Consider the following 57,290-nt stretch of genomic DNA (forward strand, 5'->3'; position numbering starts at 1 on the left):
ATGCCGATATAGACCGCCGTGTTGGTGTTCAGGATGGTCAGCGGGGTCGAAATGATCCCGGTCCACAGCAGAAACTGGTTCAGATAGCCTTCGTTGCTCAGGATGCCCATCCAGGCGTAGACCCGGATCAAGAACGAGGTCCAGAACGGCAGGATCACCAGCATCATCAGCGTCGGGCGCCATTCCTCGGGCGCGCGGGCCATGCCGTAGGCAATGGGGTAGCCCACGATCAGCGTCAGAATGGTCGAGATCAGGGCGATTTTGACGCTGGACAGGTAAGCCTTCCAGTAAAGGTCATCCTCGGTCAGCCAGACGAAATTCTCCAGATCCAGTTCACTGAAGAAGGCCTTGATGCCGGCCCACCCTTCGGACAGGTCCAGCGTCGGCGTATAGGGCGGGATGGCAAGGGCCGTGTCCGACAGCGAAATCTTCAGGACAATGAAGAATGGCACCATGAACAGCGCCAGCAGCCAGACATAGGGAAGTGCGATCAGCAGGGCCCGGCGCATCAGCGATCCAGCAGAACCGCGGCGGTCGCTGTCCAGGACAGCCAGACCGGGTCTTCCCATGTGAAGGATCGGCGCGAGATGCGGCGCGTATTGGCCGTTTGCGCCTTGATGATCGTGCCGTTCGGCAGTTCCACGTGATAGGTGGACAGATTGCCCAGATAGGCAATGTCATGCACCTTGCCCTGCACCGCGTTGATCGCGTCGGCGGGGCGTTCGGCCGAAATTGTCACTTTTTCGGGGCGGATCGCCAGATGACAAGTCTGACCATTTGAAAATCCGCTTCTTGACTGTGCCGTCAGCGGTGCTTGCCCTTCGGCCCAGTCGATCTTGTACGTCTCTTCGCCATTCGCGGTCGCCCGGCCCTCGATGATGTTCACATCCCCGATGAAGTCCGCCACGTAGACCGAGTTTGGCGTCTCGTATATCCGGTCTGGGGTGGCCACCTGCTTGAGCTGCCCCTGATCCATGACGGCGACGCGGCTGGCGACGGTCATCGCTTCTTCCTGGTCGTGTGTCACGATTACGAAAGTGGTGCCCGTCTTTTCCTGAATATCCATCAGTTCGAACTGCGTGTCCTGCCGCAGTTTCTTGTCCAGCGCGCCCAGCGGCTCGTCCAGCAGCAACAGTTTGGGCGCTTTTGCCAGCGAGCGTGCAAGCGCGACCCGCTGTCGCTGACCACCCGAGATCTGATGCGGCTTGCGGCGGGCAAACTGCTCCAGCCGGGTCAGACGCAACATTTCTTCGACCCGGTCTTCTAGATCACGCATGGGCATATTGTCCCGACGCAGGCCAAAGGCGATGTTGTCCCAGATGCTCAGGTGAGGAAACAGGGCATAGGACTGGAACATCATGTTCACCGCCCTTTTGTTGGGCGGGATCGGATCGATGTCCTGACCGCCAAGCATGATGTGCCCTTCGGTCGGGGTTTCGAACCCCGCCAGCATCCGCATCATGGTGGTCTTGCCACATCCGGACGGCCCGAGCAGAGCAAAGAACTCCTTCTCGAAGATATCCAGAGACAGATTGTCGATGGCGGTAAAGGCCCCAAAACGTTTGGTTACGTTCTGAAACTGGATCAGCGGTTTCGCCTGTGGGTCATCCCATGGCGCAAAGACGTCAGAAGTCACTGTGGCCCCCGTGTTGCCGGACTGGAAACAGGCGCAGGGCAGCCAAGGCCGCCCTGCGCCGATAAATCGGTCAGGTGCCCGATTTGATCTTGGTCCAAAGACGGGTCACAACCCGCTGGGTCTTCGACGGATAGGGTGTCGTGATGTACAGGTTCTGCATGGTCGCCTCATCCGGATAGATCGCCGGATCACCGATCACGTCTTCCTCGAGGAACTCCTGCGACGCCTTGTTGCCGTTGGCGTAGTAGACATAGTTCGAGGCGGCGGCCATGTTGTTGGCATCCAGAATGAAGTTCAGGAACTTGTGCGCGCCTTCCGGGTTCGGAGCATCCGCAGGAACCGCCATCTGGTCGAACCACATCAGCGAACCTTCGGCAAACGGGTGGTATTCGATTTCCACACCGTTTTCGGCCTCGGCCGCGCGATCCCGCGCCTGCAGGATGTCGCCGGACCATCCAACGGCCACACAGATGTCACCGTTTGCCAGCGCGTTGATGTACTCAGAGCTGTGGAATTTCTGAATATACGGACGTACACCCATCAGAACTTCCTCGGTCTTGCCGATTACATCCTTGTCGTGGCTGTCCGGGTCCTCACCGATATACTGCAGCGCCATCGGGATGATTTCGGCAGGTGCATCCAGGAAGTGCACACCGCATGAGGCCAGCTTCTCCATGTTCTCCGGCTTGAGAACCAGATCCATACTGTTCAGGGCAACATCCTCGCCCAGCACTTCTTTGACCTTGCCGACATTCACGCCGATACCTGTGGTGCCCCACATATAGTTGATCGAATAGGCATTGTCCGGGTCATACCCTGCGGTACGGTTCTGAATGACATCCCAAAGGTTGTCCGCGTTGGACAGCTTTGAAGTATCCAGCTTCTGGAACGCACCGGCCTGGATCTGACGCTGAAGGAATGTGCCGGATGGCACCACCACGTCATAGCCCGAGCCGCCCGCCAGCATTTTGGTTTCCAGAACCTCGTTGCTGTCGAAGACGTCGTAGATCAGGGTCAGGCCCGTTTCTTCCTCGAACTTATTCAGCAGTTCTTCGTCGATATAGTCTGACCAGTTGTAGACACGCACCTCTTCGGCAAATGCTGCCGAAGTCCCCAGTGCGACCACCGCTGTCAGTGTCAGCGTTTTGATGTTCATTTTCTTCTCCCTGCTTATTCACGCGTATTTTCACTTTTTTTGAGATTTGATCAAGTTTTGTATTTTCTTGCAAGACAGACTAAGGTTCACCCCGAACCAAAAGCTGCTGGTTCAGGTCCAGACAAACAGGGTGAAGCAATTGGATTTGATCAAAAATAAACCATCTGGAACTTCGGCGGACAATGAAAAAAGCCCGGCACATGCGCAGGTCTATCACAGGCTGAAGTCGCAGATCCTGTTCGGTGAGCTGGTCCCCGGTCAACCCGTGACGATCCAGGGTCTGACCGAATCTCTCGGTGTCGGCATGACCCCGGTGCGCGAGGCAATCCGCCGGCTGATCTCAGACGGCGCGCTGGTGTTTCAGGGCAACCGCCGTGTCAGTGTGCCTCTCTTGTCGAACGAGGATGTCGAGCAGGTGATATTTGCCAGAATATCAATAGAATCAGAGCTTTCCCGCCGTGCTGCCGCGCGTATAGAACCTGTGGAGATTGATCGACTGGAGGAGATCGACCAGCGACTGGACCGCACCATCGCGGATGGTGACGTAAGTGGTTACCTGCGTCTGAACCATGAATTTCACGAGACGCTTTATTCCCATGCAGACGCCCCGATTCTCAGCGATCTGGCCGAGCGTCTGTGGTTGCGATTCGGTCCGTCCCTGCGGGTTGTCTGCGGTCGGTTCGGCACACAGAGCCTGCCCGACCGGCACAAAGACATTATTGGCGCGCTTCGCCGTGGGGATGCGGAAAGTGCCGGAAAGGCGGCCGCGCAGGACATCGAGCAAGGCATGGCACTGATGGCTGACACGCTGACTGACGCATAATGTGAAGTGATTCGATTGACAGCGTAGAATTTGATCATATTGTGTGAAGCAACCATCGTTGCAGGGGATTCTCGGATGTCCATCATAACCAATCACATGCCCACCGCCGAACTTCAGGCCCTGGATGCGGCCCATCACATACACCCGTTTTCCGCAAACGGCTCACTCGGAAAGGAAGGGGCCCGCGTCATCACCCGCGCCAGCGGCGTTTACCTGACCGACAGCGAAGGCGAAGAAATTCTGGACGCCATGGCCGGACTGTGGTGCGTCAATATCGGCTATGGCCGTGATGAACTGGCCGACGTGGCCGCGCGTCAGATGCGTGAACTGCCTTATTACAACACCTTCTTCAAAACGACCCACGTGCCCGCCATTGCACTGGCCGCCAAGATCGCCGAACTGGCCCCGGGCGACCTGAACCACGTCTTCTTCGCCGCCGGCGGGTCCGAGGCCAACGACACCAATATCCGCCTCGTGCGGACCTATTGGGCCGAAAAAGGCCAGCCCGACAAGAACATCATCATCAGCCGCCATAACGCCTATCACGGCTCGTCCGTGGGTTCGGCTTCGCTGGGCGGTATGGCAGGCATGCATGCGCAGGGCGGCATCCCGATCCCGAACATCCACCACATCAACCAGCCCAACTGGTGGGCCGAAGGCGGCGACATGTCGCCGGAGGAGTTCGGCCTGGCCCGTGCGCGCGAGCTGGAAGAAGCCATTCAGGAACTGGGCGAAGACCGGGTCGCGGCATTTATTGCCGAACCGGTTCAGGGTGCAGGCGGCGTTATCGTCGCGCCCGACACATACTGGCCCGAGATCCAGAGGATCTGCGACAAATACGATATCCTGCTCATCGCCGATGAGGTGATCTGTGGTTTTGGCAGAACCGGAAACTGGTTCGGATCGCAAACCGTTGGCATCAAACCGCATATCATGACCATCGCAAAGGGCCTCAGCTCGGGTTATGCGCCCATCGGCGGCTCGATTGTGAACGATGAGATTGCCGAAGTTATTGGCGGCACCGAATTCAACCACGGCTACACCTATTCTGGTCATCCGGTCGCCGCGGCCGTGGCGCTGGAAAACCTGCGTATTCTCGAAGAGGAAAAGATCGTTGAGCATGTCCGCGATGTGGCCGCGCCTTATCTGAAAGAGAAGTGGGAGGCTCTGGCCGATCACCCATTGGTGGGTGAGGCGAAGATCGTCGGCATGATGGCATCAATCGCGCTGACCCCGGACAAGGCCAGCCGTGCCAAGTTCGCGTCCGAACCCGGCACGATCGGCTATATCTGCCGCGACCGCTGCTTTGCCAACAATTTGATAATGCGCCACGTGGGTGACCGCATGATCATTTCGCCGCCGCTGATCCTGACCCCGGCGGACATCGATGAGATGTTCGTGCGCATCTACAAGTCACTGGATGAGGCGCAGGCCGAGATCATCAAGCAGGGGCTGATGAAGGCGGCATCCTGACGCGATTGCGCCGCGCCGCGTGATTGGGCCCCGAAATCCTGACAGGATTTCGGGGTCGTTTTCTTTCAGGAAAGCTGAGAATTTCGGGCAAGCGTGAAACCAGAGCGGCCGGTCACGGCTATTTCAAAATTAACACGCGCCGCATATTGCCACGTCTCACCCGGACCGGCACTGTCATCGGGATGACCCGCGATGAATTCAACACCTTCTGCGCCTCGCTCGCAGCCACCAGCCATGTAGTGCAGTGGGGCAATGCGGATGTGTGGAAAGTGGGCGGCAAGGTGTTCGCGCTCTGCGGCTGGAACGAAGGGCGCGATGCGTTCACCTTCAAGGCTACCGATCTGGCTTTCGAGGTGCTGGGCGACGAACCCGGCATCCGCCCCGCGCCCTATCTGGCGTCGCGCGGGATGAAATGGCTGCAGGTCTATGAGCCGCGCGGTATGAGCGATGCGACCCTGCGCGAGCATATCATCACCTCTTACGAAATGGTCGTGGCCAAGCTGACCAAGAAGGTAAGGGCGGAGTTGGGGCTGTAGGGGCGGCGATGACTCATCCCGCCCGCCGACCGATCAGGACAGCTGGGCCCCAGCGCAGTCTCGAAAGATACGAACTTGCGGTGCCGCGCCGTCCAATGGAAACTCGGTCAGCTTGTCCTGCGTAAAGGCATAGGCGGTCTGATTGTATTCCAACCCATCCAGAACATTGCCAAACCCGGTATCCGTGACGGTCAGAGATTCGGCGTTTTCGGACAGTACATGGCGCGACGTCGCGATTTCGATCGGGTTCGGGCCGTCAAAGCGCATGGCGAACCACGGCGCCTGCGTCCAACCCTCGGTCTTGCGGGTGATGGTCAGCGTATAAAGCGGTTGCGCCGGGTCATAGGTCAGAAAGATTTCGGCCGTGCTCGTGTCATGCGACAAGGTGCAAATCGACCCGACCGTGGCCTCCCATGCGGAGGCTGGCGTGGCCAGGATAAGAGGTAAAATAACTAAGCGCATCCTTTGGTAACTAGCCGTTGACGGCGTTGAGGCAAGTGCGGCTATCCCTTCATCGCGTTCAGCAGGTCCAGCAACCGTTTCCGATCATCGTCATCCGCGTAGTCGCCGGTGGCCAGGCGTTCCGCGATGCTCAGGCGCAAACGTTCCCGCTGGGTGCGTACCTCTTCGCCAGCGGTTTCGGCCAGCGTCTTCATGATCACCGCCACTGCCTGTTGCCGCTTGGTGGTAGGGTTGGCGATATAATCGACTAGGCTCTGCTGCCCGGAATCGAGGATGTTTTCGGCAAGAGCCCTCAACTGATCGCCATTCGGCAGCAGCGGGGCGGGGGTGCCCTCGGGCGGCAGGATTTCCGGCACGCTGCGCGGGGTCTCGGCCAGAGCATTTGCGCCGTCGACAAAAGCCTCAGTAATCATCCGGGTGATCCTGATCGCGCGTGGGTCCTTGAACAGGGCCGAGGCGATGGCCACGCCGTAATCGGTATAGACCCACGGATTGACCCGCCGCCCGCCGCGGCCCACTGGTTTTGAGATCACATTCTGTGATTGCAAATCGGCGACCTCGGCATAGGTCAGTTGAAAGCGGTAGCCTTCGAACAGATCCTTGTTGCGCGACACGGCCTGATTGAAGGCGCTGACGGATTTTCCGTAGAACTGCGCCAGATCCTCGGCCAGCACCACACGGGCACCGCGTACCCGATGAATGGCGCTTTGGACTTCATGCGTTGAGGGCAGAGTGTTTGGGCTCGTCATGGCAACCGTTTGGAATCACAATTAGTGATTTCAAACGTGAAGCAGTGGGCGCTGGGCTGCAACCTTGAAGTGTCAGCTGCCCGGATACGGTCAGGCGTATAGTTGAAAACGCCCACAAATCCCTCGTATCAATGCGAGATTTCGCGCTGTCGTGCTAGGGTGCGCCCGGCGAGGCCGCTCCGGCGCCGCCACATGGCAATTTCGCCAGACGAGGGAGGAAAGTGATGTTTGCGCGAATTACTCAATACAAAATGAAGCCCGGCACGCGGGAGGCGGCGACGGCGAAGATGAACGCATTGAAGTCCGAGATTATGGGTATGCCCGGCATACACAGCTTTACCAACGTGATGAACGAGGACGGTTCGGGCTATGTGATCTCGGTCGTCGAGAGCGAGGCGACCTCGAACGCAAACGCGCCCAAAGTGGCCGAACTGTGGGGCCATTTCGCCGAATTCATGGAAGGCCCGCCCTCACCGGTGGGATACGATGTGATTGCGCATTGGGACAAGGGGTAAAGGTTTGGGCGGGGTTACCCGCCCTTCTATTTTGTCGGAGAGAACGGCGCTTTGGACCTCATGCGTGCCGGGCAGGGTGTTGGAGTTCGTCACGGCAGCCGTTTGGACTCACAATTTGTGATTTCAAACGTGGAGGAGGGAGCGCTGGGCTGCAAGTTTGCAGTGTGGGGTGATGCGAAAGAGATGAGCTAGAACAGCCATTCCACGATCACTCTGAAATAGTAGTCTGGACAAATTCTGACAAAGAATACAGAGCCTCCACCAACTCTAGCTGAAAATTATCTTTTTCGTCTTCTTTGATTAGGGCTGCGCATTTGTGATGCTTCCCGTGAGCTATTAGCCCTCTCAACTCCCAACATTTCTTAATCGTGTAGTGCGTTTTGGGATCGCTAACTAAGAGAGACTTGCCGGTGATATCCTTGAGGACTTCGCTGAAATACCTATGAATTTTCTTGGTGTCATTGCTTGCGGATTTTTGATCCTTTGCTTGGCAGCGATGAGCAGCGTAAAGGGTGTCCCAGAGGTGATACTTTAAGACTTCGACCGCGATGGCCGCTCTCAAAACAAAATCACTAAAGTCACCCATGTACATGGTAAAATGAGCATCTTGAACAAAGTCAAAAGGTACAGGCGCAGACGAGGCTTCGGCATTTTTCCAAGCATCCTCCCATTGCCCAAAACTTGCACGGTATATCCCACTGAAACCGAATTTTACCTCGATACTTCTAACCGGTGACTCAGCGTTTCTTTCGACATCAAGTCCAAAGCGGACCGTGTCTGGTAACTCCAAAACGTTCCCGATGCGGTTTAACCAAACCTGGCGAGTTGCGCGCCGAAAATTGCGCACGAAACCAGCAATTACGTTGCTCTCATCTGTTTGTGACCGAGTTTCAAAAACTACCGTGTTGGCTGGGAATATACTCGCAGTTCCGTCAAAGATTTCCGTTCCATAAAATGTAGCTGTTGGCTGTTCACCTTCCGCGTCCAAATTTGGAAGCAATCTTAGCCCACTAAGGTCTGTCGAGTTCCCCTTGGAGTTGCTGATACTGAAAATTTTTAGCAGATCGATTGTAGGGTTTGTGGACCTATTTACCGGGCCGCTGATTATTGGTTGAAAAACTCGAACTAACTGTTTTCCATTAATTTCTAGTGTGGGCCAGTTCGCCGCATCCGCTTCTAGAATAATCGGTGTCGTTAAGTTCTTTATTGTGACGTGAGAGTGGTGGTTCATGAACGTATTCTCAAAACAAAATGCCGATGTGTGCTAGCGTTTCCGCCGCTTCACATTTCCGCCCCGCTGCCCCGGCCTGCCAGCCGTTGACCGTCCGCGTGATTTCACCGCGTCTTCCGAGGCTTTCTCGACCGCCCATTGGCGGGCCATGGGGTCGTCGGCGATGGCCAGATCGACCGCTTCCAGACGTTTGATCTCATCGCGGATATTGGCGGCCTCTTCGAATTCCAGATTCTCAGCGGCTTTGCGCATCTGGTCACGCAGACCGTCCAGATGGGCCTCGAGGTTCGCGCCGTGCATCGGTTTGTCGATGGTGGCGGTGACGCGGTTCATGTCGACGTCGCCTTCGTAGAGACCGGCCAGAACGTCCTCGACATTCTTTTTCACCGTCTCGGGGGTGATGCCGTGTTCCTGATTATAGGCAAGCTGCTTGGCACGGCGGCGGTTGGTCTCGCCCAGCGCGCGTTCCATTGAACCAGTGATCTTGTCGGCATACATGATCACGCGGCCATCGGCGTTCCGCGCGGCGCGGCCGATGGTCTGGATCAGCGAGGTTTCCGAGCGCAGGAACCCCTCTTTGTCTGCATCCAGAATGGCGACCAGCCCGCATTCGGGGATGTCGAGCCCTTCGCGCAGCAGGTTGATGCCGACCAGTACGTCAAACGCCCCCAGCCGCAGGTCGCGAAGGATTTCGATGCGTTCCAGCGTGTCGATGTCCGAGTGCATGTAGCGGACCTTGATGCCCTGTTCGTGCAGGTATTCGGTCAGGTCCTCGGCCATGCGCTTGGTCAGCGTGGTGACCAGCGTGCGGTAGCCATTGGCGGCGACCTTGCGTACCTCGTCCAGTAGATCGTCTACCTGCATCGAGACGGGGCGGATTTCGACCTCCGGGTCCAAGAGGCCCGTGGGGCGGATCACTTGTTCGGTGAAGACGCCGCCGGTCTGTTCTATCTCCCATTTCGCCGGAGTGGCCGAGACGAAGACGGACTGCGGGCGCATGGCGTCCCATTCCTCAAACTTGAGGGGGCGGTTGTCCATGCACGACGGCAGGCGGAAGCCGTGCTCGGCCAGCGTGAATTTGCGCCGATAGTCGCCCCGGTACATGCCGCCGATCTGCGGCACGCTGACGTGGCTTTCATCGGCGAAGACGATGGCATTGTCAGGGATGAATTCGAACAGGGTCGGGGGAGGCTCGCCCGGTGCGCGACCCGTCAAGTAACGTGAGTAGTTCTCGATCCCGTTGCAGACGCCCGTGGCCTCGAGCATCTCAAGGTCAAAGTTGGTGCGCTGTTCCAGACGTTGGGCTTCCAGCAGTTTGCCTTCGCCGACCAGTTGGTCCAGCCGGATGCGGAGTTCTTTCTTAATCCCAACAATCGCCTGCTGCATCGTCGGTTTCGGCGTCACGTAGTGAGAGTTCGCATAGACGCGCACCTGTTCCATCGTCGCGGCGCGCTCGCCGGTCAAAGGATCGAATTCGGTGATCTGTTCCAGTTCCTCACCGAAGAACGAGAGCTTCCACGCGCGATCCTCAAGGTGGGCAGGCCAGATTTCCAGACTGTCACCGCGCACCCGGAACGACCCGCGCTGAAACGCCTGATCGTTGCGCCGGTATTGCTGGGCCACCAGATCGGCCATTACCTGCCGTTGGTCGTATTCGTTGCCGACCTTCAGGTCCTGCGTCATCGCCCCGTATGTCTCAACGGACCCGATACCGTAGATGCAGGAGACCGAGGCTACAATGATCACGTCATCGCGCTCCAACAGCGCCCGCGTGGCCGAGTGGCGCATCCGGTCGATCTGTTCGTTGATCTGCGATTCTTTTTCAATGTACGTGTCCGACCGCGGCACATAGGCCTCGGGCTGGTAATAGTCGTAGTAGGACACGAAATACTCGACCGAGTTTTCGGGAAAGAACCCTTTGAACTCTCCATAAAGCTGCGCCGCCAGCGTCTTGTTCGGCGCAAGAATGATGGCAGGTCGCTGGGTTTCCTCGATGACCTTGGCCATGGTGAAGGTCTTGCCCGTCCCGGTCGCGCCCAACAACACCTGATCGCGTTCGCCGTCCAGAACACCCCCGGCCAGTTCCTTGATGGCCGTGGGTTGGTCACCCGCCGGCGCAAATTCGGTGTGCATGACAAACTGCTTGCCGCCCTCGAGTTTCAGGCGCGCGCGCACGTCCTCTGCGGTCAGTTGGGTCTTGTCGGAATGGGCATAGGGCATAGGCAGGCTCCGGGTCAGACCCCTACATTTGTTCTTATTTTGTCCAACTGCAAGGGCTGATCCGGATTGGAATGCGCAGTTCTAATAATAGGCAAACTGCAGGTAAGGAATGTGGTCCGACTGCACTTTCTCAGCGAGCGCTTTCAGGTTGCGGTCCAAAACCCGCCCGATCATCGGCTTCAGTAGCATCTGCCCCAACAGCCAACCCAGAGGCCCATATTTCATTTGAAAATCCATGCTCCAGACCACCCTTGAGCGGTTGTTCGCAAGTGGTTCGACAGCAATCGCTGCGTGCGCTTCGGTCAAAGGCATGGCAGACATGTCCGACAGTTGAACACGATAGCCCCGGTTGATTTGCCAGTCCGTGACTTCTTCTACCAATGAGGTGCCGTTTTCAAAGTGGCAGCGCCGTTTTGATCCCACGCCATTCTGGCCTCGTGTCAAGGCATCCACGGATTTTACCTGAGGAGCGAATTCGTCGATATTCGTGAACCGGCTCAGTACAGACCAGATGGCCTCGGGCCGGGCATCGATTTCCAGGGTTCTTTCGTGATGGATCATCTGTCTATCCTCGTCATGGGGTTCAACAATATTTAGATGACCATGATGACAGTTTCTGGCATCAGCAGAGCGGTGCGATGCCGAAAGCCTGCGGGCGCGCCGCGACAATTGCGGACTTGTCCCCGTACGCGCTCTGACGCATAACATCCAAAGCCAAATGAGTACGGAGAGGCGACATGCGCGCACGGATTTACCAGCCTGCAAGGAATGCAATGACCTCGGGGATGGCCAAGACCCGCAAGTGGGTTCTGGAATATGCCCCTGCATCCGCGCGTGAGGTTGATCCGTTGATGGGCTGGACCTCATCCAGTGACACACAGACCCAAGTGCGTCTCAAGTTCGACACCAAGGAAGAAGCGCTGGACTATGCCAAGAGCAATGGGATTGATGCGGTTGTCAGCGAACCGCACAAGCGCAAACCGAACCTGCGCGCCCGTGGCTATGGCGAGAATTTCGCCACCGACCGGCGCGGTCCCTGGACTCATTGAATGATCGAAATCCGCGAGGCCGACCCAACCTCGGACGCATTGCGCCCGGTGGTCGAGGCGCATTTTGCCCATAGCGAAACGGCAGGGCCTGCAGAAAGCAACCACACCATGGACGCCGAGTCGCTGGCAGGGCCGGGCATTCGGTTCTGGGCGATGTATGAGGCCGGCAAGCCGGTCGGGTGCGGTGCGCTTAAGACCCTGCCGGACGGCACGGCCGAGGTGAAATCCGTGCATATCATCTCAGAAGTGCGCGGGCGCGGGCTGGCACGCACCATGATGAACCACCTGGCAAATCTGGCGCAGAGCGAAGGGGTTTCCGCCCTGGTTCTGGAAACCGGTGCCGACCACCTGCCCGAATATGACGCGGCCCGTAAGCTGTATGAGGCGCTGGGATATGCCTATTGCGGGCCAATCTACGGTTACGAAGACGACCTCAACAGCGCCTTCATGCGCTTGGCCCTTGAACCCCGCCCGTAAAAACCGCAAGAAGGGCGCAGCGGTCCCTTAGCTCAACTGGATAGAGCAGCTGACTTCTAATCAGCAGGTTGAGGGTTCGAGTCCTTCAGGGATCGCCAATAATTTCAAATGTTTATGCATTAACCTCGTGCGTATCTTGCTTGATAGGTAAGCGTAGGGTAAGCGTAGGTGCCGATTTTTCCCTTTACATTCGCCTGATGGTTGCATGACCCTGCAAGAGAGGGAGGAGCTGATGGGACACATCAGGCTTGGCACGTTGCCTCGGTCCAGGAAGTGGCGCGAGGTCGTTGATCTGATCGCAACCGATGCGTCAGTCGAAGAGATCGCCGAGGTCGCAGCGGATGCATCTGAGAGCGATCTCGCACGGGCGAGTCGTGACCCCAGGTTTCAGTTTGTAAGTGATCTCCTCGTGAGGCTGCCTTTGCTTGCAAGGGCTCCGGGCTTCGAAGACGCTTTGGCTGACTTGGGCATTACGACCTCGGAACTCGGTTCAGTGACCGGCTTGCTGGCCGGTTTGGATCGTGCCGTTGATGGCAGGAGCTTCGATCTCCGAAGTTCCTCAGATGCAGGAGAATTGGCGAAGGCCGCGCTCTTGGAAAGCCTTTCCGTTCAGCTGCACGACCGGTTGCCATCCCTGTTTGAACCGACACCGCAGGAAATTCGCCAAGCACTCGCGAGTTTCGCCTCGGGCGATGCTTTTGCAAGACTCGCGCGGGATTTCTTTGCCCGGCTGACATACCGCTCTCTAGACTACTATCTGAGCCGGGAACTCGCCAATCACACTGGCGAGGATAGACGCTTTTCCACCGATGCACAGCGAGTGGCATTTCAACAAGCCCTCGCCCAGCACACATTTGAAGTGTCTAGAATTGTCGAAGAATATGCGTGCGGCTGGTATGGCAATACCGTCTGGCAGAAGCAGGCGCTTGATCGCGATGCAATAGACAAGTTCACAGCTTACGCGTTCAAAAAGATGCGCTCGGAGTTTGGGCGCCGTCGCGCCGTTGCCTGAAGTTGAAGTCAGATGGTTGCCGCCCCTGACAAAAAGCGGCGGTGATGAAGTCCTGCGTCTCGATATTGCTGGCCGCGAAGTCGCAATGACGCTGCGGATTGGACAATTGAACCGTCAATTGGTCGAGGGCCTGCAGGATCGTGCACTCGATTTGCTGGAGATTGCCGCGCTTGTCTATTGCGCGGACGCGGCAGTCAGCCGTGGTGGCCCGGCGGATCAGAAGATGGGTGAGAAGTGGCACAGACGGTTCGTAGCCACCATGCCGGTACGCGATCTGGATTTCTGGCAACGTGAGAGCGTAATACAGGCTCTGGAAGAAACGTTGATGTTTCTATCCGGCGACCGCTTTGAATTTTCTTTTTCGACCAAAGACGAACCGGATGCAGAGCGATCGCGCTTTTTCAAATTCGGCCGAAATAGTTCATGGACGCCCCACCGCGTCCTGATGTTTTCCGGCGGGCTCGATTCCTTTGCGGGCGCTGTGGAAGAAATCGTAGAACAGAAGCATCGGGTTGCTTTGGTCAGTCATGCCTCGTCCACGAAAATAGCGCCGGTCCAGAAACGGCTGATCTCAGCGTTGAGCAAACGGTACGGACCGGAAACGTGCCGTCACATTCCCATGACCGCCCAGTTGAAGAGCCGATCGACCGCCGAAAGAACGCATCGCACACGCTCATTCTTGTTCGCGGTACTTGGGTCGATCACTGCAACGGCCTTCGGACTGGACCGCGTGTCGTTCCATGAAAACGGGGTCGTGAGCCTCAACCTACCGCCGGTTGGCAACGTCCTTGGAACACGAGCGACGCGAACCACGCATCCAAAGACACTGAAGCTGTTCACCGGTCTTCTGCGGCTTGTTTTCGAGAACGATATGCGGGTCGACAATCCCTACTTCGCGCGCACTAAAGCTGAAGTCGTGGAGCGCATCTCCCAACTTGGGATGGCAGACCAGATCGTTGAGACGCGCAGTTGCGCTGATGTGCATAATCAAACCCATCAATACTTCCATTGTGGGCGCTGTTCGCAGTGTATCGATCGGCGGTTCGCGATGCTTTCAAAGGGGTTGGAGCGATTTGACCCGGAAGATGCCTATCGAGTGGACCTTGTGTCGGACGCTCGACCGAACGGGACCGACCGGGAGATGGCGTTGTCCTACGTACGCAATGCAGTGTTCTTCGGGAACGCCACACCAGATGCGCTGGCCCGGAGTTTCCCGGTTGTTCTGGACGCGGTCAATCATCTCGACAGTCCACCAGACACAGCAATGTCGATGATCGCAGATTTGCTGAACCGCCACGGCAAGGCGGTCACATCTGTCATGCGCAGAACTCTCGAAAGCAAGTCACCCGGCGAGTTCCCAGAACAGAGTTTGCCAAGACTATATGGCGAGATGCAGAGCGCCTTGTCCTTGCCTTTCGTGCCAGCTGCCTCAGTTGATAAAAGCGAGAATGAGAAACCACCGCTGACCATAGAAATCGAAAGAACCTCACGTTTGGTTTTGATCGGCGAACATATTGAGCTTAAGAAAAACGCCACAGCGGATCTGTTGATCGTTTTGGCTGAAGAGTGGCTCCGTGCGGCAGGCAAAGGTCGCGAACCTTTGGAATTTCCCTGCTTGAAGTCTGGCGACCTCGTCGAAAAATTAGGCGTTGAATCCGACGAAGTCGTTAGGCGGAGAATACTGACCGCGCGAAGAACGATTGCAAAGAGATTCGAATCCGCTGGTCTGTCAGTTGATAAGCCCGAAGAGTTGATCGAAAATCTCTCTTGGAACGGATACCGGCTTGCACCCGAACGCGTGGTCGTTCGGGTGCGCCACCGGAGCTGATCATTCATCAATTACCGCGTCCTCGTCTGGCAACGGTCCACGGCGGCGATACCGCCCCATCAGTTCGACCTGATGACCAGGTGAAACGGAACCATAGGAGCTGAACGTCGTCATCACGTCGTTGTGTCCCATGTTCTGCGACCAGGCTTTGTAATCCTCTGGTGTCCTGCAGTGAAGTTTTGCCAGCTCTGCGATCGTATCTCGCACGCGGTGCGGCGAAAACGGTGGCAGCCCGGCGTTGACGAAAGCTTGCTTGAAGATCCTGGCCGCTGACGACGGGCCGGCCCACGGCTCGCGCGCGATACCTAATGCCTCAAAGCGTCTGGACGGGCCAACAGCGACGCGCGTCTTTGGGAACAGAGGATCCGTGTCCGAGAAAAGATGGTCCTGACGAAGCTCTGTGATCCAGTCTCGCAGAATCCTTTCGACATCATCACCGAAGGGAAAGAAACTGGTCATGAAGGACTTTCCAAACTTTGTATCCACGGAACGGCCGTCAAACTGCACGCATTTATTGGCTAGATCGACATGACGCAGTTGCACGGTGATGGCGGCACCTTCACGTGATCCGGTCAAGAAAAGGAAGGCGATCAGGGCGCGGTCACGGCGCTGGACCACTGTTTCTGCAGGCGCGATGGACAAAAGGTGATTTAGTTGTTCATGGGACGGATGCGGCTTCCACAGGGTGCTGCGACGGGCCTGTTCCGATTTGCGATCCGGCGTGAGATAAGCAACGTCTGCGCGCGAGATCCTGGACTTGTACCCCGGTTGGTCCGCCATCCAGTCCAAAAGCTTCAAGACGTCGCGCAACACACCGTTGATCGTAGCTGCTGACAGTGGCGCGCCCGTTCGTTCATTGCGCAGACCTTGCAGATGGCGTTTGAACGCGCGCGCCCTTTCTGAATGGAACGCCCTGTAGTCCTTACCTTTGAGCCATCTGTCATAGATGGCAATCGACGCTGCAGCCTTGTCGATCGAAGATTGCGACAGCCCCTTTGCGTCCTTCAGCCAGACGAGGTGTTTGCGCTTGATGCGCAGGTTATCCGAGGTGTGTTTTGGCATGGGTCTCGGGCTCCTCCTTCAAGGTCACTTTTGAATGGGGTTCGGTACAGGACACTAATCTTGGGGAGGCTTGTTGAAGTGTGACCTCCAGTTTGGCCTGAATGGCTTCCAGATCTGAACGGCGAATGATCTTGTTCATGACCGCACCACACGTCGGACAGAGGGCTGTTAGGCGGCCGCTGGAAGCTGTTTCCTGAGCATAGTCCGCGATCTTGCCGTCGGGTTCGCGCGGACCTCTGCAGCTGAGGCAGTAGCAGTGATGCAATGCCAACTTGCACCGCGCCTTGCGTTGTCTTTGTCCGAGGAAGTCCTTGAGCACATGTCCTTCGATCAACCAGGGCTTGCTGCTGGTATCAGCCGAAAGTCCGTTGTTCCCAATCCAGCGAATGACGGTCTGGCGATGACAGCCCAAAACGTCCGCCACCTCCCAGGCCGTGTAGACAAGGTGCGATTTGATTTTATGAGCGGGGAAGGACTTTGCCATTACACACCTTCCCCGGAAACCGGTCCGCATGTGTTCTGGCAGATCTGGGCCTCTTCATAGGCTTCGATCACGCTTTCATCGTACAAAACGCGCGCGCCGATCTTCAAAAACCTGGGGCCCTTTCCGAGCCAGCGCCACTGCTCCAGCGTCCGCGGCGACATGTGCCAGCGCTCCGCCAGCTGATCTTGCGTCATCTTTGGCATATCAACCTCAATTGCTCACTGCGGCACGAGGAAGTTCGGTCCGCTTCTGTTGAACAAAGTGAGGGTTCGGATCTCTAAAATCTGTGGCCGCCGCCAATAAAGGCGTGACACATGCCAGGGCTAAATCATTGATATTATGAGACTTGAATCAGAAAGGTGTGACCCATCCGCAAAATGCGTGACCTTGCCATCCAAATCGCAGGGAGTCAGCGGCTGCAAATGACCCGAAAGCTGACGTTAATCAAAAATGCTTGTAAGACGGCTTGGAGCCCAAAGTAGTCGTTTATTCTTTCGGAAATTCGCTGGTACTTGCCGCTGCAACTGCCGCAAATTGCTCAGCGCTCGGTCGATCGCCAGTTCCTTCAACTTCTGGCATCGCGACCCGCACCTCTTTACGGGCAAAATTTATACCTGCATCGTCGAAAGCAGCCTTTACACGGGCCTGCAGTTCCGCGCGGATAGTAAATTGTTCACCAGGCTTAGTCATGAACTTGCCTCTGACAACCATACCGACATCGTCGAAATCAAAAACTCCCTGGCTCTTAAAGGGTTCGATAAAACTACCCGCGAAAGCCGGGTCGTTCACCATATCTTCGCCGATCTCCTTAAACTTCCGTTTAATGACTTTCGGATCAGTGTCATAGGGTACCGTGAAGCTGAGTTTTACAATGACCCAATCGCGACTGAAATTTGTAAGTTGAGCAATCTGCCCGTACGGGATTGTATGAATGGCGCCGAGATGGTGGCGAAGTTGCATTGACCGGATTGAGATCTTTTCGACGTTCCCCATAGCGTCACCCACCTGCACGTATTCTCCTTTGCGAAAGGCATCGTCCATCAGGAAAAATACGCCGGACAAGATATCCCGAACCAATGCTTGTGCGCCAAGTCCGATAGCAATACCGCCGACGCCGAGACCAGTTACTACTGAATAAGCCGGGAAACCGAACCTTTGTGCGGCCGCGACTATGAGCGCAAAAAGAAAGAGCCCTACAACGATCCAACTCGCAACAGTTAACAAAAGTACCCCTGCCGAGTTTGGCTCCAAACCTCGCGCCCAACTGACAACATCCACAAAGACATTTCCGGCAACAACGATAATCCAACCCAATAGAACAAACCGCAGGACGGCCAGAACATAGGCAACGGTGATCTGAGTATCGCCCGTGAGATTGACGATTTCATCCACAAACCATGCTGCTGCTATCGTGAGTGCGAGCGCAGCAAGCAGAGTTACAAACTGGTTTAGCCTTTTCGCGCGCTCCTGCTCCTGCGTTTCCGCGGTGCCTACCGAGCGCGAAGTGCGCAAAATAGGAATAAACTGCACGGTGAGCAGTATTGTAACCCCGGCCAGCGCGATCCATTGCCAATATGTTTGCTCAAAAACGACCAACTTGCTCCAGTCCGGCAAGCCTTCGCTCCACCTGAGCGCGATCCCGGGTCCGGGCGTCGTCAGATAGGCCGTGTACAGGCCCGGTGACGAAGTGTCGATGTAAGGCAGTTCGCGTATCGCATCATAATATTCGCGGATATTCTGAGCGGTGCTGGCGGAAAAAAGGTATTCGCCTGTGCGCGGCCCGCTTTCGACAAGAGCAATTGTTATTGGGGTATTCGGGACGCGCCATTTGTTTGGCGTTTCATCGTCAACGGATGGCGCCTGAGTGATGTCCGGTAGCCCTATACGATCAAAAATTTCATCCAACAGTAAAGCAACTTCAATGGACTGGCTGCGCCGGATTTCAGGCGGAAACAGCGACATGTCAATCGTCGCCGCTGCTCGACGTAGAGGCAGTATTGTATCCGATCCTTTAGCATCAGGCTGCGTTGCGATCTTGTAAACATCGGCCATCGCGGCAACAAAAGCTTGCAAGGTCGCCTGCGGGCTTCCGGTCTTTGGTGGCCGAAGGGGGTGTTCCACAGACTGCGCTAAAGCCACCGAAGAAAGTAGCGTTAGAATGGTGAATGCTACAGCGCAGATGACGCGGTTCGAATGAAGCATTTTTGAACCAACTTTTTTGAATATCAGTTACTTACATAGCTCGTCTGGCGACGACATAAAATTGTCGGCACATCCGAGGATATATCGGGGTCCAAATTGGCAATTTTGCAAATGCGGTGCAGCCAAGTAGCGGACCAAATTATCATCTTCGAATGCCGCTCGTCATCAGTTGGATCCGATAACGATGTGGTCTAAAGTCTCTAAACACGGGTAACCGATCAGGCGCATTCGCTCTACGGGCCTGGCACTGAACGTTGACTGCAAAAGACACTGTGATACTCCAACGGCTATATCATCTCCTAAACGCTCTCTGTTTTCGGTGTCGCGATGGCCATCTCCTGCGTGTACTCGGAAACGATTTCAGACGTTCCTGCAGCAACTGCTGCTTGGTACTTCTCCGGATTGACAATGAAATAGCAAAAGGCTTTTTCAGTTTTGCCCGCTAAATCGACCGCAATTGTTTTGCGAACATAAGTGTTGCCTTCGCGGTTGATGGGGTCGTAACCCTCAAGGTTATCAAGCTCTTTCAATCCCTGCGCCGTCACGCGGTACACCTCGCCGCGGACATGTTTGCCCGAACCTTTCTTATCCACCAACGTCGCCATGCGATGTAGGAAACCACAATTAGGATTGTCGCAGGCCGGTTCTTTCTGCACGATCAACGGCATGGTCTGCGTAGTTGTCGCCGCGCCGACAAAATCGCTCAGCAGCTTTGCGTTTTTCTCATAATTCGGGAATCCGCGCTTCAGCGACCCATACGTAAAGTAGAGGTATGTTGTGTCATTGTCGTCGTCCAGCGCGTCGTCTTCATCTAAATCCTCCTCCTGCGGCAGATCACTACGCACGTTCTCGGCCCACTCGTTGAGCAACTTCCGGGTTTCGTCTGAAAGTTCGACGTCAGGGTCCAACAACATCCGCATGCAACTCAGAACCTTGAAATCGCCAGTGTCGAGGATCAGCCTGATGATATCTTCTGCGCCGTTCTTGATGGCAACGTGCATGGCAGAGTAGCCAGCAATGTTGACGCTGTTCACGTCGATACCGAGTTTCAACAATTCTTCGACAGCGGCGACATGTTCAATGCCGTGGGTGGTTCCTGTGCCCAGTGTCTCGCCGGGGCCACCGCAAGCAAAATGCAGCAATGTGTCTTTTGTTTCGTGATCGAGTACATTCACACCAACCACATCTTCCCGTATCATTCTGAAAATACGATCCCACAGTAGGTGATCGCGCGACATGGACGCTTCTTTCGCCCATTTGATAATGCGGTCCGGTTGATGGTCCAGATCATCAAATGCAATGTTCAGAGCCGTGACGATTTCGCTAGGAGTGGCCATGGCACCGATACCCATTGTGCCATTCGAGAGTTTGGAGCGGCGCGGCCCCGCAAATGTTCCTCCAAGACGTTTTAGGATAGCGACATTGTTCTGCGTCGTGATGTTGTTCCACATATTCGTATTGCAGGCAGGGCAAAATATGACGGGTTTGGTGTGATACTGCCAGGCGACAAAAACCGACGTCAGCAGCGTATCTCCGATCCCATGCGCAATTTTCCCCATAGTGTTACATGTAATTGGTGCCACAACCACGCAATCCGCCCAATCGCACAATGCGAGGTGAGAGGCGCGCACCGCCATATCAAACTGCGTATACCGGAAGTTCCATTCATCGCTGTCGCGGTATACATCTTTGGGGGTGATGTGGTCGTAAATGTCGTATGCCTTTTCGTCTCGTTCTTTCACATCTCTGAAAAAGTGCTCTGCGTGGGGTGAAGGGATCAGTTTCACGTTGTGACCAAGGTCGGTGAGCTTCTGCACAAGTTCCGGCACTTTATCCGCCGCAGAAGAGCCGCAAGCGCAAAGCAACACATTGCGCTTCCCGTCGCGTGGGTCCGTCAAACCGCCCTTGGGATATCCGTAGTCATTGTGCTCCAGGCTCGGTGTCTCGGTTTTTAACAACACGCGCAAGCCGGCCTTCTTGATGTCTTCCTGAAGTCGCCCGGCGATATAGGCATCCATAATGTCTTTTCTTTTGCCGAGGTACTCGCCTTCGAGGAACAAATACGGCACCGTGGGTTTGCTTGTTATTTTTTCAAGCTGCCGCCGCATGCGTGTCGCAAGCGTACTGTCGCCGGACACATCAACCTCAACCAGATCCTCGGCGCCGATGTTGTTCAAGACACTATGCAGCATGTAGGACCACGGATCTTCGTCGTCATAAAAGAGGATCAGTTTATGGTCTTTTAACAGCTGCTGGACATCGCCCGGGTCACGCGGCATTTCTTTTTCTTGAAGTACGACCATCTCGGGATCATTGTTGTCGCGCAGCCCATGAAAGAGAGCTGTGCGGGTTATCTGCCAGACTTGCGAAGTTGCAGGGCTCATATCCACGAGGGTGACGTAATCGGTGTCCTCATTGTATGCGATACAAAGGCACCAGAACTCCTGCAAGAGCGCTGTTTCTGTGAAATCGCTGCTGGGCAGAGCCACGGCATTGTGTCCGAGTACCTTGTTCAGATCGATGTTGATCTGCAAGTGACGCTTTTTCTGGTGCGGTTCGTCTCTATCGGGAGAATCAAAACTCTGGTCCGGCTTATGCGTCTCAGGAGATTTAAGGGTCCGCAACTGCGCCTCGAACCAAGCCTCCGCCGTGTCCGGGCTTTCTTTTGTTCTCGTGTTGAACGAATGAAACTCGGCTTTGACGTGCAGATCTTCCATTTTAGCAAGATACTTCCGAGCAATTTTGCTGAGCTCTGCGGCCGATCTGACCTTGCCGAGCGACTCCGTGTAGGAAAGTTCTGCCACCCGCATCAGCTTGTCTTCGCTGGCACCGTGATCTCCGAAAATCTCGAAGCTTTCCGCAAGAACACTCAAACCGTTCAAGTTGGGTGTGGAGCGCCTGAACATCTCATGCCGTTTGTCATTCGAGATGCTTAGATGAATGGTGCTGTCCACGTAACGGATCTCACGTTTGATCGCTTCGAGTTCGGTTGCGACCGCACCGCGGGCTGAGAACCGCAAGATTCCCCGTGCGCGGTGCGAGCTTCCGTCGCGATCGGACATCGCTTCGTAAAGCCGGCCGACCGTTGTCACCCACAGCTTGCCATACTTTTCCGGGTGAACATCCATCATATGCAGCAAGCCGGTGCTCGGGTTGCATTTGGCGATCACGGCAAAATGCCCCCCGGGCATCGGACGACCGTGTGCAATGCCGACCTGAAAATTGGCAACAATGATATCGTCTTTGCCCGCAACACGCTCGGATTCGAGAATGGCTTCCATCAACGTTTCCGCGCTGGTTGTTTCAGGGTCCATGAAGAAAGGCGTCACTTTGACCCGATCCCGAAGACCAACCGTGTGGATGTAGTTGCAAGCGATATCGAAAAGCTCACCCAGCGCGATACCCGTGTTGACGACATAGGAACTCGGCAAGTTGACCTTCCGGAAGATGTCATTGACCTCGCAAGAGAAGCCAAGTGCGGTCATACTCAACGCCGCAGCAGTAACGCTGCAGCAATTGATGGATTGCTGGAAGTCCTGCATGTAGACATTCACCAGGTCGCCAAAGAGCGTTGAGACAAATACTTCGCGTGTCTCGTTCTTCAGATCGCTCCATTTGTTGCGCGACAAGTAAGCCAGAGTTGTGTTTTGCTCTGCTTGGGCGGTCAGGCCAACCGGCAGTTCCGTATATGCAAGGTGCGCCTCGTAAAAATAATCTCCCGTTTCGGCGCGCGCGAGCTTCTCGTCAGTTTGCAAAAGGGCGATATTGCCCTCGAGCACAACATACATTCCGCTTGGCGGCAGGATATCTCCTTTGGCGACGTTTAAGACATCGAATGATGCTCGCAACTCGAGGGGTTCGCTTAACGTCACCGCATCCGGCAACGCCTCAAGAACGATAGCCCATTGATCGTCGCTTACAACCTGCGTTGTTCCGGTCCCCAAGGATTGTGTCTCGGTCATGGGTTGTATCCTTTCCTGCAGGTGCGATCAGTTTTAGGTCGCCGCCGTTTGATAGGGTTTTTTGCGTATGACGGGCATTGCGTTGAACAGGCTCGCCGCCTCTGCCGTCGTTCGAAGTGATGTCAATGCGTCGTTATCTGGCATCCCGCGCGCTTTGTTTGTCAGCGCTCTGGTCCGTTGAATATGATATTGCGACCATGGTGTCGGTTCGTCCGCGGTGTAGTCTTCGAGGGCTGTCGCCAAACGCTCTGCGTCCTCGAAAGCCTCTGCGTTCAGGCAAGCTTGTATGGCATTTCGGTAAAACCGAAAGTAGTTGTGACCAACACAACCCTTTGCAAGCAATGCTTCTCCTTCCCGCAGAACTTCAATGCGTCGCGCGGCATTTGATGTCGTTAGGGCAACCGTGGACATCACCCAAGGGCCTATAAAAGTATCGAGCGCCATTTCGCGCACTTTCGTTAGCGCGGCCTCGGCAAGCCTCTCTGCTTCAATGTCGTTGCCCTGTTCTAACTCTATGCGTGCAAGTGTCTCTTCCAAAAAGGGAATGAACCGTTTCGCGCCGATGCGTTCGGCTAGTTTGCTGCCCCTGTCGATCTCCGAGCGTGCTTCGGCATACCGCGCCATCGAAGTGAGGATCCAGCCCGCTGTCAGTCGAGACACGATTTCCGGACGATGTGTTCCGAGTTTTTGCGCCAATTCGGCTGACTGCAAGGCGCAGGCCAGCGCCTGCTCGGTCTGGTTCATGTAAATTTTTGTTGTGGCCAACATGAACAGATTAGCACTTTGTACTGCACCCAGACCATGTTGTTCACAAAGCTGCAGGCAGTTTTCTATGACCTCATGAGCGGTAAACATCCTGCCACGCGCATAAGCGGCGTCGCCCAACCCGCTGAGCGCCAGGGCTTGCCTTTCCGGCAAATCGGCTCTCTGCGCATATTCAAGCGATTTGAAATGTTCTTCCTGGCAACCGTCTAGATCACCACGTGGGAAATGCAGGCTCCCACGCAGATAGTGTATATTGCTCAACTCAGACAAAAGCGTGCCGCCTTCGGCAATAGTCTGGGCTTCGTCGAGAACCGCGTACGCTTCATCGATCCGGTCCAGGATACGCATGGCGGCAGCGATGCCGATCAACGAACGGCATTTGTCCAACGCATGCGCTGCGCAGTCTTGTGCCTCGCGGAAGCATGTGATGGATTTCTCACTGTCACCTGACTCCCGCAGAACATCGCCTTTGACCCGCAAAAGTGCACCACGCGTGTCTAGATCGGGATCGCAGTTCAACCCCTTTTGTGCAAAATCCAGAGCATCATCTGATTGGAATGCATCTCTTGCGTCACGCGCCGCCGAGAGAAACGCCTCAGCGGCGCGTGGGTCTTCGGCGAACGAAAGATGTTGCGCATAAAGTACGACGCCGCGCTTCTCAAACCAATTTGCGGCTGCCAAATGCAATGCGCGCAAGTCTTTCCGCAGAATAGTACTGAGAATGGCATCCCGTATCAGAGCATGGGCAAAAAGATATCCGTCGTCGATGGGTTTTATCAGGGCTGCGTCCAGCAATGGGCGCTCGTCGTAAACGTTCACCTCTGCAATTTGCGTCACGGCGCTCATCGTAAAACGCTGCCCCAACACGGCTGCCGCATGCAGTATTTTCTTGTCTTGCGGCGCAAGTCGGTCAAAGCGGGCCTGAATCAAGCTTTGGATCGAACTGGGAACCAGCCCATCTACATCGTTCGCGTGGGCCAACATCTGAACCAGAAAAAGCGGGTTACCCTGCGCCTTCTCGATACAGTCATCGACCATTTGGTTCGTGACGCGAATGGTCATCTGTGCAAGTTCCATCGCATCAGCCGATTTCAGAGCGCCCAGGGTCATTCTTCTTACACGCGCTGAACTTTCGATCGGAGCAATATCCATGTCCATCACGTATCCTTCCATACGTGATGTAAGCAAAAGAAAGACCGGATTGGCCTGACTTTCATCGACCAGAATATTTATCAAGGGCAGCATTTTGGGATCTGCCCAATGGACATCCTCCAAAACAATCAGTTGCGGTGTTTGCGCTGAGAAATGACGCACGACGCGTCTGATGGTTTCATGCAACCCTTCCACCCGAGCGGTGTCACTCATGGCACCAAGCATCACCGACATCTCAAGATCAGGTTTCACGCCCAGAATCTGAACCATGAAAAGTGTGGAAATCTCATTCAGGACGTCTGCCTCGGTCAATCGCTTGATCACGGACATGACCGCTGATTGTTGAGCATGCTCTCCCAGACCACACATACTGCTTATGATTTTGTTCACGGGTGACTCTGCATCTCCCAGACCAAAGTCAAGAAACAGTGCGGAATGCCTGTCAAAACCTTTCGCTTTTGCCTTTAAAAGAGTTTCCTGAACCAGCCTCGTCTTGCCGATACCCGCATCTCCGCGCAGGTATACCGTTTCACCAGTACGCCGCGAGATGGTTCCGTCAAGTGCTCGACCCAGTAGCTCGACTTCTCGATCACGTCCGACAATTTTGTTTTGTGCGACCGCCTTACCGAAGCCGACAAACCGATGCGCCAGCACGGGGCTTTCGTAACCTTTAACCTGTAAAGAGACTGGAGCGTCGCAATGAATGCTTTGACTGAGAGACAGAAATATCTTGTCGTCAATCAGTGTTTCTTTTGGGCCAGCCTGATCAGCAAGGCGGGACGCTAGGTTCACAGTATCTCCAGTCACAGTAAAGTCTTGGTCTTTTCGTTGTCCGTAACCGCGCTTGGAGAAGAGAACGTTGCCAGCTGCAGCACCAATATGAACAGTCAGTTCACGACCAAATCTTCGAGATATCTCTTCCATGGCGCGGTGCATCTCGACGGTTGTCCGCAACGCCCGTTCACTATCGTTGCCAAATGAGACCGGCGCGCCGAAAACCGCCATCACACAATCGCCGATATGACGGTCAACCGTGCCACCCATGCGGATCACAATTTCATTGAAGCGATCATACAAGCAAGACAGCACATCGTGCAGATCTTCCTTGTCCAGTTCGCGCGATAACTGAGTATAGCTGCTGAGGTCGGCAAAAATGGTAGTGACGTCTCGCCGTTCAGCGTCAGAGGAGCTTTCAAGGTTTGTAGATGTGGGTGCAGTGACAGTTGGGTCGTATGTTTCCGCGGCCTTTTTCAGACCCGCCAGGATTTTCTTCCGGTGCCCCAGAGAAACGATGCCGATTTCCTTCAATTCATCGAGGGTCAGATCGCCAATAAGTGACATATCAATGTCGTTTTGAACAAAAGCATCGAGGTATTGAGAAAACCCGATGTTGCTCAGTATTTTTTCAAGTTCATCCACCGAACAGTCCCGCAAGTACCCTTGTCTGATCTACTACTTTCACTTGTACTAAATCAATCGTTAACCATTGAGTCGAATGGATCAAACGAGCTACTTGTTCGTTTTTGATCTGAGCAGGATAAACAAAAGAGTTCTGACGGATCGCAAATTCTGTTTTGGCCGATTGTCATCATATCTCGAATAGAGGCCAGATACGGTTTCGTTCGCAACGCGGACGTTACTACAAATCAAGTACCGCGCCACGCACGGCTGACCGTTTGCGGGAAGCTAGATTTCAGTGCCATTTGGAACGATAATTATCGGCATTGGCAGTTTGTAATAGCTAGACTGTTCAGACGATTGTCGGCTACGTCCGCATAGCGGACATTTGGCGAAGAACGCTCAAGGTCTGCTGTGCGGACAAAACAGACTTAAGCAGTGGTCTACTTTTCCGGTGGGACAGCAGCTACGGCGGTTTGACACACGTCAAGTCTGCGTTCCAAACTCTGTGACAGAATATCGTGATAAAAAAGAAGAATAGTACCTGGAGGGGAGATATGATTTTCGGCAGGCGGGCAAAAACTTTGCTAGCGATCGTTCCGATCCTATTGACTGCGGGATTTGCTTTCCCACCGACTTCCGCAGCGCAGGTGACATCAACTGTTGAAGGAATTGTTGTACCCGCGCGGGCATGGGACGTTTCAGCCGAAGTCAGCAATAAAATCAACCGGTTGCATTTTGTGGAAGGACAAGTCGTTGCGAAGGGTGACTTGTTGGTTGAATTCGATACTGGCTTCAAAGAGTTGGAGCTTGCCTTGGCAGAAGCGCAACTGAATGAAGCATTGGTCGCAGTTGAAAAAGCTCAGGAAGATTTTGCACGGCAGCAAGAACTGAAAGACCGCGAAACTGTTTCAGAGGCTCAATATCAGGAAGCTTTGTTCGCGTTGCGAGCTGCGCAAGCTTCCGCACAGACACTACGCGTGCAGAGTGACATGGCGGCATCTTTGCTAGCTGCGCAAAAGCTTTACGCGCCGTTCAGCGGGCAGATGACATCGCCCAACTACCGTGAAAACGCTAATGTGAATATCAATCGTGGCCGGGAAGTTGCCACACTTGTACAGCTCGATCCGATCCATGTACGCGCACCCGTTCCAATAGATCGCGTTATGGAGCGCGTATTGTCAGGAGAAGATGAAACGGCAATACATGCATCAATTACTGTGCGGCTGGAACTCCCGGATGGGACGGAGTTCCCCCATACCGGACGAATTATCTCGGCGAGCATAGGATTGAACCCCGACACAGATGAAGCGGCGGTCTTGGTGGCCTTCCCAAATCCGGAGCATGTGTTGAGACCGGGAATGGACGTCGTTGTTACGGGCTATGAAAACTAGGGTGTGCACCCTCCCGAAAGCGAATTGTAGAAGAGGAGTGTTTGAGATGTCGAAGTTATTTTGGAGCGCCATGGCCCTGACCGCCAGTTGCATAATTCAAGGTGAAATGACTACGGGGGCTTCGGCTGACACCTATGATCTGGTTATTCTGAACGGCCGTGTCATGGACCCTGAAACAGGCTTTGACCAAATTGCCAATGTCGGGATCAGCGACGGCTGGATTGTCAAAATTACGACCGCTCCAATTGAAGGCGAAGATACCGTGGATGCCACTGCGCATGTAGTGGCGCCGGGTTTTATTGATAGCCACACACACTCCAGTCAGAAGTATGCCATCAACATGAGTATGATGGACGGTGTCACGACAGCCTATGACAGCGAAGTTGGCGCCATCAACATCGCCGACTGGTATTCCCGCGAAGAAGCCACTTGGCCGATGAACTACGGCACCTGCGTGTCGCATGAAATCGCCCGCATGGTCGTCATGGACGAGCTTGAGATTGATGTGCCCGTCGACGCTTCGAACTTGTTCGCATTGCGCGCTTTGTCGAGTTCAGAAGACGGTGTTGCGGATTGGTCTGTTACTCGCGCAAGCGTCGAACAGATGAACCGGATCATGCAAATCGTGGACAAAGGCTTGCAAGAAGGGGGGCTGTGTGCAGGTTCGACGGTTGGGTACGCGGGCGTTGGTATCAGCACTTATGAACAGTTTGAGTTGCAACGCACGGCGGCCCGCTACGGACGGGCCACGGGGGTACACGGCCGGTTTCATACCTCGGCGACGAACCCGGAAGCTCCGCTTGGCTTTGCGGAAGTCTTCACCAACGCTTTCTTACTCGATGCTCCTCTCCTCTACAGCCACAACAACGACTATGGCTGGTGGGAGATAGAAGAGAAACTCCAGATGGCGCGCGCCAAGGGATTAAATATGTGGGCCGAGTACTACCCCTATACAGCCGGCTCCACCTCGATCGCCTCTGATCAGCTAACCCCGGACGCTATCGCTGCCCTTGGGCTCAAATACGAAGACATTATGTACGACCCAAGTCAGGACCAATTCCTGACGATTGAAGAGTACAAACAGGTCGCAGAAGACGATCCGGGTCGCACTGTGATCGTCTTCAATCCCGCGAGGGAGGAGTGGTTGCCGCAATGGCTCCGAGTGCCGAACATGGTCGTGGGCAGCGACAGCATGTGGTACACGGAAGACTTGGGATTGCGTGGCGATCCGCTCTTGTTCGCCGGGCACCCGCGCACCTCGGGTTCACATTCGACCGTTCTCAAGCTCGCGCGTGAGGAAGGCGTGCCGCTCATGTTTACGTTGTCGCAGCTTAGTTATTGGCCCGCCTATCATATGGGGGCTACCGGGGTGGAGTTCCTAAACGTGCGCGGTCGTATGCAAGAGGGTATGGCAGCAGACATCGTCATCTTCGACCCTGAAACTGTCGGTCCTGGATCGGATTATCAGAGCGGCACCCAGGGGCTGCCTCCTCGCGGCATGCCTCATGTGGTCGTCAACGGCGTCTTCGTAAAACGGGACGGTGCGGCGACAGGTGCGTTGCCTGGAAAACCAATGCGCTTTCCACCAGAAAACCAACCACGGCATGAACCGGTCGACACACAAGTCTGGCAGGAAACGTTCACACTTCAGGACGCAGCTTTGGATGGAACCGGGCCGGGTTTCGGCGAAGGCGACTAGCTGCTTATTGTAACGTCTGTGTTGGGCTCGAAGCGGAAGATTAAAGGGAGATTCCGAAAGTCTGCTTGGGAGCGGCGAGCGGACGATCCCGCCCGCCAAAGCATTAAAGATCGATACGTTCGGCAATACTAAGCGCGTCTTCAAGCTCGACGCCAAGGTAACGCACCGTACTGTCCACTTTGCTGTGACCGAGCAGAAGTTGAACGGCACGTAGGTTTCCGGTCTTTCTGTATATCAAAGCCGCTTTGGTACGCCTAAGCGAATGCGTGCCGTAGCTGGACGGATCGAGACCAATCGCTGACACCCATTCCCGGACAAGCCTAGCGTATTGCCGGGTCGAAAGATGCGGCAAAGCATGCATACGACTTGGAAACAGATACCGTTGTCCAAGCATGTATTGAGAAGAGACCCATTGCGACACGACTTCACGTGTATTCTCCGTCACTTCAAATTGCACCGGTTTTGCAGTTTTGCTTTGAACAACGGATACCCGATCGCGAACAGAATCGCCGACGGCGAGATCGTTAACCCTCAAGCGGACGAGATCGCACCCGCGCAACTTGCTATCGATGGCAAGATTGAACAATGCCAGGTCTCTCAGCTTGTTTGCAAGTTCGAGCCGAGCGCGAATGGCCCAGACTTGCTTTGACTGCAATGGCCGCTTCTGTCCGACTAGTCTGCCTTTGTTCCAAGGCGGACGACGCGTTGTGACAACGGGAAGTAGAGATTTGGACATCTTAGATCTCCGTCCATTCCCTTCCGTCCCAAACATCGACACTGTGCCGACAGCTGCAGTCTAATTGCCGCTCGCGTGTCTTCAGCACAGGAAATTCTCAGGTTTCAGGAACTGCCACCGCTGATCTTCTTACCCATCACATCCGCTGCCTGCCGCAACGGGTCATCTGCGAGGTGCGCGTAGCGTTGCGTGGTAGACGGGTTCGTGTGTCCCAAAAGCCTGCCCACTATCAGTAAGCTCAAACCACTAGAAACCAGATGTGAAGCGTGTGTATGCCGGTTATCATGTACCCTGTAGTTTTCGAGACCTGCGGACTTCGTTATTGACCGCCAGAACCCTTTCAAGTCCTTGTACGGCTGCCCAGGATCGCGTCCGGGAAAGAGCCATGAGCTGTTTAGCGTATTCGACACTTGCATTTCCGACAGCAAGGCAGTGGTTGCCGAAGACAAAGGTAGGTGTTCTCGCCGTTTTTGCTTGGTGTGATGCGATGGTTTCGTCCACACGCGACGTTCTAGATCAATGTCTTCCCATTTGGCTGTCAGAACTTCTCCAATCCGCGCGCCTGTCAGAAGCTGGAAGCGGATTGCATTGGCAGCAGTCTGATTGGGGTGTTCGGATAGCGCCAATAGAAGCCGTTGAAGTTCCGCATCGGAAAGCCAGCGATCACGTTTTTCCTCTAAGTATTTTTCAACACCACGCGCGGGATTGTCAGATCGCATCCCCCAGCGTACCGACAGTTGGAACATTTTTGAAGCAAGCGCGAGCGTTCGATTGGCCTGATAAGGAGTGTCGCGCATTTGGTTGTGCAATTTCTGGATATGCTGGTGTGTCACTTCAATGACCTTCAATTCACCCAGCTTAGGCAAAATGTACCTCTCCAGCATGGAAAGATCATTCCGTACGCTACCGGGCCTTTTCTTTGGGACCGCATGTTCGGTCAAGTATTGCTCGGCAAGTGAGGAGACTGTTGGCGATTTTCGCAGCAACTGCCCGTCTGAGACCGGATCCCCACCTCTGATAACTTCGGCGAGAAGGTTTCGCGCCATCTCACGTGCTGTGCCAAGCGAAAGCGTTGGCCCATACTTGCCCAAAGTCTTACGTTTCGACCGACCAGTTTGCTTGCTTCGGTATTGAATGACAAAACTCTTCACGCCAGTGGTTTTCACCCGCAGTCCGAAGCCCGGTAAACTCTCGTCCCAATAGATTGCCTCACGATTTGTGGGCGAAAGGCGATCAATGCTTGTTTTTGTCAGTCGGATGTTTGGCATCGTAAGAGCATTCTACGCTAGGTAAGCAATAGGTAAGCACAAGAAAGAGAGTTGACAAGAGCTCGATCGTAGGCGGTAGTCCATAAGTTCCATAAAAATAAAGAGATTTGGTGTTTGAAAGAAGTGCCTGGAACTGTATCGAAGGGAGAGTAGTAAGACTTCTAATCAGCAGGTTGAGGGTTCGAGTCCTTCAGGGATCGCCATTTTACAACAACAGGTTAACATCCTGAGCTTGCAAAACTTGTGGCTTTCATTGTCGTTTGGGCGAAAATTGGCGACAGAGCTTCATAAATGGGCTGTTCGAAATTTGGAGAGTGGCCATACTCTGCCATCCAATAGGCCCAACGATTTCCCGCACCGTAACGAAAAAGTGGTAATCAAACGCGACGTGGGGCAGTCTGGAAACCTGCGCCCAGCCAGGAGGTTTCGAAATGCCCCGCTACAACGACATGTTCGAACTGTCGGTCAAGGACATCGACCTGATCGAAAGCTCTCTCCGGATCGCTTTGGCATCGCAGTCTCACGCATCTGCGCAAGAGGATGAAGACGAGAAATCGAAGCGGGAAGAAACGCTTCGCGACATTCAGGAACTGTTGGGGCGGCTTCACGACCAGAAGATATTCTACCGGCCCAAAAGCGGCGTTTACGTCGGGGGCTAGGCTGGGGACATGCGGCCCGGACTTGGGCTGTGTTCTGAGAGCTTCGTGAATACGTCACAGACGGATTGGCCCGATCAATGTACCTTTCGAATATTTTTAGAAAGGTCATTGTTATGCGAACATACAAAATCCCGACACAAAAGCTGAGCGTTGCGCCCGGAATCACGGTGAAGTTTCACGGTAAAGTCTATGTGGATTTCCCAAAAGCCAGGATTGAGGTTCCAACGAGCGTAACAGGCTGCAAGGACCACACCTACCGCATCACTCTGGACCCCGCCAAAGGTCATTGGGACGGTCAGGACAGCCACAAATGGACGCTTGCAAACTACGAGGTGGTCGTTCGGCTGAGTATCGATCCGAACAGGCCGAGATTTGTCAGCGCCGAAGTCTATCACCCGGTCAAGGGGAAGCGCCACCGGTTGTGGCAGGATGAGTTCGACATCTATGACCCTTACAAAGAGCGAAAGGTCGAGATGTTCGCGCAGGGCGCTTTTATCGATCCGATCAAGTCGAATGCCGACCATACATATGCGGTTGGATACGATGATGCCGGTAAGCGGAACTACCTGTGGCCTTGCGGGGGCGATCACGACGAAAATCAGCGGTCCATTGGTCATGGAATGGCCTTTCAACCCGAATGTGATTGCCTATCGCAAATGCGAACCGACCCGCTGACAAAGGGTCTGGCCGGAATCCGGTACGGTCTCGACGGTGTCTGCCATCAGGCGACTAACAGGATCATGTGTACAGCCGGGCTCGAGGTGAATGACGCAAAAGGTTATAAATCAAAGGGCTGGAGATATCTGACGCACACGCTTTACGGGCGGTTGGGTCTGTTGGCCATTGACGGTCTGGGTGTCAAAAAGTGGAAAAGCATCTGCGACGGCTGCCTGACTAAGCGCTACCCGCGGTGTTCGGAAGAAACAGAGTTTTTGGTATCTCCAAACGAACATCCGGGACTGATGCAATCGCACGTGGATTCGCATCAGGAAATGATCGTCCAGTTGCGTCATGACCTGCTGGAAGCCTACACGAAGCTTGCTGCCGGAAAGCTGACGCCAACGGAATACGCGGATGTGCTGAACGCATCCATCAATGGCCACAAGGCGCAGATGCAGGACGTTCTGGGTGATACCCTGCATGCAGAGATTTTTGAGGATATCGCCACTGTCGACGTGGTCGTCGTTGACCCCAAAATCGCCGAAGCCGTTGTTGCAAACGGTGTGTCGTAGGCACGCTTCAAGTGCAGTCAGGCAGCAGATCCGGCAACGAAGAACACGGCAAAGCCGGGCCTGCCACATCGGGTCTGACAGGCTCATGCGGCCGGATTCTGCACCAATTTTCAGCACAGCGCAAAAACATCTTGCAACCGGTTGCAAAGCGAAACATTCTGTCACGCGAATAAAGGATTCGGGAGAATTGAATGCTGAGGATCGGATTGCTGGGGGCCGGACGTATCGGCCGCGTGCATGCGCAGGCGATCACCGCCCACCCCAAAAGCCAGCTATGTGCTGTGTCCGACGCGGTGGCAGAGGCGGCTGAAAGCCTTGCCTCGGACACCGGGGCCGAGGCCCGCAGTTCTGACGACATCATCGCGGACCCGGCAATCGACGCGGTGCTGATCGCCACGCCAACGGACACTCATTCCGACCTGATCGAAGCGGCAACCCGTGCCGGAAAGGCGGTTCTGTGTGAAAAACCTGTTGATCTGAACCTCGAACGCGCCATCGCCTGTCAAAAGGCCACGGCGGACAGTGGCCAACCTGTCATGATCGGGTTCAACCGCCGGTTCGACCCCAACTTTTCTGCGCTTAAGGCTGCGTTGGACGCAGGGGAAATCGGCAAATCCGAAATGTTGTCGATCACCTCATTCGACCCCGCTCCACCGCCGGTCAGTTATATCAAGGTGTCCGGCGGCTTGTTCCGGGACATGATGATCCACGATTTCGACATGGCGAATTATCTAATGGGTCAGCTGCCAAAAACCATCTCCGCCGTGGGGGCATCGGTTGTGGATCCCGAAATCGGCAAGGCCGGAGACGTGGATACCGCTGTTGTTACAATGAGTTATAATGATGGTCGGATTGCCGTCATCAAGAATTCCCGCCGGGCGGCCTACGGATATGATCAGCGCGTCGAACTGCTGGGTTCTGAGGGGTTGTTGCAGGCTCACAATATGCTGGAAAACACTGTGGTCAAATCCACCGACAAAGGCGTTGTCGGGGCGAAACCAACCTATTTCTTCCTGGAGCGTTACATGCCGGCCTATCAGGCGGAATGGGATGCGTTTGTACAGGCGGCCCTGACGGGTGCCGCGCTGCCGGTGACGCTGGAAGACGGGGTTGCCGCGCTTGCAATGGCCGAGGCCGCGACGCGGTCGGCGCAGTCCGGAAGGCCGGTTGACATGTCTGAAATTTTGAAACCGGTTGCAAAATGACCGGAATGCTTCAAACTGACATCAGCTCCGTATCAGACCGGAGTCGCAGAGATTCGGCGCTGCCGAATGATTGGGGCTGACACCCCGACACGAAAATAGACTGTTCTAATGGGAGGAAACAGAATGAATAAGTTCGTAAAGGGCGCACTGGCAGCAGGGGCTCTGGCGCTGGCGACACCTGCATTCGCGCAGGAGATTGTTGTCGTTTCGCACGGCCAGGCCAATGATGCCTTCTGGAACGTCGTCAAGAACGGTGTCGAACAGGCCGGCAAGGACGTGGGCGTGAACGTCGAATATCGCGCGCCTGAAACTTTCGACATGGTGGCCATGTCGCAGCTGATCGACGCTGCCGTGAACCAGGAACCCGATGGTCTTATCGTTTCGATCCCGGATGCGGATGCGCTAGGCCCGTCAATCGAACGCGCAGTTGCAGCCGGTATCCCGGTGATCTCGATCAACTCGGGTTCTGACGTTTCCAAGGAATTGGGCGCCCTACTGCATGTCGGTCAGGACGAGTTCGACGCGGGCAAGGCTGCTGGCGAAAAACTGGCGTCGATGGGCGGCAGCACGGCGATCTGCGTCAACCACGAGGTGGGCAACGTCGCGCTTGACTTGCGTTGCGCGGGCTTCACCGAAGGTTTTGGCGGCAATGTCGAAGTTCTGCCGACCTCGAACGATCCTTCGGAAATCGAATCGAAGGTGGCTGCTGCGCTGGCCGCCAACGAAGCCATCGACACCGTCATGGCGCTGGGTGCCAGCTCGGCCGGTGAGCCTGCGGTTGCAGCCGTCAAAGGGTCTGGCCGCGATGTGAACGTCGCCTCGTTCGACCTGTCGGCAAACTTCCTGCAGTCGATCGCGGATGGCGACGCGGCCTTTGCCATCGACCAGCAGCAGTACCTGCAGGGCTACTTGTCGGTGAACTTCATGGGTCTGCACGCCAAATACGGCCTGATGCCCGGCGGCAACGTGCCTTCGGGTCCGAACCTGATCACGCAGGAAAAGGCGGCGCAGGTGATCGACCTGTCCGCGCAGGGCATCCGCTAATCCCGGAAGGTTCCGGCAAACAACAGGATCGGCGCCAGCGCGCCGATCTCACCGAATTGGGAGGAAACCATGAGTGAGTCAGCGCCCGTCGTATCGGACGAAAGGGTCAAGAAAGAACCGTTCCTAACCAAACTCATGAAACGGCCTGAGTTGGGCGCCATGGCAGGTGCCGTCCTGGTTTTCGTGTTCTTTGCGATCACTGCGGATGAGTCGATGTTTACCCTTGCCGGCGTCATGAACTTCATGACCCCCGCCGCGCAGCTGGGGATTCTGGCCATCGGGGCCGCGCTGCTGATGATCGGCGGAGAGTTCGACTTGTCGATCGGGTCGATGGTCGCGTTCTCGGGGCTGTTTTTCGGCGTCTGCGTCGTGACCTGGCAATTGCCGCTGATCTTCGCCATCCCAATGACATTCCTGTTCGCGGCCTGTGTCGGTGCGATCAACGGCAATATCGTGATCCGCTCGGGCCTGCCATCGTTCATCGTGACGCTGGCGTTTCTGTTCATTCTGCGCGGCCTGTCCCTGGTTGGTTTGAAAATGGCGACAGGCGGCTCGACCCAGTTGCGCGGCGTGCGCGATGCGGTCGAAAACGACTGGCTGGCACCATTCTTTTCCGGCGAAGCGTTCGGAGGCCTGTTCGCCTGGCTGGCGGCCAACGGCATGATCGACACGTTCAAAAGCGGTGCGCCCAAGGTGCCGGGTATCCCAGTCGAAATCCTGTGGTTCATCGTCATCACGCTGGCGGCGACTTATGTGCTGCTGCGCACTCCGGTCGGAAACTGGATCTTCGCCTCGGGCGGGGACAGGGTTGCGGCTTCGAACTCGGGTGTTCCGGTCAACCGCGTCAAGGTTTCGCTGTTCATGCTGACCGCCTGCTGCGCCGCATTGGTTGCGATCATCACGGTGATGGACGCTGGTTCGACCGATGCGCGCCGGGGCTTCCAGAAAGAATTTGAGGCGATTATCGCCGCAGTGATCGGCGGCTGTCTGCTGACCGGCGGATATGGCTCGGCCATCGGGGCGTTCTTTGGCTCGATCATCTTCGGCATGGTTGTCATCGGCCTCACCTATACCGACTTCGATCAGGACTGGTTTCAGGTCTTCCTGGGCGCCATGCTGCTGATCGCCGTTCTGTTCAACAACGCGATCCGTAAACGCGTAACCGGGGAGCGCTGATATGACCGAAGACACCAAGTTTCACCACGGCGACGCGACCGATGCCGCCCCGATCGTGGAAATGAAAAATATCGAAAAGCACTTTGGCAATATCATCGCCCTTGCCGGCGTCAGCTTTGACGTCAAGCCCGGGGAATGCCACTGTCTGCTGGGCGACAACGGTGCGGGTAAATCCACCTTCATCAAGACCATGTCCGGCGTGCACAAACCCACCAAGGGCGAGATCTTTTTCGAAGGTCGGCCCCTGCATTTCGACACGCCGCGCGATGCGATGGAGGCGGGCATTGCGACCGTGTTCCAGGACTTGGCGATGATCCCGCTGATGAGCGTGACGCGCAATTTCTTCATGGGCCGTGAGCCTACCAAGGGCAAAGGTCTGCTCAAGCGGTTCGACGTCGATCAGGCAAACGATGTTTGCATGGAAGAGATGCGCAAGATGGGCATCAACCTGCGTGGGCCGGATCAGGCCGTGGGCACCCTGTCCGGGGGGGAGCGTCAGACCGTTGCCATCGCCCGCGCGGTCTATTTCGGTGCCAAGATTCTGATCCTGGACGAACCGACTTCGGCGCTTGGTGTGCGCCAGACCTCGAACGTGCTGGCCACCATCGACAAGGTGCGCAGCCAGGGCGTCGGCGTTGTGTTCATCAGCCACAACGTGCGCCACGCGCTGGCGGTGGGCGACCGCTTTACCGTGCTGAACCGCGGCAAGACACTGGGAACGGCAAAGCGCGGCGAGATTACGCCGGAACAGTTGCAGGACCTGATGGCAGGCGGTCAGGAGATGGCCCAACTCGAAGGATCGCTCGGCGGGACCGTCTGAGCGACGAACTACAGGATGTTCCGCCGCAACGGGTGGGCCATCCAAACCCCGTGGCACCAGACGGCCGCACCCTGATCAGGCCGGTTCATGCGCCTGAAACCTTCAAAAATGCGAAACCCGACAGATTGCCCGCAGCGGCATGTGTTGAAAGGGATCAAGATGAGCAAGACAATCCGACTGACCGCCGCGCAAGCTCTGGTGCGCTATCTGGGGGCACAGATGAACGAGGGCGGAGAGCCTTTCATCGCCGGTGTCTGGGCGATTTTCGGTCACGGCAACGTGGCCGGTCTGGGCGAGGCTTTGCATGGTGTAAGGGACAGCCTGCCAACCTATCGCGGTCATAACGAGCAGACCATGGCGCATGCGGCCATTGCATATTCCAAACAGATGCGCCGCTCGCGTGCCATGGCCGTGACCTCGTCAATTGGTCCCGGCGCCACCAACATGGTGACGGCAGCGGCGCTGGCCCATGTGAACCGGCTGCCGGTTCTGCTGCTGCCCGGCGACGTGTTCGCCACGCGCGGTCCCGATCCGGTTCTGCAGCAGATCGAGGATTTCGGAGACGGTACCGTCAGCGCCAATGACTGCTTCAAACCGGTCAGCCGCTATTTCGACCGTATTTCCCGCCCCGAGCACCTGCTCACGGCGCTGCCGCGCGCCTTCCGCACCATGACCGACCCCGCCGATTGCGGGCCGGTAACGCTGGCCTTCTGTCAGGACGTGCAGGCCGAGGCCTACGACTATCCCGAAAGTTTCTTTGAACCCCGTGTCTGGCATCAACGCCGCATCCGCCCGGATGAGGGTGAACTGGCCCGCGCCGTGGCCGCGATCAGGGCGGCAAAACGTCCGGTCATCGTTGCCGGTGGCGGGGTGCACTATTCAGGCGCGACCGATGCGCTGCAAAGCTTTGTCGAAACGCACAACATTCCGATTGCCGAGACGCAGGCGGGCAAATCTGCGCTGGCCTGGGATCATCCGCTGAATCTGGGCCCCATTGGTGTGACCGGCGGGCAACCCGCCAATGATATCTGCGCCGAAGCCGATCTGGTCTTGGGCATCGGTTCGCGTTTGCAGGATTTCACTACCGGCTCGTGGGGTCTGTTCTCGAACCCCGAACGCGAGATGGTCTGCCTGAACACCGCTGCCTATGACGCCGAGAAACATGGCGCGATGCCCCTGCAATCTGATGCGCGTGTCGGGTTGGAGGAGTTGGGCGTCGCTCTTCAGGGCTACCGCGCGGATCCCGTGGCTGACACGCTGAAGGCGGAATGGTTCGGCAAGGTCGACAAACTGACCGACGCGCCCGGCGACGGCAATGCCCTGCCCACGGACATGCAGGTGGTGGGCGCGGTTCAGCGCGCCGCGCATGACGATACAGTGGTCATGTGCGCGGCGGGCACCATGCCGGGTGAGTTGCACAAGCTGTGGAAAGCCCCGCGCCCCGGTGCATATCACATGGAATACGGCTTCAGCTGCATGGGGTACGAGATCGCGGGGGCGATGGGCATCAAGATGGCCCAGCCCGATCGGGACGTGATCTGCTTCACGGGTGACGGCACCTATATGATGGCGAACTCGGAAATGGCGACGGCGGCGATGATGGGTGTCTCTTTCACCGTGGTCATTACCGACAACCGCGGCTTTGGCTGCATCAACCGTCTTCAGATGGGTACGGGTGGGGCTGAGTTTAACAACCTGCTGGATCATGCGGTGCATGAGAACCCCTCGGCCATTGATTTTGCAGCCCATGCGGCGGCGATGGGGGCGACATCGGTCAAGGTCAGCAGCATTGCCGAACTGGAAGATGCGCTTGCCAAACGTGGCGAGATCACAGGGCCTTACGTGGTGGTGATCGACACCGATCCGTACCCCTCGACCGAATATGGCGGCACTTGGTGGGAAGTGGCGGTTCCCGAGGTCAGCATTCGCCCTGAAGTGAATGAAAAGCGCGCGGCCTATGAAGCCGCCATCAAGGAAAGAAACACGAAATGAGCGTGAAAATCGGGATCTCTCCGATCGCCTGGCAAAATGATGACCTGCCGGATCTGACCGCCGCCTATACAATGGAGCAGGCGCTGAAGGAGTCGCGTGAGATCGGTTACACCGGTGTCGAACGCGGCCAGCGGATGCCCGGCGACACTGACGGGCTGCGCGCCTATCTGGAAGGCAATGATATCGCGCTATGCGGTGGCTGGTGCTCGGGCGCGTCGCTGGTCAACGATTTCGCGACAGAGCGTGAGGCCGTGCGCGAGCAGGTCGAGCAATTCGTGGCTCTGAAAAGTCCGTGCATCGTCTATGCCGAATGCTCGAACACCGTGCAGGGTCAGATCGGCACCCCGGTCAACAACCGCCCGAAACTGTCCAGGGACGAGGTCTTGGCCTATGCCGCCAAGATCACCGAGCTGGCGAAATGGATGGCGGATCAGGGTATGCCGATGGCCTACCACCACCACATGGGCACGATCATCGAAACCGAAGATGATGTGAACTGGCTGATGGAAGGGTCGGGCCCAGAGGTAAAGCTATGTTTCGACACCGGCCACCTGCTGTTTGGCGGTGGGGACGTTCTGGCCACCCTGAGCCGCTGGGGCGACCGGGTGCACCATGTCCATTTCAAGGACATCCGTCCGGCGGTCGTGCAGGACGTGCGCGAGAACAACCGCAGCTTTCTGGATGCAGTGATTGCCGGCGCGTTCACGGTTCCGGGCGATGGCTGCATCGACTTTCAGGCCGTGTCCAATGCGCTGAAAGCGATGGATTACGACGGCTGGATCGTGGTCGAGGCCGAGCAGGACCCGGCCAAAGCGCCGCCCTATGAATACTCCAAGAAAGGTTACGACCACATCGTCGAGGTTTGTGGTCAGGCCGGATTGGAGATCGTCGCGTAACATCCGCCCAATTGGGCAACACCTTGGCCATGAGAAAGGAGAACGTCATGGTAGATCGGGACCTTGGTTTTGTCGGTTATTTCGACCGGGAATCCTGTGATCTGGATGAATTCAAGGTGCTGACCTCTCAGAACCTCGACGCTGGCGCGGTGCCACATGCCGCGTCGGTCGAGAAGAACGTTCCAATCTACGACATGCGGGCCTTGCGCCCTGCGCTGGAACAAGCGGATCAGCGCAAGGCGCTGTTGGCAGAATGGGGTCGCGTTCTGGACAAATCGGCGGGCGTGATTGCCCTGAAAGGTGCCTTCGCGGACACGTCCGTGATCGACCGGGCCAGCGATGTCTTCCATCGTATCATCGCGGAAGAACGCCAAAGCGGCGCCGGTGAGGGCGATCACTTCGCCGCATCGGGCGCCAATGACCGGGTCTGGAACGCGCTGCAAAAGCAGTGCCTACGTGACCCTGAAGGCTTTGCGCTTTATTTCGGAAATGCGGTCATCGCCGCCGCTTGTGAGGCGTGGTTGGGGCCGAACTATCAGGTCACGGCCCAGATCAATCAGGTACGTCCCGGTGGAAAGGCCCAGCAGGCGCACCGCGATTACCATCTGGGGTTCCAGAGCGCCGACACGGCCGCGCGCTATCCGGCGCACGCCCATCTGGTTACCGCATCTTTGACCTTGCAGGGGGCGGTTGCCCATTGCGACATGCCGGTCGAAAGCGGCCCGACCAAACTGCTGCCGTTCTCGCAGCTTTATCCGCCGGGCTATCTGGCCTTTCATGACGCGGCGCATCGGGCGCATTTCGAGGAAAACTGTATTCAGTTGCCTTTGGAAAAAGGGGATGCGGTGTTCTTCAACCCGGCCCTGTTTCATGCCGCAGGGGAAAACAGCAGCGCGGATATTCACCGGATGGCGAACCTGCTGCAGATTTCATCCGCCTTTGGCCGCGCGATGGAGGCGATTGACCGGCGTTCCATGTCTCAGGCTGTGTTTCCGGCGCTGATTGCACTGAGACAACGCGGTGAACTCAGCACGGCAGAGTTGGACGCAGCTATTGCCGCTACGGCCGAGGGGTATCCGTTTCCAACCAATCTGGACACCGATCCGCCCATCGGTGGCAACGCGCCCGAAAGTCAGGCCGACATCCTGCGTCGGGCTGTGTCCGAGGGATGGACCGAAGCGCAACTGTCCGAGGCTTACGCAGCCCTGCAAACAAGGCAAGCTGCCTGAATTTAAGACACTGGCGGGCCGTTAAGGCCCGCCCAATAAGGAGAAAACACATGGCAGACCTGCTGAAAAAGCCGTTCGGAACCCGGGGCAAGGTGCACGATATCACGCCTGCAAGTGCCGGGTGGAGCTATGTCGGTTTCGGGCTTTACCATCTGAAAGCGGGCGACCGGGCAGCCGAGGCAACCGGCGACCGCGAGGTCATTCTGGTGATGGTTGAAGGCAAGGCACAGATCAGTGGAGCGGAGCAGGACTGGGGCGTTCTGGGCGACCGGATGAGTGTTTTTGAGAAAACCCCGCCCCATTGCCTCTACCTGCCAAACGGAACCGAGTGGGAGGCCGTCGCCGAAACCGATTGCGTCATCGCCGTATGCTCGGCCCCGGGCAGGGGCGGACATCAGGCCCGCCGCATCGGCCCCGATGGGATTACCCTGACCGAACGGGGCAAGGGTGTGAACACACGCTACATCAACAACATCGCGATGGAGAATGAAGACTACGCAGACAGCCTGCTGGTAACTGAAGTGTTCACGCCGAACGGGCACTGGTCCAGCTATCCCAGCCATCGCCATGACGAGGATGACTATCCGCGCATCACCTATCTTGAGGAAACCTATTACCACCGCCTGAACCCCGCCAATGGATTTGGCATTCAAAGGGTCTATACCGATGACGGGCAGCTGGATGAGACGATGGCTGTCTCGGATGGCGATGTTGTGACCGTCCCGCGCGGACATCACCCTTGCGGTGCGCCATATGGTTTTGAGATGTATTACCTGAATGTCATGGCCGGACCGCTGCGAAAGTGGCGCTTTGTTCCGGCCCCCGAAGTTGAATGGATCATGGAGCGGGACGGTTGACCGATAGCTTTGCCAGTTACCCCAGCCTTGCAGGCAAAACCGTCTTCGTCACAGGCGGCGCTGGCGGCATCGGGGCCGAAACCGTGCGGGCCTTTGCCGCACAGGGTGCGAAGGTAGGGTTTCTGGACATCAACGCGGATGCCGGGCTCGCCTTGCTGGCCGATCTGGACGGCGAGCACGCCTTTGCCCCATGCGATCTGCGCGATATCGAAGCCCTGCAGACGGCAATCGGAGAACTGGCCGACGAATTGGGTGCTGCCGATGTACTGGTCAACAATGCCGCCCATGATGACCGCCACGACTGGCGCGAAGTGACGGCCGAGTATTGGGATGAACGTATGGCGATCAACCTTCGCCACATGTTCTTTGCCATTCAGTCTGTTGCCCCGGGCATGATTGCAAAAGGCGGCGGCTCAATCATCAATCTCGGCTCGAATTCCTGGTGGGAGGCCGGGGCCGGTTTCCCCGCCTACGCCACGGCAAAATCCGCCGTTCACGGCCTGACCCGAACCATGGCGCGCGAGCTTGGAGACCACCGGATTCGCGTCAACACCGTTGTGCCCGGCTGGATCATGACGGACCGGCAGAAAGACCTGTGGGTGACGCCCGAAGCGCTGGCAAAACAGGTTGACCGGCAATGTCTGCCCGACCCGATCGATCCCGTCTACGTGGCCCGCATGGTTCTGTTTCTGGCCTCTGACGATGCCGCGATGTGCAGCGCTGGCAATTTCATGGTCGAAGGCGGCTCGATCTGATCTGCACTTTCTAGGAGAGCTAGCATGTCCCATCCGTTTCAACTTGCGGCCTGCGCCGAGATGCTCTGGCTGGATAAACCTCTGCACTGGCGGGCGGCGCGGCTGAAGGAAATGGGGTTCGGCGTGGGCCTTTGGAGCTGGCCAGATCTGGACATACCAAAGCTTGAAGCCACCGGCGCGGAATTCACCATCATGGACGGCTATGTCGAAGGACGACTGGCCGACGAAGAAGGCGCCGAGATGTTGCTGAAGACCGCACGCGAGTCGGCGCAGGTCGGCAAGCGGCTGGGTGTACAACGCCTGAATTTGCACGGAACGGGTCTGGGCGAAAACGGAATACCAATCTGGCAGCATGAGGTCGTGACCGGCCAGATGTGGCTGAAGGCGCGCGATACGCTGAACCGCATTTGTGATCTGGCCGAGGAGGAAGGCGTGGTCTTCACGCTGGAAAACCTCAACCAACTGGACCATCCCGGTTGTCCGTTCGGATCGACCGAAGACGTTCTGGCCCTGGTGTCGTCCGTTGACCGCCCTCAGCTGCGCATCAATCTGGATCTCTATCACACGCAGATCGGCGAAGGCGACCTGATCCGCTGGTGCGACAAATGCCTGCCCTGGATCGGTGAGATTCAAGTGGCCGACAATCCCGGCCGGTGTGAGCCCGGAACGGGCGAGGTCAACTACGCCTCGGTCGCGCGTGCACTATATGATCTCGAGTACCGGGGACCGGTGGGCATGGAAGCCTACGCGCTGGAGGATCCCGAAACTGCGCTGGCCGCGTTCCGGGCGGCATTCACGGTCTGACGATTATCGCTGCGGTGGGGCGCCGAATGCGCGGATCACCGTACGGGCGGCGGCTTCGACCGGATCGTGCGTCTCTTTCAAAATGGTAACACGATCGAACCGGTTGGGGTCGCGGTTGACCGCGTCGCGCAATGCGGCGCCAAAGGCCATGCGCAGCTCGGTTCCGATGTTGAATTTGCAGATCGAGCTGTCGCGCGCCAGCCGACTGCGCTGTTCCACCGGTACGCCGGAGCCGCCATGAATCACCAATGGCACGTCTGTCATCGCGTCGATCCGCGCGATGCGGTCCTCGTCCAGACCACCTTCCTTGTTTTCCTGCAAATGGACATTTCCGACCGAGATCGCCATCGCATCCACACCGCTTTCGCGGGCGAATTTTGCAGCTTCTTCCGGATCGGTTCCGTTTGATCCCTCGCCCCCCGAATAGCCGACAAAACCAATCTCGCCCTCGCAGGAAATCCCTGCCGCATGGGCCATTTCGGCAATCGCCGCCGTTTCATCAATATTTTGCTGCAGCGGCTTGCGCGACCCATCGAACATCAACGAGGTAAAGCCGCTATCCAGCGCTATCTTGCACTCCTCGAACGTGTAGCCATGGTCCAGATGCGCGACGACAGGAACCGAGGCGTTTTCGGCCAGATGCCGGAACATCTTGCCAAGAATCGGCAACGGCGTGTGCTCGCGGCAGCTGGGGCCCGCCTGCAGGATCACCGGCGCGTTTTCCGCCTCGGCCGCGGCTACATAGGCGCGCATGTCTTCCCAGCCCAGCGTGACAAGGCCCCCCACGGCATAGCCCTGTTCATAGGCGGGCCTCAGAACTTCGGAAAGCGTAACAAGGGTCATTTGAATTTCGCGATCATGTCTTTGATGCCCGGAATCGTCTCAATCTGGTAGGCATGTGTCGGCTGGAAATACTGCACCAGCGAGCGCTGGCTGAGGCCGCCGAGGATGGTGAAATAGTACATCTCATATCCAGGCAGTACGCAGCAGGGATGATAGCCGTTGTCGATGCAGATCGTGGATCCGTCGACAATATGATAGGCATCGCCGGGTTCGTTGTCTTCGCGCTGCAGCATTTGCAGGCCAGACCCCCAGTTGGGTTTGAAACGGAAATTGTAGGTCTCGTCATGCCGGGATTCGTCCGGCAAGCGATTGGTGTCGTGTTTGTGGCTGGGGAAGCCCGACCATCCGCCCTGACCGACGGTGAACAACTCGCTGACCAGCAGGCGACCAACCTTGTCATGCTGTTTCTGGCCGAGGATGTGCTTGATCTTGCGGTGCGTTTTGGTGTCGTCGCTGCCGTATTGCACAAGGTCATGCTGGCGCACATCGAACGGATCCAGAACCTTGTCGTATTTTGCACCCGCAACAAACACCTCGGTCTCGTCCGACACGCAGACCATCTGCGCCTTTGCGCCCACCGGCACATAGACACCTTCCGGCTCGCCGTCCCAGACATCCTCGCCCCGGTTGCCCAGCCGGGGGAACTGAACCCCTTCGACATCGACATCGACACTGCCGGTGGCGGGCACGATGCAGGTCTCATAGCCGGGCACCTGATATTCGAACGCCTCGCCCTTCTTCAGCTTGACGATGTTGAAATAGTTCAGCGGGACGGTCGGATCGTCCGCGTCGACGATCGGGTTGTTCCGGTTGTCATAAGGCGCGATATGCATATCAAACTCCTATGAGGTGGGGCCGGGATGCGCGGCCAAAAAAGCGTTCAGTTCCGGCGTCGTCGGCATGGCGGGGGCGCAACCGGGTTGCGACACCACAATCGAGGCACAGGCCGAGCCACGCATCACGGCATCTTCCAGCGAATACCCCGCCGCAATCGAGGCCAGCAGACCGGCCATGAAACTGTCGCCGGCGCCGACGGGCTTGATCGCATCGACAGGGTAGATTCCGGTCGTGATCTCCTGACCGTCAGCAAGGGTCACGGCACCTTTTTCGCCCATCTTGTAAATCACGACGCGGCCCGGTTTTGCGGCCAGTTCACGGGCCTTGGCAAACCCCTTGTCGATGCCACCCGCCATGAACCCGAATTCTTCGTTATTGCCCACGATCAGGTCGCTCGCCTCGCCTGCCCGGGACAGGACGTCGGCGGCAACTTCGGGCGAAGGCCAGCTATAGGGGCGATAGTCGATGTCGAAAATCACTGGCAGCCCTGCGTTGCGCGCGTTCTCGAAGGCGCGGAACGTGGCGCTTCGTGAGGGTTCCGAAGCAAATACCGTTCCAGCGGAAAGGACGGCTGAGAAGGCACCGTAGTCAACCTTGTCCACATCCTCTTCCGTGACCTGGAAATCGACCGCGCCGTTGCGATAGATCACGTTCTGAAAGTTCTCGGTCGTGCTTTCATAGATCGCCATGGACATGCGGTATTCACCGCCGATCACGCGGATGTAGGATGTATCCACGCCGTAGTGCCGCAACCGGTTCAGGCAAAACCGCGCAACGGCGTCGTCCGAAACCGACGTGACCAGCGATGCTCGGCTGCCCAGCTTGACCAGGCCGGCACAGATGTTGGCGGACGAGCCACCCAGATCGGCGTGGAAGGTATCGGCATCCTCGCTTTTGACACCGATCGGGTCCGCGAACAAATCCATGCCTGCGCGCCCGAAAACGGCAAACCGGTTTCCTTTGATACCATCTATCAAAGCGCTCAATTCATGTCCTCCGGCAAAATGGGGTCGGCAAAGTTTGGACCTTGCGTTGAATCGATTCACACGATACTGATTTTGCAACCGGTTGCAAATGATATGTTCGGAGCCGTGACAGATGCCTGAAATCGGAATTGGAATTGTTGGTGGCGGCTATATGGGCAAGGCCCATTCCGTTGCCATGGCGGCGGTGGGCGCGGTGTTCAACACCGCGCTGCGTCCGCGTCTCGAGATGATCTGTGCCTCAAGCCCCGAAAGCGCAGAACGGTATCGGGCGGCCTATGGATTCAAGCGCGCGACCGGTGATTGGCGGGCGCTGGTCAACGATCCAGAGATCGAGGCCGTGGTCATCGCCTCGCCGCAGGAAACCCACCGCCAGATTGCCGAGGCGGCCTTTACCCTGAGCAAGCCGGTACTGTGCGAAAAACCCCTGGGCGCATCGATGGAGGATGGCGAGGCAATGGTTGCCGCAGCCGAAGCGGCCGGTGTCGCGAACATGGTCGGGTTCAACTATGTCCGCACGCCCGCGACACAATTTGCACGGAAACTGATTGCTGACGGAGAATTGGGTGATGTCACCTGGTTCAGGGGCGAACATACCGAGGACTTTTATGCCGATCCTGACGCTCCGGCCACGTGGCGCACGACGGGCATGGCCAACGGAACCATTGGCGATCTTGCGCCCCATATGGTCAACGGCGCGCTTGCCTTGATGGGACCGATTGCCGAGGTGATGGCCGAGGTTGAAACCGTCCACGAAAACCGCCCGGGCGGCAAAGTCACCAATGATGACCACGCCCAGATCATGTGCCGGTTCGCAAATGGCGCGATGGGCAATATCTATGTCAGCCGCATCTCAACCGGGCGTAAGATGGGCTACGCATATGAGATTTCGGGCACCAAGGGCGCGCTTCGGTTCGATCAGGAAGACCAAAACGCCCTTTGGTTCTATCGCCGTGAAGGTCCCGAGGCGCATCGCGGATTTACCAAAATCCTGACAGGCCCCGCACACCCCGACTATGAACCTTTTTGTCAGGGCCCGGGTCACGGCACCGGTTATCAGGACCAGATCATCATCGAGGCCAAGGACTTCCTGCAGGCCATCGACACTGGCGAGCCGATCTGGCCAACTTTCCGCGACGGGCATGAGGTCAACCGCGTGCTGGCGGCTGCGCTGGCATCGTCGGAGCAGCGGCAATGGACAGAGATCCGCGATTTCTGATCGCAAATACACCAAGTTTTTACAGAGAGAAAAACCATGGCAAAGCTGAAATGGGGCATGATTGGCGGTGGCGAAGGCAGCCAGATCGGACCCGCGCACCGTCTGGGCGCTTTGGCGGACGGGCAGTTTGAATTTGCGGCAGGTGCGCTGGATCACCGCCCCGATGTGGGTCGTGAATATGCGCAGCGTCTGGGCATTGCTGCCGATCGCGCCTATGGCGGCTGGCAGGACATGCTGGCGGGCGAAAAGGACCGCCCCGACCGCATCGATCTGGTCACGATCGCCACCCCCAATGCGACGCATTTCGAGATCGCGAAAGCCTTTCTTGAGGCCGGGTTCAACGTGCTGTGCGAAAAGCCCATGACCATGACCGTCGAAGAAGGCGAAGAGATCGTCCGCATAGCGCAGGCCTCGGGCAAGATCTGCGCCGTGAACTACTGTTATTCCGCCTATCCGATGGTGCGCCAGGCCCGAGCGATGGTGCGGGCGGGCGAGATCGGCAATGTGCGGCTGGTGGTGACCAATTTCAGTCACGGACATCACGGCGACGCCACGGATGCCGACAACCCCCGTGTGCGCTGGCGTTATGACCCGGCGATGGCGGGCGTTTCGGGCCAGTTCGCTGATTGCGGCATTCACGCCCTGCACATGGCCAGCTTCATCTGCGACGACGAGGTCGAAAAGCTCTCGGCCGATCTGGCCTCGACCATTACGAGCCGCGTGCTTGAAGACGATGCGATGATCAATTTCCGGACGCAGAAAGGCACGGTTGGACGGCTCTGGACATCGTCCGTGGCCATCGGACGTCAGCACGGGTTCGACATTCAGGTGTTTGGCGAAACCGGTGGGTTGCGCTGGACCTCGGAACAGCCCAACCAGCTGATCTATACACCCGTGGGCGGCAGAACCCAGATCATCGAAAAAGGCGAGGGCGGTCTGCATGAAGAGACTCAGCGTCTGTCACGCGTTGCCATCGCCCACCCCGAGGGTTTCCCACTGGCCGTGGCCAACATCTATTGCGATCTGGCCGATGCCATCCGGGGTGAGCTGCGCGACGGTCTGCCGACGCCGTCGGACGGCGTCCGCTCGATCGCGGCGGTTCATGCCGCGGTCGCTTCGTCGAAAGAAGATGGCGTCTGGAAAGACGCCCGTCCACCGATGTTCCGCTGATTATGAGCGGGGCCGCAACGTGCCCCGCTCAATCACCCGGCAGGGGAAGATACGTGCTTCGGGATACCGGGCGGGGTCCTTCAACATCTCCTCGACCAGATCGACGGACGAGGTGATGATCTGCTTGATCGGCTGGTGAATGGTCGTCAGATTCACGCTTTCCCAGCGCGACATTTCCATATCGTTCAGACCGATGATGCCGATATCGATGCCCGGCTTCAGCCTGTGATCCGACAGGGCGGACAACGCCCCGATCGAAAGGATGTCATCGCCGCAGAAATACCCATCAGCCGGAGCCCCTTCCAGGAGTCGCAACATCTCGGCGCGCCCGGCTTCAAACGAATAGTTGTCGGCGAAAGAATGGGACACTTCCAGGTCGGTGTATTTTTCGACCTCTTCCATAAACCCGCGATACCGGTCCATGGCCGAAGTCGCATCCTTGGGGCCACCCAGATATCCGACACGCTTGTAGCCGCGTGCCATCAACTCGCGCGCGGCCATGCGCCCGCATTCCACGTTGTCGATCCCCACGACGTGAACTTCGGGCGAGGTGGCAGACCGACCGAACGTATGCACAACAGGGACGCCTGCATCGTGAAACGCCTTGGCAAAGCTCGGCGGCAGAGTGGATGAGGCGACAATCACCGCATCAACCGAATACTGCCGCAGCATCCTGACCGAATTCGCGGGCTCCGTTTCGTCCGTCAGATTGACAATCAGCGGGCGCAGCCCACGTTCCTGCAGGGCGCGGGTGAACTGGTCGAACACTTCAAGGAAAATCGGGTTGTGAAAGTTGTTGGAAATCAGCCCGATCAGCTTGGTCCGCCCTGTCGTCAGAGAGGATGCAAGCGCGTTGGGGCTGTACCCCAGTTCCTGCGCGGCTTTTTCGACCTTGCTGCGGGTCTTGGCCGAAACCGACGCGCCCTCGGTAAACGTGCGCGAGACCGCCGAGCGCGAGACGCCGGCAAGGGCTGCAACATCTTTGAGCGTGACACTCATGATTGGTGTCTGTGGATTGGGGGGAGGCTAGGAAGTAATTTCATAGTAGCACTATGCACCTTTGCACGAAACTTGCAATCGGTTGCAATGCGGCGGTTGCAGTGGCGCAGATGATGGCGTTAGTCCCTTGAAGCAGGCGGCGTGTCATGCCCAAAAAACGCATAAGTCTGGCGCGCCCTCAAGCTCATCGTATGTCAGCCGTCCAGCACCGCGTCCGCAGCCGTTTTGAGAGCAAATGAGATTATGGGCTGCGATACATTGTGCAGCCTGACCTCTCCCAGGGGAACGGCGTTCGAACAGGCGGGTTCAATGTCCTTTGACACGACGATCCTGTGGTTTGCCGACTTCCCGTATTCACCAAGCCGGGCCGCTATATTGGCGGCCTGACCGATGACGGTGAAATCCAGCCGCTCGCGAGAGCCGACATTGCCATACGTCACCCGGCCATAGGCCAACCCGATCGAGCAGTCGCAATGCGCATCCGAGCCCTCCCCGCGCAGGGTGGCCAGTTTTTCCACGATCCCGATGGCCGAACGCTGCGCATTGGTGCGGGCGGCGGCGGCATCGTCGCCTGCCGGAAACACCGCAAGAACCGCATCGCCGATGAATTTCAGAACCTCGCCACCGTTTTCGTGCACGATCCCCGAAACCGTTTCGAAGAAATCGTTGAGCAGGTTGATATAGGCTGACCGGCCCAGTTTCTCTTCAAGGCTGGTAGAATTGCGAAGGTCGCAGAACATGATTGCGGCATCGATTTCATCGCCGTCGCCGCGTCGGATCTCGCCGCCCAGAACCCGTGCGCCCGTGCGTTTGCCGACATAGGTTTCCAGCAGTACCTGCGCGTTTTCGCGCTGCATGAACACCTCGTAAAACCGCGCGATTACGGCTGAGCATTCAAAGACCAGCCCAAGGTTTTCGGTGGTGAACCCATCCGGGTGATCGCAGGTCAGGGTCAGCACATTGGTGCGCCCGTCCGAAAAGCGCAGCGGCATGGCAACATAATCGGTGGCGCCTTTTGCGCGCAGGTCTTCCATGATCGGAAAGCTGTTATGGGGGTTATCGTCGTTCAGCCGCTGACGTACCCCGCCCAGCCCGTTTGAGACGTGGCGCAACGGGCTGTTGATATAGGCGGGGTGATCGTGAATTTCATAGGTCGGGACGTTGGTCGAAATCTCGGCCGCGCCTTTTTCCCAGATGTAGTGTTTTCCCGCGATCAGCGGGTGCAGGGACCAGGCCAGAATGCTGAGGCGCTGAATGTGAATGCCATGGTCCAGCATCTTTTCCGCGAGGGCTTTGGTAAAGGCTTCGGGTGTTTCGTTCTCTGATGCGCCGCGCATCAGCCAATCGATCAGAGGGCCGCTGATGTTGCCATCCTGCGGTTCGCGAAGCGTGTTTTCCCCTAGGTCCAGATCGGTATACGCATTGCGCATGAACCCGATGTGACCTTGTATGGCGGCGCTTTCGGGCAGGGCGTCCTCATACGCCCAGACGGAATTTCCCAGGCGCTCGCCAGCCAGAATCACATCATGATAAGTCGCGGTGCCTTTGAACGGGCAGAAGGTCTGTAATTCGGTTTCATCGCTCAGATCAACGCAGACATCCTCGCGGGGTATGTAGATCGTCGGCGCAAGGCGTGTTTCATACATGACCTTGGCGTTTGCGCTTTCCGCCAGAAGGATCTGATCGCGGTATATCGCAATCCGCCCCTTCAGCCGTTCGACCGAGATTCCATATCCTTTGGTTTCAGGTGTGGCGTGGATGTTCATCATCAACCTCCGCTGGCGCAGGTCTTTATAGGATGGGCCTTCACCGCCGGTTTTCCAAGGGCGTTAACGATGATTTGCAGAATTGTGCGCGGCAATGCCTGCGGATCAGACCATCTGAATGACGTCTTTTTCGATCGAAAGCATATAGCCCTTTTTGGCAATATTCTTGACCAGCAATTCGCTGACCATCTGATTGCCCAATGCATCACGCAGCCGCTTGATCCGGGTGGCACCGGCGGCCTCGTCGCAGTCGGCGGCATCCCTGCCCGAAATCATCGCTTCGATCTGAGCGCCGGACAGAACCTCGTCATCCAGCCGGGACTCGGCCAGAACCGACAGGGTTTCCATCGCCGCCGGGGTCAGTTTGAAATCCATGTTGTTGAGATAGACGGTGTTTTCCTCGCGGCTGATCAGCAGCGACGTCACCTGAATGCCCGTCCGTTCGATCTGCGCCATGCGCCGGTTCAGCAGCACGAGCATCACCAGAAACACCAGGGCCGAGATCAGCATCGCGCTGGCAAAGACCAAAAGGACAAAGATCACCATCCGGTAGCTGGACAGCGTGTCGGCAAATGCCGTGCCGGATTGGGCCAGAATCTCCAACAGGCGAATCTCGGTTTGCGAAGTCAGGTCGGACTCGATGAACAGGCGCTCGACACGGGCGTTGAAGGCGTTTGCATCTGGCAGGGTCCAGAACAGGAAGACGGCTGCCGTAACCAGAATCAGGACAATCGCGGTAATGCCCGCGCCAACTAGCCGCGTACCGGATCGCCGGGCCTCAGAAACGGAGAAAGAATTTTCCGGCATTTGCCTTCCTTTGATCCAATCCTTCGGGTCCGAATACGGATATGACGTTCAGCAAGGTCCAGCCCGAAGCACCGAGGCGTTGGGCGACCTCGGATTTGGCCTGTCCCTTGTCGCAGGCTGCAACCTGCATGACGCCGTAATGCAGCCGCAGGGGGTTGTCCTGTTTGGCCTTGTAATCCGCATAACATTGGGCTGCCGCCGCAGTGGGTCCCAGCGATATCAGGGCCATGAAGGCCAGAGAAGAGAGGATCTGTTTCATAGGCCGCATCCTGCGCATGAGGTGGCCGGATATTCAATATCTCAAGGGGTTTGCGACGCTGATATCGGATAACAACCGCCCGTTATTGCTTGTCCGGCATGGTCGGCCCCAGGTTCTGGTCATCAAGTTCCCGGCCGTGAGCAGGCCGCCCGCAAAAAGACAAAGGACAGGTATAATGCACAGGAAATTCATTGCGCTGATCGTTGCGACCGCCATCACGATAACCGGCATTTCCGTGTCACAGGCGCGCGCAGCCGACACCAGGGATCTGCTGGGCGGATTGGCGGCGCTGGCCCTGATTGGGGCAGGTGTTCACTACTACAACAAGGAAAGGCGCGCGGATCAGGCAACACGGCAGCACGCGCCGGTCTACCAGCCCCCTGTCGTCGATCACTACCCGGTGCGCCCGCGGCCGCAGCGGCTGGCACGATATGACCTGCCGCAGCGGTGCCTGCGCACCTTCAAGTCGTATTCGAACAAGCGCCCCCTGCTGACGCCGAAATGCCTCGGCAAGCATTACCGATATTCCGATAGCCTGCCCCGCCAGTGCGAAGTTGGTTTCTGGGATGGCAAAAAGGTCAAGCGGGCATACGAACCCGCATGCCTGCGCCAGCAAGGATACCGTGTGGTTCACCAGTAACGGGTTTCGAGCAGGAGCGGCGCCACAGAAGCGCCGTGCAGGAGAGGGTGGCGCAGGCTGCCCTCTCTTTTTTCTTGCGGTATTGGCCGAAAAGCGCTTTGCCGGACGTATGACACAACCGAATTTCGATCTGGAACAGGCGCTTCTGGCGCGGGGGCATATCAGGGTTGCCGGCGTTGACGAAGTCGGGCGCGGCCCGCTGGCCGGACCTGTGGTTGCCGCTGCGGTCATCCTGAACCCCGATGATATCCCCGAAGGTCTGAACGATTCCAAAAAACTGACCGCAAAGCGCCGCCAAGCGCTGGACGTTGCGCTGCGCGAACGGGCCGAAATCGCGTTGGGCGAGGCTTCGGTGCCGGAAATAGATGAACTCAACATATTGCGTGCCTCGCATCTGGCCATGACGCGCGCGGTTCAGGCTTTGGACCCGGCCCCGGATTTTCTGCTGATCGACGGCAACATGATTCCGCGCGGGCTGAAACTGCCGTCCCAGGCGGTGGTCAAGGGGGACGCCCGATCGCTGTCGATTGCGGCGGCCTCGATCATCGCGAAAAACTGGCGCGATCGGGTGATGGTGGATTTGGCGCAACAGCATCCCGGCTATGGGTGGGAGGCAAACGCCGGATATCCGACAAAACAGCACCGCGACGCGCTGCGAAATCTTGGTGTCACCCCACATCATAGACGTTCGTTTAAACCGGTCCACAATATCTTGTATCAAGAGTAAATCGTAAGTCGCTGATTCAAAAAAGAAATTGACGGCGAATCGTCTTTGACTCATCCTTGTCTCAACCAAATGAGCGCAAAAGCGCCGTGGAACCGAGGCAGTGAAATGACCACAATCAAGACAAAGGGCGCGGCGGCGCTCCCTATTAACACGATTCTATCCGGCGACTGCATCGATGTGATGAACAGTCTGCCTGAGACGTCGGTGGACCTGATCTTTGCAGACCCGCCATATAACCTGCAACTGAAAGGCCAGCTTCACCGCCCTGACAACAGCCAGGTGGATGCTGTCGACGATCATTGGGATCAGTTCTCCAGCTTTGGTGCCTATGACCAGTTCACGCGGGACTGGCTGAAGGCGGCGCATCGCCTACTGAAGCCGAATGGCGCGATCTGGGTGATCGGCTCTTACCACAACATCTTCCGCGTGGGATCCGCCCTTCAGGATGCCGGGTACTGGATTCTGAATGACGTCGTGTGGCGCAAATCCAACCCGATGCCGAATTTCCGGGGCAAGCGGTTCACCAACGCACACGAGACGATGATCTGGGCATCCAAGCGCGAAGGCGCGAAATACACGTTCAACTACGAGGCGCTGAAGGCCCTGAACGAAGGCGTGCAGATGCGCAGCGATTGGGTGCTGCCGATCTGCACCGGGCATGAACGCCTGAAGGATGAAAACGGCGACAAGGCGCATCCGACGCAGAAACCGGAATCGCTGCTGCACCGCGTTCTGATCGGCTCGACCAATCCCGGCGATGTCATTCTGGACCCGTTCTTTGGCACCGGCACGACCGGAGCTGTCGCCAAGATGCTGGGCCGCGAGTTCATCGGGATCGAGCGCGAAGAAAGCTATCGCAAGGTTGCCGAGAAACGCATTGCCAAAGTGCGCAAGTTTGACCGTGAAGCGCTGGAGGTCAGCGCCAGCAAACGCGCCGAGCCTCGTGTGCCGTTCGGCCAGCTGGTCGAACGCGGTATGCTGCGCCCGGGCGAGGAGCTGTATTCGATGAACCAGCGCCACAAGGCCAAGGTTCGTGCGGACGGAACGCTGGTGGGCCAGAACGTCAAAGGCTCGATTCATCAGGTCGGTGCACATCTGGAAAATGCGCCGTCCTGCAACGGCTGGACCTACTGGTGCTTCAAGCGCGACGGCAAGACGGTGCCGATCGACGTGCTGCGCCAGCAGATTCGGGCCGAGATGCACAACTGAATTTACCAATACCGCCGGTGCCTGTGGCCTGACACAAGGCACTAAGCCTTGCCCCGCCGTTTTCGGCGGGGTCTTTTGTTTTGCGCCGCACGATGCTTGGATGGCAACAATTCCGGTTTCCAGCCGTGCAACAACGGAGCAGCAACCATGACGGACACCACGGCCAGCACATCCCGATTTGACCGATTTTTCTTCACGAAACCGGACAGTTACGATCTGGACAACAAGTATACTCTGGCAGCGATGGAACAGCACAAGCGCGAGGGGCTGGAACTGGCTGTACGCGCGCGGTGGATCGCGATGGGATTGACGGGAGTTCTGCTGATCTTTCTGAACCCGCACCCTGAGGTTTTGTACTACCATTTCATCCTGCTGCTGATTTGCGCAAATGGCTGGCTGATCCGGCGCGCAGGACGGGTCGGGCAATCGCGAATCGAACTGTTGCTGATCTTTGTTGATCTGATGATCATGACCCTGGGGATGATCATCCCAAACCCGTTCAGCGACGATGTCCGACCATTGGCCATGCAGTACCGGTTCGATAACTTCCAGTATTTCTTCATTATTCTGGCTGCGGGTACGCTTGCCTATTCCTGGCGTACCGTTGTTGCGCTGGGCACCTGGACGGCGGCCATGTGGACAGTCGGCTGGATCATCGCCTGGTGGGTGGCAACGCCCATTCCAGGCATCAGTGAGCGGGTGGCAGAAGCCCTGAAAGGGTATCCGGATGTGGCTGAACTGCTTGATCCCAACAGCTTCATGGTGTCGCAGCGCGTACAGGAGGTGATTGTCTTTCTGATGGTCGCAGTGACCCTTGGCGTATCGATGCGGCGTCTCAACCGGCTGCTGCTGAGCAATGCGGGGCTTGTGCGCGAGCGGGCCAATCTGTCGCGGTATTTCTCGCCAAATGTAGTCGACGAGTTGAGCCAGAATGACGAACCGCTCAAGCAAATCCGTAAGGAAAACATCGCTGTCCTGTTCATCGACATTGTCGGGTTCACCAAGTTTGCGGCCGGTCGTGATCCTTACGAGGTGATCGAAGTTCTGCGCGGGTTTCACGCGCGCATGGAGACCGAGGTGTTTCGGCATCACGGAACGCTGGACAAGTACCTTGGGGACGGGTTGATGGCCACGTTTGGTACCCCGGTGCCCACATCATTGGACGCTAGCAACGCGGTGGCCTGCGCCCGCGACATGGTGGGTGTGATTGATAGATGGAATCTGGAACGGCGGCGCGCGGGTGAGCCCGAGATCCATGTGGGGATCGGCGTTCACTATGGTTCGGTGGTGCTGGGAGATATCGGGGCGAACCGGCTGGAATTCGCGGTGATCGGAGACGCAGTCAATGTGGCGGCGAAACTTGAGGCGACGACCCGAACCCTGGGCGCGCGGGTTGTCCTGAGTGACGCAGTGTTCAGGCAGGCGAAGCAGGAAAACCAGCTCTCATCTCTGGATGGGTTCACAAAACGGGAAAACCAGGCCGTGCGCGGTGTTGAGACGCCCGTGGATGTCTGGGTACTTTGAGCAGCAAACGCTCCCGCCGATTTATCCTGCATCGCAGATGCAATCTAAATCGTTGGGCCGGGCAGCACGCCGGGGCGCGCTGCGGTCAGGCTTTGGGCATCGGGTTCTGCGCCTTGTTGTAGGGCCCCCAGTCCGTGATATCGGGGTAATATTGACGCCGCCATGCGCGAACCCGCGGGTTCATCACTTGCCGCCAGAAAGGCGGGATCATCGCGGCAATGGTCATGACCGGATAGCCGTGTGGCAGTTGGGGGGCGGTGTCCTCGGAATGGTGTTGCAGAAGTGGGAAGCGGCGGTTCGGCTTGTAATGATGGTCCGAATGGCGTTGCAGGTTGATCAGCAGCCAGTT

The 57,290-nt window shown here is 57.0% G+C and carries 53 protein-coding genes and 1 tRNA gene (2 of these 54 cut by a window edge); 29 read left to right on the forward strand and 25 right to left on the reverse strand.

What is annotated here, in order from left to right:
* The 3 genes from ACR0CG_RS02375 to ACR0CG_RS02385 form a co-directional block, all read right to left on the reverse strand.
* A protein-coding gene (locus ACR0CG_RS02375) for an ABC transporter permease subunit (protein WP_480522706.1) crosses the window boundary here: on the reverse strand, positions 1-509 show its 5' portion. It extends 382 nt beyond the left edge of the window; 509 of the gene's 891 nt are visible here — the first part of the coding sequence; its start codon is at positions 507-509; its stop codon lies off the left edge, out of view.
* Positions 509-1,636 carry an ABC transporter ATP-binding protein gene (locus tag ACR0CG_RS02380; RefSeq protein WP_480522707.1) on the reverse strand — a complete coding sequence of 376 codons (1,128 nt, stop codon included), beginning with the start codon at positions 1,634-1,636 and terminating at the stop codon, positions 509-511. The genes ACR0CG_RS02375 and ACR0CG_RS02380 overlap by 1 nt, the downstream gene beginning before the upstream one ends.
* A 70-nt stretch (positions 1,637-1,706) precedes the next feature.
* Positions 1,707-2,792 (reverse strand): polyamine ABC transporter substrate-binding protein, encoded by a 1,086-nt coding sequence (locus tag ACR0CG_RS02385; RefSeq protein WP_480522708.1) that lies wholly within the window; start codon positions 2,790-2,792, stop codon positions 1,707-1,709.
* Between the two features lie 139 nt (positions 2,793-2,931).
* Here ACR0CG_RS02385 and ACR0CG_RS02390 point away from each other — a divergent pair, with 139 nt between their 5' ends.
* The 3 genes from ACR0CG_RS02390 (at position 2,932) to ACR0CG_RS02400 (ending at position 5,624) form a co-directional block, all read left to right on the forward strand.
* Positions 2,932-3,615, forward strand: coding sequence for a GntR family transcriptional regulator (locus ACR0CG_RS02390; protein WP_170807263.1), 684 nt, complete (start codon positions 2,932-2,934; stop codon positions 3,613-3,615).
* 75 nt (positions 3,616-3,690) lie between these two features.
* Positions 3,691-5,088: an aspartate aminotransferase family protein gene (locus ACR0CG_RS02395; protein WP_480440817.1), complete on the forward strand. Its 1,398-nt coding sequence runs from the start codon at positions 3,691-3,693 to the stop codon at positions 5,086-5,088.
* A gap of 182 nt (positions 5,089-5,270) precedes the next feature.
* Positions 5,271-5,624, forward strand: coding sequence for an MmcQ/YjbR family DNA-binding protein (locus tag ACR0CG_RS02400; RefSeq protein WP_480522909.1), 354 nt, complete (start codon positions 5,271-5,273; stop codon positions 5,622-5,624).
* Positions 5,625-5,657: 33 nt separating this feature from the next.
* Here the strand turns inward: ACR0CG_RS02400 and ACR0CG_RS02405 are convergent, their stop codons facing one another.
* Both ACR0CG_RS02405 and ACR0CG_RS02410 read right to left on the reverse strand, forming a co-directional pair.
* Positions 5,658-6,008 carry a hypothetical protein gene (locus ACR0CG_RS02405; protein WP_480522709.1) on the reverse strand — a complete coding sequence of 117 codons (351 nt, stop codon included), beginning with the start codon at positions 6,006-6,008 and terminating at the stop codon, positions 5,658-5,660.
* 119 nt (positions 6,009-6,127) lie between these two features.
* Positions 6,128-6,835, reverse strand: coding sequence for an ORF6N domain-containing protein (locus tag ACR0CG_RS02410; protein ID WP_480522710.1), 708 nt, complete (start codon positions 6,833-6,835; stop codon positions 6,128-6,130).
* A 224-nt stretch (positions 6,836-7,059) separates the two neighbouring features.
* Between ACR0CG_RS02410 and ACR0CG_RS02415 the strand changes: the two genes are divergently transcribed.
* Complete coding sequence (locus ACR0CG_RS02415) at positions 7,060-7,350, forward strand: hypothetical protein (protein ID WP_321249700.1); 291 nt, start codon at positions 7,060-7,062, stop codon at positions 7,348-7,350.
* A 208-nt stretch (positions 7,351-7,558) separates the two neighbouring features.
* On the opposite strand, the gene ACR0CG_RS02420 is transcribed toward ACR0CG_RS02415, so the two are convergent.
* The 3 genes from ACR0CG_RS02420 to ACR0CG_RS02430 all read right to left on the reverse strand — a co-directional run bounded on the left by ACR0CG_RS02420 (position 7,559) and on the right by ACR0CG_RS02430 (position 11,362).
* Entirely contained in the window at positions 7,559-8,581 is a 1,023-nt protein-coding gene (locus ACR0CG_RS02420; protein WP_480522711.1) for a hypothetical protein, read from the reverse strand.
* 33 nt (positions 8,582-8,614) lie between these two features.
* Entirely contained in the window at positions 8,615-10,801 is a 2,187-nt protein-coding gene (uvrB, locus tag ACR0CG_RS02425) for an excinuclease ABC subunit UvrB (protein WP_480522712.1), read from the reverse strand.
* Between the two features lie 81 nt (positions 10,802-10,882).
* Positions 10,883-11,362: an SRPBCC family protein gene (locus ACR0CG_RS02430; RefSeq protein ID WP_480522713.1), complete on the reverse strand. Its 480-nt coding sequence runs from the start codon at positions 11,360-11,362 to the stop codon at positions 10,883-10,885.
* 176 nt (positions 11,363-11,538) lie between these two features.
* On the opposite strand from ACR0CG_RS02430, the gene ACR0CG_RS02435 reads away from it, so the two are divergent.
* The 4 genes from ACR0CG_RS02435 to ACR0CG_RS02450 all read left to right on the forward strand — a co-directional run bounded on the left by ACR0CG_RS02435 (position 11,539) and on the right by ACR0CG_RS02450 (position 13,339).
* Positions 11,539-11,850, forward strand: a complete 312-nt coding sequence (locus tag ACR0CG_RS02435; RefSeq protein ID WP_170614197.1) for an ETC complex I subunit — start codon at positions 11,539-11,541, stop codon at positions 11,848-11,850.
* Positions 11,851-12,327 (forward strand): GNAT family N-acetyltransferase, encoded by a 477-nt coding sequence (locus ACR0CG_RS02440; RefSeq protein ID WP_321249695.1) that lies wholly within the window; start codon positions 11,851-11,853, stop codon positions 12,325-12,327.
* Between the two features lie 21 nt (positions 12,328-12,348).
* Positions 12,349-12,425 (forward strand) — tRNA-Arg (locus ACR0CG_RS02445).
* 107 nt (positions 12,426-12,532) lie between these two features.
* Positions 12,533-13,339 (forward strand): hypothetical protein, encoded by an 807-nt coding sequence (locus ACR0CG_RS02450; RefSeq protein ID WP_480522714.1) that lies wholly within the window; start codon positions 12,533-12,535, stop codon positions 13,337-13,339.
* Here ACR0CG_RS02450 and ACR0CG_RS02455 read toward each other — a convergent pair.
* A complete protein-coding gene (locus tag ACR0CG_RS02455; RefSeq protein WP_480522715.1) occupies positions 13,293-13,580 on the reverse strand; it encodes a hypothetical protein in 288 nt (95 codons plus the stop codon). The two genes, ACR0CG_RS02450 and ACR0CG_RS02455, sit on opposite strands and share 47 nt — an antisense overlap.
* Between ACR0CG_RS02455 and ACR0CG_RS02460 the strand changes: the two genes are divergently transcribed.
* Positions 13,563-15,167 carry a 7-cyano-7-deazaguanine synthase gene (locus ACR0CG_RS02460; RefSeq protein ID WP_480522716.1) on the forward strand — a complete coding sequence of 535 codons (1,605 nt, stop codon included), beginning with the start codon at positions 13,563-13,565 and terminating at the stop codon, positions 15,165-15,167. The genes ACR0CG_RS02455 and ACR0CG_RS02460 overlap by 18 nt on opposite strands.
* Here ACR0CG_RS02460 and ACR0CG_RS02465 read toward each other — a convergent pair whose 3' ends face one another.
* From ACR0CG_RS02465 to ACR0CG_RS02490, 6 genes are all read right to left on the reverse strand, one after another.
* A complete protein-coding gene (locus ACR0CG_RS02465; protein ID WP_480522717.1) occupies positions 15,168-16,229 on the reverse strand; it encodes a tyrosine-type recombinase/integrase in 1,062 nt (353 codons plus the stop codon). It lies immediately after the preceding gene.
* On the reverse strand, positions 16,207-16,713 hold the full coding sequence (locus ACR0CG_RS02470) for a helix-turn-helix domain-containing protein (protein ID WP_480522718.1): 507 nt from the start codon (positions 16,711-16,713) through the stop codon (positions 16,207-16,209). The genes ACR0CG_RS02465 and ACR0CG_RS02470 overlap by 23 nt, the downstream gene beginning before the upstream one ends.
* On the reverse strand, positions 16,713-16,916 hold the full coding sequence (locus ACR0CG_RS02475; RefSeq protein ID WP_480522719.1) for a helix-turn-helix domain-containing protein: 204 nt from the start codon (positions 16,914-16,916) through the stop codon (positions 16,713-16,715). The genes ACR0CG_RS02470 and ACR0CG_RS02475 overlap by 1 nt, the downstream gene beginning before the upstream one ends.
* A gap of 283 nt (positions 16,917-17,199) precedes the next feature.
* Positions 17,200-18,915, reverse strand: a complete 1,716-nt coding sequence (locus ACR0CG_RS02480; protein WP_480522720.1) for a mechanosensitive ion channel family protein — start codon at positions 18,913-18,915, stop codon at positions 17,200-17,202.
* 299 nt (positions 18,916-19,214) lie between these two features.
* A complete protein-coding gene (locus tag ACR0CG_RS02485; protein WP_480522721.1) occupies positions 19,215-22,877 on the reverse strand; it encodes a flavoprotein in 3,663 nt (1,220 codons plus the stop codon).
* Between the two features lie 33 nt (positions 22,878-22,910).
* The gene (locus ACR0CG_RS02490; RefSeq protein WP_480522722.1) at positions 22,911-26,213 is read right to left on the reverse strand and encodes an adenylate/guanylate cyclase domain-containing protein; all 3,303 of its coding nucleotides are present in this window, start codon (positions 26,211-26,213) and stop codon (positions 22,911-22,913) included.
* A gap of 536 nt (positions 26,214-26,749) precedes the next feature.
* On the opposite strand from ACR0CG_RS02490, the gene ACR0CG_RS02495 reads away from it, so the two are divergent.
* Together ACR0CG_RS02495 and ACR0CG_RS02500 are read left to right on the forward strand one after the other, a co-directional pair.
* Positions 26,750-27,586 (forward strand): efflux RND transporter periplasmic adaptor subunit, encoded by an 837-nt coding sequence (locus tag ACR0CG_RS02495; protein WP_170469009.1) that lies wholly within the window; start codon positions 26,750-26,752, stop codon positions 27,584-27,586.
* Positions 27,587-27,632: 46 nt separating this feature from the next.
* The gene (locus ACR0CG_RS02500) at positions 27,633-29,285 is read left to right on the forward strand and encodes an amidohydrolase family protein (RefSeq protein WP_170469012.1); all 1,653 of its coding nucleotides are present in this window, start codon (positions 27,633-27,635) and stop codon (positions 29,283-29,285) included.
* A 103-nt stretch (positions 29,286-29,388) separates the two neighbouring features.
* On the opposite strand, the gene ACR0CG_RS02505 is transcribed toward ACR0CG_RS02500, so the two are convergent.
* Together ACR0CG_RS02505 and ACR0CG_RS02510 are read right to left on the reverse strand one after the other, a co-directional pair.
* The gene (locus ACR0CG_RS02505; protein WP_480522723.1) at positions 29,389-30,021 is read right to left on the reverse strand and encodes a tyrosine-type recombinase/integrase; all 633 of its coding nucleotides are present in this window, start codon (positions 30,019-30,021) and stop codon (positions 29,389-29,391) included.
* Positions 30,022-30,125: 104 nt separating this feature from the next.
* Complete coding sequence (locus ACR0CG_RS02510; RefSeq protein ID WP_480522724.1) at positions 30,126-31,289, reverse strand: tyrosine-type recombinase/integrase; 1,164 nt, start codon at positions 31,287-31,289, stop codon at positions 30,126-30,128.
* Between the two features lie 431 nt (positions 31,290-31,720).
* Between ACR0CG_RS02510 and ACR0CG_RS02515 the strand changes: the two genes are divergently transcribed.
* From ACR0CG_RS02515 to ACR0CG_RS02570, 12 genes are all read left to right on the forward strand, one after another.
* On the forward strand, positions 31,721-31,948 hold the full coding sequence (locus tag ACR0CG_RS02515) for a hypothetical protein (protein ID WP_170614199.1): 228 nt from the start codon (positions 31,721-31,723) through the stop codon (positions 31,946-31,948).
* Positions 31,949-32,061: 113 nt separating this feature from the next.
* Positions 32,062-33,180, forward strand: a complete 1,119-nt coding sequence (locus ACR0CG_RS02520; RefSeq protein WP_480522725.1) for a hypothetical protein — start codon at positions 32,062-32,064, stop codon at positions 33,178-33,180.
* A 191-nt stretch (positions 33,181-33,371) separates the two neighbouring features.
* Complete coding sequence (gene iolG / locus ACR0CG_RS02525) at positions 33,372-34,385, forward strand: inositol 2-dehydrogenase (protein WP_480522726.1); 1,014 nt, start codon at positions 33,372-33,374, stop codon at positions 34,383-34,385.
* Positions 34,386-34,508: 123 nt separating this feature from the next.
* Positions 34,509-35,429, forward strand: coding sequence for a sugar ABC transporter substrate-binding protein (locus ACR0CG_RS02530; protein ID WP_170614202.1), 921 nt, complete (start codon positions 34,509-34,511; stop codon positions 35,427-35,429).
* A 69-nt stretch (positions 35,430-35,498) separates the two neighbouring features.
* Entirely contained in the window at positions 35,499-36,605 is a 1,107-nt protein-coding gene (locus tag ACR0CG_RS02535; protein ID WP_170614203.1) for an ABC transporter permease, read from the forward strand.
* Between the two features lies 1 nt (position 36,606).
* Entirely contained in the window at positions 36,607-37,425 is an 819-nt protein-coding gene (locus ACR0CG_RS02540) for an ATP-binding cassette domain-containing protein (RefSeq protein ID WP_170679361.1), read from the forward strand.
* A 159-nt stretch (positions 37,426-37,584) separates the two neighbouring features.
* Positions 37,585-39,417, forward strand: a complete 1,833-nt coding sequence (iolD, locus tag ACR0CG_RS02545; protein WP_480522727.1) for a 3D-(3,5/4)-trihydroxycyclohexane-1,2-dione acylhydrolase (decyclizing) — start codon at positions 37,585-37,587, stop codon at positions 39,415-39,417.
* Positions 39,414-40,313, forward strand: coding sequence for a myo-inosose-2 dehydratase (gene iolE / locus ACR0CG_RS02550; protein ID WP_480522728.1), 900 nt, complete (start codon positions 39,414-39,416; stop codon positions 40,311-40,313). The genes iolD and iolE overlap by 4 nt, the downstream gene beginning before the upstream one ends.
* Before the next feature lie 47 nt (positions 40,314-40,360).
* Positions 40,361-41,542: a phytanoyl-CoA dioxygenase family protein gene (locus ACR0CG_RS02555; RefSeq protein WP_480522729.1), complete on the forward strand. Its 1,182-nt coding sequence runs from the start codon at positions 40,361-40,363 to the stop codon at positions 41,540-41,542.
* A 50-nt stretch (positions 41,543-41,592) separates the two neighbouring features.
* Positions 41,593-42,399, forward strand: a complete 807-nt coding sequence (gene iolB, locus ACR0CG_RS02560; protein WP_480522730.1) for a 5-deoxy-glucuronate isomerase — start codon at positions 41,593-41,595, stop codon at positions 42,397-42,399.
* Positions 42,375-43,154, forward strand: coding sequence for an SDR family NAD(P)-dependent oxidoreductase (locus tag ACR0CG_RS02565; protein ID WP_480522731.1), 780 nt, complete (start codon positions 42,375-42,377; stop codon positions 43,152-43,154). Before iolB ends, ACR0CG_RS02565 begins: the two co-directional genes overlap by 25 nt.
* A gap of 24 nt (positions 43,155-43,178) precedes the next feature.
* The gene (locus ACR0CG_RS02570) at positions 43,179-43,958 is read left to right on the forward strand and encodes a TIM barrel protein (protein ID WP_480522732.1); all 780 of its coding nucleotides are present in this window, start codon (positions 43,179-43,181) and stop codon (positions 43,956-43,958) included.
* A gap of 3 nt (positions 43,959-43,961) precedes the next feature.
* On the opposite strand, the gene ACR0CG_RS02575 is transcribed toward ACR0CG_RS02570, so the two are convergent.
* Genes ACR0CG_RS02575 through iolC form a run of 3 tightly spaced genes read right to left on the reverse strand, consistent with a single transcriptional unit; the run spans position 43,962 to position 46,624 of the window.
* On the reverse strand, positions 43,962-44,801 hold the full coding sequence (locus ACR0CG_RS02575; protein ID WP_170679375.1) for a class II fructose-bisphosphate aldolase: 840 nt from the start codon (positions 44,799-44,801) through the stop codon (positions 43,962-43,964).
* Complete coding sequence (locus tag ACR0CG_RS02580) at positions 44,798-45,634, reverse strand: 5-deoxy-glucuronate isomerase (RefSeq protein ID WP_480522733.1); 837 nt, start codon at positions 45,632-45,634, stop codon at positions 44,798-44,800. Before ACR0CG_RS02580 ends, ACR0CG_RS02575 begins: the two co-directional genes overlap by 4 nt.
* A gap of 9 nt (positions 45,635-45,643) precedes the next feature.
* Positions 45,644-46,624, reverse strand: a complete 981-nt coding sequence (iolC, locus tag ACR0CG_RS02585; RefSeq protein ID WP_480522734.1) for a 5-dehydro-2-deoxygluconokinase — start codon at positions 46,622-46,624, stop codon at positions 45,644-45,646.
* Between the two features lie 112 nt (positions 46,625-46,736).
* Here iolC and ACR0CG_RS02590 point away from each other — a divergent pair, with 112 nt between their 5' ends.
* Positions 46,737-47,840 (forward strand): Gfo/Idh/MocA family protein, encoded by a 1,104-nt coding sequence (locus ACR0CG_RS02590; RefSeq protein WP_480522735.1) that lies wholly within the window; start codon positions 46,737-46,739, stop codon positions 47,838-47,840.
* Between the two features lie 36 nt (positions 47,841-47,876).
* Positions 47,877-49,010 carry a Gfo/Idh/MocA family protein gene (locus ACR0CG_RS02595; RefSeq protein ID WP_480522736.1) on the forward strand — a complete coding sequence of 378 codons (1,134 nt, stop codon included), beginning with the start codon at positions 47,877-47,879 and terminating at the stop codon, positions 49,008-49,010.
* On the opposite strand, the gene ACR0CG_RS02600 is transcribed toward ACR0CG_RS02595, so the two are convergent.
* The 4 genes from ACR0CG_RS02600 to ACR0CG_RS02615 all read right to left on the reverse strand — a co-directional run bounded on the left by ACR0CG_RS02600 (position 49,011) and on the right by ACR0CG_RS02615 (position 52,841).
* The gene (locus tag ACR0CG_RS02600; protein ID WP_480522737.1) at positions 49,011-50,009 is read right to left on the reverse strand and encodes a LacI family DNA-binding transcriptional regulator; all 999 of its coding nucleotides are present in this window, start codon (positions 50,007-50,009) and stop codon (positions 49,011-49,013) included.
* Positions 50,010-50,203: 194 nt separating this feature from the next.
* On the reverse strand, positions 50,204-51,775 hold the full coding sequence (locus tag ACR0CG_RS02605) for a DUF427 domain-containing protein (protein ID WP_480522910.1): 1,572 nt from the start codon (positions 51,773-51,775) through the stop codon (positions 50,204-50,206).
* 105 nt (positions 51,776-51,880) lie between these two features.
* The gene (locus ACR0CG_RS02610; RefSeq protein WP_480522738.1) at positions 51,881-52,582 is read right to left on the reverse strand and encodes a winged helix-turn-helix domain-containing protein; all 702 of its coding nucleotides are present in this window, start codon (positions 52,580-52,582) and stop codon (positions 51,881-51,883) included.
* Positions 52,554-52,841, reverse strand: coding sequence for a hypothetical protein (locus ACR0CG_RS02615; RefSeq protein ID WP_480522739.1), 288 nt, complete (start codon positions 52,839-52,841; stop codon positions 52,554-52,556). The genes ACR0CG_RS02610 and ACR0CG_RS02615 overlap by 29 nt, the downstream gene beginning before the upstream one ends.
* A 175-nt stretch (positions 52,842-53,016) precedes the next feature.
* Here ACR0CG_RS02615 and ACR0CG_RS02620 point away from each other — a divergent pair, with 175 nt between their 5' ends.
* The 4 genes from ACR0CG_RS02620 to ACR0CG_RS02635 all read left to right on the forward strand — a co-directional run bounded on the left by ACR0CG_RS02620 (position 53,017) and on the right by ACR0CG_RS02635 (position 56,941).
* The gene (locus tag ACR0CG_RS02620; RefSeq protein WP_321249627.1) at positions 53,017-53,481 is read left to right on the forward strand and encodes a hypothetical protein; all 465 of its coding nucleotides are present in this window, start codon (positions 53,017-53,019) and stop codon (positions 53,479-53,481) included.
* 109 nt (positions 53,482-53,590) lie between these two features.
* A complete protein-coding gene (locus ACR0CG_RS02625; RefSeq protein WP_480522740.1) occupies positions 53,591-54,208 on the forward strand; it encodes a ribonuclease HII in 618 nt (205 codons plus the stop codon).
* 105 nt (positions 54,209-54,313) lie between these two features.
* Positions 54,314-55,417: a site-specific DNA-methyltransferase gene (locus ACR0CG_RS02630; RefSeq protein ID WP_321249623.1), complete on the forward strand. Its 1,104-nt coding sequence runs from the start codon at positions 54,314-54,316 to the stop codon at positions 55,415-55,417.
* Positions 55,418-55,564: 147 nt separating this feature from the next.
* Complete coding sequence (locus tag ACR0CG_RS02635; RefSeq protein ID WP_170807291.1) at positions 55,565-56,941, forward strand: adenylate/guanylate cyclase domain-containing protein; 1,377 nt, start codon at positions 55,565-55,567, stop codon at positions 56,939-56,941.
* A gap of 85 nt (positions 56,942-57,026) precedes the next feature.
* Here ACR0CG_RS02635 and ACR0CG_RS02640 read toward each other — a convergent pair whose 3' ends face one another.
* A protein-coding gene (locus ACR0CG_RS02640) for an alkane 1-monooxygenase (protein ID WP_170614224.1) crosses the window boundary here: on the reverse strand, positions 57,027-57,290 show its 3' portion. It continues 873 nt past the right edge of the window; only the last 264 of its 1,137 coding nucleotides appear in the window; the start codon falls outside the window, past its right edge; it ends in the stop codon at positions 57,027-57,029.

The organism is Ruegeria sp. AB8 (assembly GCF_056542605.1).

Bases quoted from the DNA above. Each gene is read 5' to 3' on its own strand.
- ACR0CG_RS02540 (WP_170679361.1), top strand. From the start codon at position 36,607: ATGACCGAAGACACCAAGTTTCACCACGGCGACGCGACCGATGCCGCC.
- ACR0CG_RS02470 (WP_480522718.1), bottom strand. From the start codon at position 16,713: ATGGCAAAGTCCTTCCCCGCTCATAAAATCAAATCGCACCTTGTCTAC.
- ACR0CG_RS02430 (WP_480522713.1), bottom strand. From the start codon at position 11,362: ATGATCCATCACGAAAGAACCCTGGAAATCGATGCCCGGCCCGAGGCC.
- ACR0CG_RS02615 (WP_480522739.1), bottom strand. From the start codon at position 52,841: ATGAAACAGATCCTCTCTTCTCTGGCCTTCATGGCCCTGATATCGCTG.
- ACR0CG_RS02595 (WP_480522736.1), top strand. From the start codon at position 47,877: ATGGCAAAGCTGAAATGGGGCATGATTGGCGGTGGCGAAGGCAGCCAG.
- ACR0CG_RS02565 (WP_480522731.1), top strand. From the start codon at position 42,375: ATGGATCATGGAGCGGGACGGTTGACCGATAGCTTTGCCAGTTACCCC.
- ACR0CG_RS02600 (WP_480522737.1), bottom strand. From the start codon at position 50,009: ATGAGTGTCACGCTCAAAGATGTTGCAGCCCTTGCCGGCGTCTCGCGC.
- ACR0CG_RS02480 (WP_480522720.1), bottom strand. From the start codon at position 18,915: ATGCTTCATTCGAACCGCGTCATCTGCGCTGTAGCATTCACCATTCTA.
- ACR0CG_RS02590 (WP_480522735.1), top strand. From the start codon at position 46,737: ATGCCTGAAATCGGAATTGGAATTGTTGGTGGCGGCTATATGGGCAAG.
- ACR0CG_RS02535 (WP_170614203.1), top strand. From the start codon at position 35,499: ATGAGTGAGTCAGCGCCCGTCGTATCGGACGAAAGGGTCAAGAAAGAA.
- ACR0CG_RS02635 (WP_170807291.1), top strand. From the start codon at position 55,565: ATGACGGACACCACGGCCAGCACATCCCGATTTGACCGATTTTTCTTC.
- ACR0CG_RS02485 (WP_480522721.1), bottom strand. From the start codon at position 22,877: ATGACCGAGACACAATCCTTGGGGACCGGAACAACGCAGGTTGTAAGC.
- ACR0CG_RS02555 (WP_480522729.1), top strand. From the start codon at position 40,361: ATGGTAGATCGGGACCTTGGTTTTGTCGGTTATTTCGACCGGGAATCC.
- ACR0CG_RS02515 (WP_170614199.1), top strand. From the start codon at position 31,721: ATGCCCCGCTACAACGACATGTTCGAACTGTCGGTCAAGGACATCGAC.
- ACR0CG_RS02420 (WP_480522711.1), bottom strand. From the start codon at position 8,581: ATGAACCACCACTCTCACGTCACAATAAAGAACTTAACGACACCGATT.
- iolB (WP_480522730.1), top strand. From the start codon at position 41,593: ATGGCAGACCTGCTGAAAAAGCCGTTCGGAACCCGGGGCAAGGTGCAC.
- ACR0CG_RS02570 (WP_480522732.1), top strand. From the start codon at position 43,179: ATGTCCCATCCGTTTCAACTTGCGGCCTGCGCCGAGATGCTCTGGCTG.
- ACR0CG_RS02575 (WP_170679375.1), bottom strand. From the start codon at position 44,801: ATGACCCTTGTTACGCTTTCCGAAGTTCTGAGGCCCGCCTATGAACAG.
- ACR0CG_RS02440 (WP_321249695.1), top strand. From the start codon at position 11,851: ATGATCGAAATCCGCGAGGCCGACCCAACCTCGGACGCATTGCGCCCG.
- iolG (WP_480522726.1), top strand. From the start codon at position 33,372: ATGCTGAGGATCGGATTGCTGGGGGCCGGACGTATCGGCCGCGTGCAT.
- ACR0CG_RS02510 (WP_480522724.1), bottom strand. From the start codon at position 31,289: ATGCCAAACATCCGACTGACAAAAACAAGCATTGATCGCCTTTCGCCC.
- ACR0CG_RS02580 (WP_480522733.1), bottom strand. From the start codon at position 45,634: ATGCATATCGCGCCTTATGACAACCGGAACAACCCGATCGTCGACGCG.
- ACR0CG_RS02410 (WP_480522710.1), bottom strand. From the start codon at position 6,835: ATGACGAGCCCAAACACTCTGCCCTCAACGCATGAAGTCCAAAGCGCC.
- ACR0CG_RS02620 (WP_321249627.1), top strand. From the start codon at position 53,017: ATGCACAGGAAATTCATTGCGCTGATCGTTGCGACCGCCATCACGATA.
- ACR0CG_RS02610 (WP_480522738.1), bottom strand. From the start codon at position 52,582: ATGCCGGAAAATTCTTTCTCCGTTTCTGAGGCCCGGCGATCCGGTACG.
- ACR0CG_RS02450 (WP_480522714.1), top strand. From the start codon at position 12,533: ATGACCCTGCAAGAGAGGGAGGAGCTGATGGGACACATCAGGCTTGGC.
- ACR0CG_RS02495 (WP_170469009.1), top strand. From the start codon at position 26,750: ATGATTTTCGGCAGGCGGGCAAAAACTTTGCTAGCGATCGTTCCGATC.
- ACR0CG_RS02465 (WP_480522717.1), bottom strand. From the start codon at position 16,229: ATGCCAAAACACACCTCGGATAACCTGCGCATCAAGCGCAAACACCTC.
- ACR0CG_RS02625 (WP_480522740.1), top strand. From the start codon at position 53,591: ATGACACAACCGAATTTCGATCTGGAACAGGCGCTTCTGGCGCGGGGG.
- ACR0CG_RS02395 (WP_480440817.1), top strand. From the start codon at position 3,691: ATGTCCATCATAACCAATCACATGCCCACCGCCGAACTTCAGGCCCTG.
- iolD (WP_480522727.1), top strand. From the start codon at position 37,585: ATGAGCAAGACAATCCGACTGACCGCCGCGCAAGCTCTGGTGCGCTAT.
- ACR0CG_RS02400 (WP_480522909.1), top strand. From the start codon at position 5,271: ATGACCCGCGATGAATTCAACACCTTCTGCGCCTCGCTCGCAGCCACC.
- uvrB (WP_480522712.1), bottom strand. From the start codon at position 10,801: ATGCCCTATGCCCATTCCGACAAGACCCAACTGACCGCAGAGGACGTG.
- ACR0CG_RS02630 (WP_321249623.1), top strand. From the start codon at position 54,314: ATGACCACAATCAAGACAAAGGGCGCGGCGGCGCTCCCTATTAACACG.
- iolE (WP_480522728.1), top strand. From the start codon at position 39,414: ATGAGCGTGAAAATCGGGATCTCTCCGATCGCCTGGCAAAATGATGAC.
- ACR0CG_RS02435 (WP_170614197.1), top strand. From the start codon at position 11,539: ATGCGCGCACGGATTTACCAGCCTGCAAGGAATGCAATGACCTCGGGG.
- ACR0CG_RS02505 (WP_480522723.1), bottom strand. From the start codon at position 30,021: ATGTCCAAATCTCTACTTCCCGTTGTCACAACGCGTCGTCCGCCTTGG.
- ACR0CG_RS02520 (WP_480522725.1), top strand. From the start codon at position 32,062: ATGCGAACATACAAAATCCCGACACAAAAGCTGAGCGTTGCGCCCGGA.
- ACR0CG_RS02475 (WP_480522719.1), bottom strand. From the start codon at position 16,916: ATGCCAAAGATGACGCAAGATCAGCTGGCGGAGCGCTGGCACATGTCG.
- ACR0CG_RS02460 (WP_480522716.1), top strand. From the start codon at position 13,563: ATGGGTGAGAAGTGGCACAGACGGTTCGTAGCCACCATGCCGGTACGC.
- ACR0CG_RS02415 (WP_321249700.1), top strand. From the start codon at position 7,060: ATGTTTGCGCGAATTACTCAATACAAAATGAAGCCCGGCACGCGGGAG.
- ACR0CG_RS02605 (WP_480522910.1), bottom strand. From the start codon at position 51,775: ATGAACATCCACGCCACACCTGAAACCAAAGGATATGGAATCTCGGTC.
- ACR0CG_RS02530 (WP_170614202.1), top strand. From the start codon at position 34,509: ATGAATAAGTTCGTAAAGGGCGCACTGGCAGCAGGGGCTCTGGCGCTG.
- ACR0CG_RS02385 (WP_480522708.1), bottom strand. From the start codon at position 2,792: ATGAACATCAAAACGCTGACACTGACAGCGGTGGTCGCACTGGGGACT.
- ACR0CG_RS02500 (WP_170469012.1), top strand. From the start codon at position 27,633: ATGTCGAAGTTATTTTGGAGCGCCATGGCCCTGACCGCCAGTTGCATA.